Here is a 57671-nt window from a genome sequence, read left to right as displayed (position 1 = left end):
CGTCGAGCACCTCGACCGCCTCCGGGCCGCCCAGCTGCTTGGCCGCGGCCGCCGGCTCGATCTCCACGTCCTGCACGAACAGGAACCGCAGCAGGTCGACGGCCTCCGACAGCACGATCATCCGCTCCTGCGCCATCGGTGCGATCGCCTCGAGGACCCGCTGCTGCTCCGGCGTCGGCGGCTCGGCGACCAGCCCGGCGGCGGCCAGGTAGGGGGTCACCCGCTCGGTGAACTGCTCGACCGGCAGGGCGCGCAGGTGGGTGGCGTTGATCGCCTCGGCCTTCTTCAGGTCGAAGCGGGCCGGGTTGGCGCTCACCCGGGTGACGTCGAAGGCCTCGACCAGCTCGGCGGTGGAGAAGACGTCGCGGTCCTCGGCGATCGACCAGCCCAGCAGCGACAGGTAGTTCACCAGCCCCTCGGGCAGGAAACCCCGCTCGCGGTAGACGTCGAGGTTGGACGTGGGGTCCCGCTTGGACAGCTTTTTGGTCCCCTCGCCGGTCACGAGGGGCAGGTGGCCGAACCGCGGGGTCCCGGCGGCGACGCCGATGTCGGTGAGCGCCGCGTACAGCGCCAGCTGGCGGGGGGTGGAGGGCAGCAGGTCCTCTCCGCGCAGCACGTCGGTGATGCCCATGAGGGCGTCGTCCACCGGGTTGACGAACGGGTAGAGCGGGACGCCGGTGCCGCGGACCAGCACGAAGTCCGGCACCGCGCCCGCGGCGAAGCGCACCTCGCCGCGCACCAGGTCGGTCCAGGTCAGGTCCTCGTCGGGCATCCGCAGCCGCAGCACCGGCTGGCGGCCCTCGTCGCGGAAGGCCGCCTTCTGCGCGTCGGTGAGGAAGCGGTCGTGGTTGTCGTAGCCGAGCTTGGGGTCCTGGCCTGCGGCCCGCCGCCGGGCGTCGACCTCCTCGTTGGTCGAGAACGACTCGTAGGCGTGGCCGGCGGCCAGCAGCTTCCCGGCCACCTCGCGGTAGACGTCGTGCCGTTCGGACTGCCGGTAGGGCCCGTGCGGACCGCCGACCTCCGGGCCCTCGTCCCAGTCCAGGCCGAGCCAGCGCAGGCTGTCCAGCAGGTGGCGGTAGGACTCCTCGGAGTCGCGGGAGGCGTCGGTGTCCTCGATGCGGAAGACGAACGTGCCGCCGGAGTGCCGGGCGTGCGCCCAGTTGAACAGCGCCGTCCGGATGAGCCCGACGTGCACCAGGCCGGTCGGTGACGGGCAGAACCGGGTGCGCACGGTCGCGGGCGCACTCATCTGGCGCCTCCGGCGGTGGAGGTCGCGTCGGCGCCGGTGACGCTGTTGGTCAGCGTGCCCAGCCCCTCGATCGTGCACTCCACCCGCTGGCCGGGCCGGATCGGCCCGACGCCGGCGGGGGTGCCGGTGAGGACCACGTCGCCGGGGAGCAACGTCATCACCTGCGAGATGTGCGAGATCAGGGTGGGGACGTCGAACAGCAGCTGGCTGGTGCGACCGGACTGGCGCAGCTCGCCGTCCACCGTGCAGGTGATCGCCAGGTCCGCGGGGTCCTTGCCGAGGCCCGCGAGGTCGGTCTCGATCCAGGGGCCGATAGGGCAGAAGGAGTCGAAGCCCTTGGCGCGGGTCCACTGCCCGTCGCCGCGCTGCATGTCCCGCTCGGTGACGTCGTTGCCGATCGTGTAGCCGAAGACGCTGGAGAGCGCCTGCTCCGGGCTCACGTGCCGCGCGCCGCGTGCGCCGATGACCACGCCCAGCTCCGCCTCGTGGTGCACGTTGGTGCTGCCGGGCGGGATGCGGATGGCGTCGCCGGGCCCGATGACCGAGGTCGAGGGCTTGAGGAAGATCAACGGCTGCGCCGGGGCGTCACCGGTCTTCATCTCCGCGATGTGGTCGGCGTAGTTCTTGCCGACGCACACGACCTTGCTCGGCAGGATCGGCGAGAGCAGCCGGACGTCGGCCTGCGCGTACCGCTGGCCGGTGAAGGAGATGGTGCCGAAGGGGTGTCCCTCGATCTGGGCGACCTGGCCGTCGCCGTCGAGGACACCGAAGGACATGCCAGAGGGCGAGGCGAAGCGGACGATGCGCACGGGTCGAGGCTACTGACCCCGCTCCCGGCCGCGCCCGCGCCGGTCGGGCCCTACGGTCGGGGCATGGCGTGCCGGCTCAGCGAGATCGTCATCGACTGCCGCGACCCGGAGGCGCTGGCCGCGTGGTGGGCGGAGGTCCTCGGCTACCAGGTGCTCGACCGCGACGAGGGAGCGGTCGAGATCGGCCCGGCCGACGGCTTCGGCGGGCCGGCGCCGACGCTGGTGTTCGGGCCGGTCGGCGAGCTGTCACCGGCCGCGCCGCGGCTGCACGTCGACGTGAACCCGACCGACCGCGACCAGGACGCCGAACTGCAGCGGCTGCTCGCGCTGGGCGCCACCCCGGCCGACGTCGGCCAGACCGGGGACGAGAAGTGGCACGTGCTCGCCGACCCGGAGGGCAACCCGTTCTGCCTGCTGCGCCGCCGGCTCGACCCGCTCTGACCCCCCACCACCCGAGGAGACCCGGTGATCCTGATCGTCGTGAAGTTCCCCGTCCGCCCCGAGCGCGCCGACGAGTGGACGACCCTGGCCGGCGAGTACGCCCGCGCGGTGCAGGCGGAGGAGGGCAACCTCTTCTTCGAGTGGTCGCGGAGCCTCGACGAACCCGACACCTTCGTGTGCGTCGAGGGCTTCCGGGACGCCGACGCCGGCGCGTCGCACGTCGGCACCGACGCCTTCAGGGGGTTCGTCGACCGGGCCCCCGACCTCGTCGCGGCGCAGCCCCAGATCATCTACGTGGACGCGCCGGACGTCAGCGGCTGGGGCCCGATGGGCGAGATCCAGCCGCGCTGACGCCCCACCCGCCGGGGACGGCACCCGGCCGCGGTGTCGGCCGGTGGGCCGACGACGTCATCCTCAGCGCGCGCGGTGCCGGACGGCGTAGGTGAGCGCGTCGACGAGGGCGTGCCAGGAGGCCTCGACGATGTTGACGTGCACGCCGACGGTGGTCCACTCCCCCACCCCGTCCGTGGTGTCGATGAGCACCCGGGTGGTGGCGCTGGTGCCCGACGACCACCCGAGGATGCGCACCTTGTAGTCGGCCAGCGAGACGTCGGCCAGCTGCGGGTACCGGCTCACCAGCGCCTGCCGCAGGGCGTTGTCCAGGGCGTTGACCGGGCCGTTGCCCTCGGCGGTGCTGATGACCCGCTCGCCGTCCACGTGCACCTTGACGGTCGCCTCGCTGACCACGACGCCGTTGCCCCAGTGCTCGACGGAGGTCTTGTAGCTCTCCAGCTCGAACAGCGCCGGAGGCGCGTCGGGCAGCTGGGCGCGCAGCAGCAGCTCGAAGGAGGCGTCGGCCGCCTCGAAGGACCAGCCGTCGGCCTCGAGCACCTTGACCTGGTCGACCACGCGGCCGATGACGTCGGCGTGCCCGTCGAGGTCGACGCCGAGCTCACGGCCCTTGAGCTCGACCGACGCACGCCCGGCCATCTCGGTGACCAGGATGCGCATGTCGTTGCCCACGACCGCCGGCTCGAGGTGGTTGTAGAGCTCGGGGCGGACCTTGATGGCGCTGGCGTGCAGGCCGGCCTTGTGCGCGAACGCCGAGGCGCCGACGTAGGGCTGGTGGTCGTCGGGGGCGATGTTGGCCAGCTCCGCGATCGCGTGGCTGACCCGCTGCAGCTCGGGCAGGCACTCGGCGGGGACGACCGGCAGGCCCATCTTGGTCACCAGGTTGGCGATCAGCGCGAAGGTGTCGGCGTTGCCGGCCCGCTCGCCGTAGCCGTTCGCCGTCCCCTGCACGTGGGTGACACCGGCCTCGACCGCGGCCAGGCTGTTGGCGACGGCGCAGCCGGTGTCGTCCTGGCAGTGGATGCCCAGCCGGCCCGACACCCGGGCGCGGACGTCGGCGACGACCCGGCCCACGCCCATCGGCAGCATCCCGCCGTTGGTGTCGCACAGGACGCCGACCTCGGCGCCGGCCGCGAAGGCGGCCTCGAGGACCTGGACGCCGTAGTCGGGGTCGGCGGCGTACCCGTCGAAGAAGTGCTCGCAGTCGACGAACACCCGCCGGCCGTGCCCGACGAGGAACTCGACGGTGTCGCGCACCATCGCGAGGTTCTCCTCCAGCGTGGTGCGCAGCGCCTCGCGCACGTGCCGGACGTCGGACTTGGCCACCAGGCAGACGACCGGCGTCTGGGCGTCCAGCAGCGCCCGCACCTGGGCGTCGTCCGCGACCCGGACGCCGGCCTTGCGGGTGGCACCGAAGGCCACCAGCTGCGCGTGGCGGAGCTTGAGCTCGGTGCGGGCGCGGGCGAAGAACTCGGTGTCCTTGGGCATCGCCCCGGGCCAGCCGCCCTCGATGTACCCCACGCCGATCTGGTCGAGCAGCCGGGCGACCGCGAGCTTGTCGGCGACCGAGTAGCTGACGCCCTCGCGCTGTGCGCCGTCGCGCAGGGTGGTGTCGAAGACGTGGAAGTCGGTGCTGGTCGGAGTTGACACGGTGTCTCCCGGGAGAGGGCAACTGCCCCGAACACGACAAAGACCCCCCGGGAACGGGAGGTCTGCGCGCAGTCGGGGAGGGACTGCGCGCTAGGCGATGACGATCAGGTCGGTGGGGTGCATCACCTCCAGTAGACCACGCGCCCCGCCGTACCCCCGAACCGGCGGCCTCTCTGCAGGGTCCCGCCGCGGCCCCGTCCCGGGCACCGCCCTGAGCTCGCGAAGGGTGGGGAGGACGGGGCCCTTCCTCGGTGGGGGCCGTGGAGGGACCCCGTCCTCCTCACGCCTCGCTCGCTCGGCGCGGTCCTGGGATCGGGGCCGTTCAGCCGCTGGCGAGCGCCGCGAGGCGGTCGCCGACCTCCGTGGTGCGCACGGTCGCCTGCGGTTCCCGCGTCGACAGGTCGAACGCGACGGCGGCGTTGACCTTCTTGGCCTGGTCGGTGCGTCCCAGGTGCTCGAGCAGCAGGCCGACCGACAGCACCGTGGCGGTGGGGTCGGCCGTCCCCTGGCCGGCGATGTCGGGGGCCGAACCGTGCACCGGCTCGAACATGCTCGGGTTGGTGCCCGAGACGTCCAGGTTGCCACTCGCCGCCAGCCCGATGCCCCCGGTGACCGCCGCGGCGACGTCGGTGACGATGTCGCCGAACAGGTTGTCGGTGACGATGACGTCGTAGCGGCCGGGGTCGGTGATGAAGAACATCGCCGCGGCGTCCACGTGCTGGTAGGCCACGGTGACCTCGGGGAACTCCGACGCGACCTCCTCGACGGTGCGTGACCAGAGCGACCCGGCGTGCGTGAGCACGTTGGTCTTGTGGATCAGGGTCAGGTGCCGGCGCGGGCGGGTCAGTGCCCGCTCGAAGGCGTACCGGACGACCCGCTCGACACCGAACGCGGTGTTGAGGCTGACCTCGGTCGCGACCTCGTGCGGGGTGTCCTTGCGGAGCACGCCGCCGTTGCCGACGTAGGGCCCCTCGGTGCCCTCGCGCACGCAGAGCATGTCGATCGGACCGGGGTCGGCGAGCGGGCTGCGCACACCGTCGAAGAGCCGGGCCGGGCGCAGGTTCACGTGGTGGTCCAGCTCGAACCGCAGGCGCAGCAGGAGGCCCCGCTCGAGGATGCCCGGCGGGACGCTCGGGTCGCCGATGGCACCGAGCAGGATGGCGTCGTGCTGGCGCAGCTCGTCGAGCACGGTGTCGGGCAGCAGTTCGCCGGTGCGCTGCCACCGCAGGGCGCCCAGGTCGTACGGGGTGGTCTCCACGTCGGGAGCCACCTCACGGAGGACCTTGAGGCCCTCGGCCACGACCTCGGGACCGATGCCGTCTCCAGCGATCACTGCCAGTCTCATGGGTCTCCTACCCTGGGTCAGCGCGGGTCGAGGTCGGCGGAGCGGGCCCAGCGGGCCCCGATCCGGCCGGCGATGTCGGCGAGCAGCTCCGACGGCACGGGGCTGTCCACCATGACCGCCATCAGCGCCTCGCCGCCGCGGTTGGTGCGGCTGACCTGGGCGCCGGCGATGTTGATCGAGGCAGCTCCCAGGGCCTCGCCCACCGTCCCGACGATGCCCGGCCGGTCGGCGTAGACGAAGAACAGCAGGTAGCCGGCGAGGTCCAGGTCCATGTCGAAGCCGTTGACCTCGACCAGCTTGGGCACCTGGTTCTTGCCGAACAGGGTGCCCGAGACGGTCACCTCCGTCCCGTCGGCCATCACCCCCCGCACCGCGATCAGGTTCCGGTAGTCGGGGCTCTCGACGTCGTTGGACATCGCGACGTCCAGGCCGCGCTGCTCGGCGAACAGCGGCGCGTTGACGTAGGTCACCGGCTCCTCGACGACGTCGGTGAACACGCCCTTGAGGACGGCGAGCTGCAGGACCGAGACGTCGAACTCGGCGATCTTGCCGCGGGCCTCGACGGTCACCGACTGGGCCAGCCCGCCGGCGACGGCGGTGAACACCTGGCCGAGCCGCTCGGCCAGGGGCAGGCCGGGCCGCACGTCCTCGGCGACGACCCCACCGGCCTGCACGTTGACCGCGTCGGGCACGAACTCGCCCTGCAGCGCGAGCCGCACCGAGTGCGCGACCGCCGTGCCGGCCTTGTCCTGCGCCTCGGTGGTGGAGGCGCCCAGGTGCGGGGTGACGACCGTGTTGGGCAGGCCGAACAGCGGGCTGTCGGTGGTGGGCTCCTTGGCGTAGACGTCCAGCCCCGCGGCCCCCACCTGTCCGGACTGGAGGGCGTCGGCCAGCGCCGCCTCGTCGACCAGCCCGCCCCGCGCCGCGTTGACGATGATCACGCCGCGCTTGGTGGTGGCGAGCTCGGCGGCGCCGATCAGCCCGAGGGTCTCGGGGGTCTTCGGCAGGTGGATGGTGATGAAGTCCGACTCGCGGAGCAGCTCCTCCAGCGACACCATCCGCACGCCCAGCTGGGCGGCACGACCGGGCTGGATGTAGGGGTCGTAGGCGATGAGGGTGACGCCGAAGGCCGCGAGGCGCTGCGCCACCAGGACACCGATGCGCCCCAGCCCGACGACGCCCACGGTCTTGTCGGTGACCTCGACGCCCATGAACTTCGACCGCTTCCACGCGCCCTCGCGCAGCGACGCGTCGGCGGCGGGGATCTGGCGGGCCGCGGCCAGCAGCAGCGCGACCGCGTGCTCGGCGGCGCTGACGATGTTGGACGTCGGCGCGTTGACGACCATGACCCCGCGCTCGGTGGCGGCGGGGACGTCCACGTTGTCCAGGCCGATGCCGGCGCGGGCGACCACCTTGAGGTTCGGGGCGGCGGCGAGGGCCTCGGCGTCCATCTGGGTGGCACTGCGGATCATGATCGCCGCCGCGTCGGCCAGCGCCGGCAGCAGCGCGGCCCGATCGGCTCCGTCCACGTGCCGGATCTCGACCTCGGTCCCGAGCACCTCCAGGACGCTCGGGGCGAGCTGTTCGGCGATCAGGACGACGGGTGCGGTCGTGGTCACGGGTGTACAGCCTAGGGACGGGGCACCGGCGCCCCCCGCCCAGCCCCCGCGGGCACGACCCGTGACGGTACGAGCGCGAGCCGACACCCCCCGCCGATGGGGTGGGTGTGCTTGCCCGTGTCTGCCGCGGCGGACATCCTGGCCGCGCAGAGTCGGCGAGAGCCGGCGCCGACGGAGGAGATCATGAGCACCCACGACGACGAGCACGGGTCCAGCGCCGGCTCGCAGTACGGACAGCCCCAGCAGCAGTACGGCCAACCCGCACAGCAGTACGGGCAGCAGTACGGGCAGCAACCCGGCGAGGCCCAGCCCTACGGTCAGCAGCCGGGCTACCCGCAGCAGTACGGCCAGGGGCAGCCCTACGGCCAGCAGGCGGGCTACCCGCAGCAGTACGGCCAGCAGCCCGACTACGGCCAGTACGGCCAGTACGGCCAGTCGGCGGTGCCGGCCAAGCCCGGCGGGGTCATCACCGCGGCGGTGCTCGGCTTCGTCTTCGGCGCGATCGGCGTCATCATCAGCCTGTTCACGATCGTCGCCGGCGCGGCGGTCGGAGGCAGCTCCTCGGGCTTCGACGACATCCCGGGCCTCGAGGGTGTCACGGGGGCCGTCGGAGGGGTGCTGCTCGTCTTCGGCCTCCTGGCCCTGGTCTGGACGGTCGTGATGATCTGGGGCTCCGTGTGGGCGCTGACCGGCCGCAGCCGCGTGCTGCTGCTCGTCGGGGGCTCCATCTCGGTGGCCTTCACGGCTCTCATGTTCTTCGGCAGCCTCGCCGACGCCGACACCAACGGTGCCGGCGGCGTCCTCACCGGCCTGCTGTTCTTCCTGGCCGCGCTGGCGATCGTCATCCTGCTGTCACTGAAGCCCGCGGCGGCCTTCTTCGCCGCCCACCGGGCCCGCCGCGGCCGCTGAGCACCGGGCTCCAGGGGGTGCTCGGACACCCCCTGGAGCCGTTCCGGCTCCCACACCCCGCCGCCGTCCGCCACCCGGGCGGCGATCGCGACCAGGAGGACGTTGTCGCATGTCGAGTCCCGGCGGTCCCGACCCCCACACCGCGCAGGGGGGTGCACCGGAGGACCGGCCGGACTGGGGCGCGCCCCCGCCGCCCGCGGAGGGGTACGCACCCGCTCCGGCCTGGTCCGGCCCAGCCGCCGGCGCCGCAGGTCCGGCCGGGCCGCGCCCGCCGCAGGTGCTCATGGCGGCGGTCTTCGGCTTCGTCGTCGCGTTCTTCGCGCTGATCGGGGCCCTGGGCCTCTTCGCGCTGTCGACGATCTCCGCACAGTTCGCCCTCTTCGGGATCGTGTACCTGGCGATCGCGGTGACCGACATCTGGGGCGGGGTGCAGGCCCTCACGGGCAGGAGCAGCACCGTCCTGAAGATCGGTGGGGCGGCCACCGCCGGCCTGGTGGCCCTCGGGCTGCTCGTGTCGCTCACCCAGGGCCAGTTCAACGGCTGGTCGCTCGTCCTCATCGCCGTCGGGGTCGGGATCGTCGTGCTGCTGTCGCAGCCGGCCTCCCGGCAGTGGTTCGCCGCCCGCGGCACCCGCTGATCCCCCGCACGACCGAGGGCCCCCGCTGCCGGCCGGCAGTGGGGGCCCTCGTCGCTCCCGGGGTCCCGGCCTAGCTGCGGGCGGCGGTGCCGGTGTAGTCGTCGGACGCCGACACCCAGCTCATGAGGCCGCGCAGCTTGCGGCCGGTCTCCTCGATCGGGTGCGCCTCGGCGGCGGCCCGCTTGGCCTTGAAGTCCGGCGCACCGGCGTCCTGGTCGGCGATGAACGCCGCGGCCCAGGAGCCGTCCTTGATGGCGGCCAGGACCTCGCCCATCGACTCCTTGACGCGCGCGTCGATCACCTTGGGGCCGGAGGTGTAGTCGCCGTACTCGGCGGTGTCGGACACCGACCAGCGCTGCTTGGCGATGCCGCCCTCGTACATGAGGTCGACGATCAGCTTGAGCTCGTGCAGGCACTCGAAGTAGGCGACCTCGGGCTGGTAGCCGGCCTCCGTCAGCGTCTCGAACCCGGCGGTGATCAGCGCGCTGGCGCCACCGCAGAGCACGGCCTGCTCACCGAAGAGGTCGGTCTCGGTCTCCTCGGCGAAGGTCGTCTTGATGACGCCGGCGCGGCTGCCACCGATGGCCTTGGCGTAGGAGAGCGCGAGCGCCTGGGCCTGGCCGGTCGCGTCCTGCTCGACGGCGATCAGGCAGGGCACGCCCTTGCCGTTCTCGAACTCGCGGCGCACGAGGTGGCCGGGGCCCTTCGGCGCGACCATGGCGACGTCCACACCGGACGGCGGCTTGATGTAGCCGAACCGGATGTTGAAGCCGTGGCCGAAGAACAGCGCGTCGCCGTCCTGGAGGTTCGGCTCGACCGACTCGGTGTACAGGTGCCGCTGCACGTGGTCGGGCGCCAGGATCATGATCAGGTCGGCCTCGGCGGCCGCCTCGGCAGGGGTGACCACGCGCAGGCCCTCGGCCTCGGCCTTGGGGCGGCTCTTGCTGCCCTCGGGCAGGCCGACCCGGACGTCGACGCCCGAGTCGCGCAGGGACAGGGCGTGGGCGTGACCCTGGCTGCCGTAGCCCAGGACGGCGACGGTGCGCCCCTGGATGATCGACAGGTCGGCGTCGTCGTCGTAGAAGATCTCGGCGGCCATGCGGTGGTTGTTCCTCTCGGTTGTGCGACGGATGGCTCCCTGCAGGGCCCGCCGCGAGCAGTGGGGGCAGGGTCCTCGTTCAGGCGGAGCGCTCGACCGGGCGCAACGTACCGGCGCCGGACATGGCGCGCGGACCCCGGCCCAGGGCGACGGTCCCCGACTGCGCCATCTCCTTGATCCCCAGGGGGGCGAGGACGGCGAGCAGGGCCTGGAGCTTGTCCGGGGTCCCGGTGGCCTCCAGGGTCACCGTGTCGGTGTTGACGTCGACGACGTGCGCGCGGAACAGCTCGGCGGTCTGCAGCACCTGGGTGCGGTCGGCCATGGGGGCCCGGACCTTGACCAGCAGCAGTTCCCGCTGGACGGCGGCGCCGCCGTCCAGCTCGACGATCTTGATGATCTCGATCAGCTTGTTCAGCTGCTTGGTGATCTGCTCGAGCGGCTGGCTCTCCGCGTCGACGACGATCGTCATGCGGGACAGGTCCGGGTTCTCGGTCGGCCCGACCGCGAGGGACTCGATGTTGAAGCCCCGCCGGCTGAACAGCGCCGAGACGCGGGCCAGCACACCGGACTTGTTCTCGACCAGCACCGAGAGCGTGTGGCGTGTCATGCCAGAGTTCCTTTCACCTGCGAGCGGATGTCGGTCGGCCCCGTCCAGAGGCTCGCCCCGAGCGTGCGAGGGGGACGGGGTCCTCCCGCTAGACCTGTCCCTCTCCGAAGACCGGGCGGACGTCGCGCGCGGCCATGATGTCGTCGTTGCTCGAACCTGCGGCGACCATGGGCCAGACCTGGGCGTCGGAGCCGACGACGAAGTCGATGACCACCGGGACGTCGTTGATCGACATGGCCTTCTCGATCACCGCGTCGACGTCGTCCCTGCTCTCGCACCGCAGGCCGACGCAGCCCAGCGCCTCGGCCAGCGCCACGAAGTCGGGGATGCGCACCGGCTTGGGCGTGCCGTCGGCGTTCTGGGCGTGCAGCTTCGTGTTCGAGTAGCGGCCTTCGTAGAAGAGGGTCTGCCACTGCCGGACCATGCCGAGGTTGCCGTTGTTGATGACGGCGACCTTGATCGGGATGCCCTCGATGGCGCAGGTGGCCAGCTCCTGGTTGGTCATCTGGAAGCAGCCGTCACCGTCGATGGCCCACACGGTCGTGTCGGGGCGGCCGTACTTGGCGCCCATCGCCGCGGGGACGGCGTAGCCCATGGTGCCCAGGCCGCCGCTGTTGAGCCAGGTGCCGGGCTTCTCGTACTTGACGAACTGCGCGGCCCACATCTGGTGCTGACCGACGCCCGCGGCGTAGACGGCATCGGGTCCGGCGATGGCGCCCAGGCGCTCGATGACGTACTGCGGCGACAGCGAGCCGTCCTCGGGCCAGTCGTAGCCCAGCGGGTAGGTCTGCCGCCACTCGTCCAGCTGCGCCCACCAGGCGGCGAGGTCCGGCGTCCGGCCCGCCTCGTGCTCGGCCCGCAGCGCCGCGACCAGCTCGACGATGGTCTCCCGGGCGTCGCCGACGATCGGCACGTCGGCCTTGCGGTTCTTGCCGATCTCCGCGGGGTCGATGTCGGCGTGCACCACCTGCGCGTCGGGGGCGAACGAGGACAGCTGGCCGGTCACCCGGTCGTCGAAGCGGGCACCGAGGGCCACGATGACGTCGGACTTCTGCAGCGCGGTGACCGCGGCGACCGTCCCGTGCATTCCGGGCATGCCCAGGTGCTGCGGGCTGCTGTCGGGGAAGGCGCCCCGGGCCATGAGGGTGGTGACCACCGGTGCGCCGGTGAGCTCGGCCAGCTCGGCCAGCTCCTCGGTCGCCCCCGCCTTGAGCACGCCGCCGCCCACGTAGAGGACGGGCCGCCTGGCCCGGGCGATGAGCGCCGCCGCCTCGCGGACCTGCTTGCCGTGCGGGCGGGTGGTCGGCTTGTAGCCGGGCAGGTCCAGCCGCGGCGGCCAGGAGAAGTCGGTGGTCGCCTGCAGGACGTCCTTGGGGATGTCGACCAGCACCGGACCGGGCCGGCCGGTGGACGCGAGGTGGAAGGCCTCGGCGATCCGCTGCGGGATCTCCGCCGCGTCGGTCACCAGGAAGTTGTGCTTGGTGATCGGCATCGTGATGCCGCGGATGTCGGCCTCCTGGAAGGCGTCGGTCCCGATCGAGGCGCTGGGCACCTGGCCGGTGATCGCGACGACGGGGACCGAGTCCATGTGCGCGTCGGCGAGCGGGGTGACGAGGTTGGTCGCACCCGGACCGGAGGTGGCCATGCAGACGCCGACCCGGCCGGTGGCCTGCGCGTACCCCGTGGCCGCGTGGCCGGCGCCCTGCTCGTGCCGGACCAGCACGTGCCGGACCCGCGAGTCGAAGAGCGGGTCGTAGGCGGGCAGGATCGCCCCACCCGGGATGCCGAAGACGACGTCGACGCCGACCGCCTCGAGCGACCGGACCAGGCTCTGCGCGCCGGTGATGCCGCTGACCGGCTCGTGGGCCGCGGCGGCGAGCGAGCGGTCCACGGTCTCGACGCCCGTCAGTGCGGCGGCGGCCTCTCGGGTGGCGGACTCGCCGGGGGTGGGGCTGTTCATGTCGGCGCTCTCCTGGCAGTGCCCCGGTCGGGGGGCGTCGGTTCGGGGGTGGTGCGGTGTGCGGCGGGTGCCTGCCGGCTGGGATGGGCGCCCGGCCGCACGGAGGCGCGCGGGGCCCGCAAACGAAAAACCCCTCGTGCCGCAGGCACAGAGGGGTGAGCGCGTCGGTCGGGAGACCGACGCGCTAGGCGACTACGAGGAGCAGGCAGGCCGGGCGCACCCGCCCACTGTGCGCCTCCCCGAGGGTCGTCGTCAACCACGCCGTCCCACTGTGTGGACGGCAGGGAGGTCAGACGTGGGACGGCACGGCGTGGTCGAGCACCGCCGGGTCGAAGCCGGCGAGCACACCGGGCAGCTGCGCGGCGGGCACCGGCGCCCCCAGCAGGAACCCCTGCAGGTAGCGGCAGCCCACCTCACGCAGCGCCGCCAGCTGGCCCGCGGTCTCGACCCCCTCGGCGACGACGTCCATGCCGAGGACGGGCCCGAGCTCGACCACGCTGCGCACCAGCGCCGCGCTCCGCGGGTCGTCCTGGATGTGGGCGACGAACGCCCGGTCCATCTTGAGCACGTCGACCGGGAGGCGGGCCAGCCGCGCCAAGGTGGAGTGCCCCTTGCCGAAGTCGTCGAGGGAGATGACGCAGCCCATCCCCCGCAGGGCGCGCAGGTCGTCCTCCACGTGGTCGTCGGTGCCCATGAGCACCGACTCGGTCAGCTCGACCATCAGCCGGCGGGGCGGCACGCCGGAGTCGGCGAGTGCCGCGGCGACGTCGGGGACCAGGCACCCGGCCTGCAGGTGGCGGATCGAGACGTTGACACCCAGCTGCAGGTCGTGGCCGTCCGCGAGCAGGGGTGCCAGCGCCGTGGTCGCCGTCCGGAGCACCCATCGCTGCAGGGGGACGATGAGGCCGTCGTCCTCGGCCAGGGCGACGAACTCGTCCGGCGGGACGGCGCCGAGCTCCGGGTGCTCCCACCGCACCAGGGCCTCCAGGCCGAGGACCCGCCGGTCGGCCACGCCGACGACCGGCTGGTAGACGAGGGTGAGCGCGCCGTCGGCGATCGCGGAGGGCAGGTCGCGGGCCAGGCGGGCGCGGCGGTCGACGAGCCGGTCGAGGGCCGCGCCGGAGGACCGGACGCAGTTCTTGCCGGCGGCCTTGGCCGCCCGCAGCGCGACGTCCGCGCGGCGCACCGCGTCGGCGGGGTCGTCGCCGGCCCGGAGTTCGGCGACGCCCACGCTTCCGGAGACGGCGAAGACCGGGCCGCTGCCGGGGCTCCCGTCGGCCGCGGTGGGGCGGTGCTCGCGGTCGAGCAGGGACACCAGGCGCTCGGCGAGGGCCGTGGCCTCGTCCCGGCCGGACCGTACGAGGACGGCGAACTCGTCGCCGCCGAGGCGGGCCACGACGTCCTCCTCCCGGGCGGCGCCGCGCAGCCGGTCGGCGACCTCGCACAGCAACCGGTCACCGGCGTCGTGCCCGGCCACGTCGTTGACCGCCTTGAACCCGTCGAGGTCGACCACCAGGACGCACCCGGGCTCGGCGCCCGCCGGCTCGGCGAGGGCGGCCATGAAGCGTGCCCGGTTGGGCAGACCGGTGAGGAAGTCGGTGTAGGCCAGCCGCTCGAGCCGCCGGTGGGTGCTGCTGCGGTCGCTGACGTCCCGGAGGTGCAGGACCAGTCCCTCGTCCTCGCCGCCGGTGCGGGCGGCGCCCGACACCTCGACGTCCCGCCAGTCCCCGTCGCGACTGCCCAGCCGCAGGGTCACGGGCAGCTCGGCGGGCTGCTCCCCGCCGCGGACGGCGGCGGCCACGGCGACGAGGACGTCACGGTCGGCGGCGTGCACGAGGGCGACCAGCGCACGGCCGGTGAGGTCGCGCGGGTGCCAGCCGAGTTGGTCGTGCACGGGCCCGGAGGTCCAGGCGACGCGACCGGCCCCGTCGAGGAGGACGGTGACCGCCTCGCCGCTGTGCAGCAGGGCGCGCAGCCAGCCCTCGGTGCGCCGGACCCGGCGGGTCAGCTGCTCTCCGTCCACGGCCCACAGGAGGCAGCGCACGAAGGTCAGCAGCATCAGCACGGTGATCCCCGCGCCCTCGACGGGCGAGACGGGACGGCCGACGGCCACCCCCACGGCGAGGAACAGGGCGACGCCGAAGGCCGCGCACATGCTGAACACGACACCCGGCAGCGGCAGCACGGCCGACGGCTGGGTGTCCTCGCCGACCCGGTCGGGGTCGGCCTCGGCCGCCCGCACACCGGCAGCGAGCATCGCGATCCAGGCCAGGCCGGTGACGACGTCGAAGGCGGTGCTCCGCAGGGTGACCGCGAGGGCGCCGCTGACCACCACGACGGCGAGGGCCACGAACGACGTCAGCAGCCAGGCGGCCGCGCCGCGCCGGGCGTCGGCCGCCGCGGCGACGGTGACCAGCCCGACCCCGCACAGCAGTGCGCCCACCGCCGGGTAGCCCACCGAGACGAGGGCGTCGACGACACCTCCGGAGCGGGCGGCGGCGTCGGCGAGGAGGGCCTCGCCCAGCAGGCCGACGGCCACGAGCACGATCCCGCCGTCCAGCAACGCCCGGGAGCCGATGGGGCGGCGGCCGGTTCCCGGCAGCAGCCGGGCGCAGGCGATCAGGGCGACGGGCACCGCCGCCACCAGCGGCACGTCCTGCCAGCCGGCCTCACTGGTGTTGACCCCGGCGCCGGCCAGCGCGCTGGCCCCCTGGCCGAGCCCGAGCAGCACGGCGGCGAGCGCGAACGCCCGCCACGGGCCCGCCGACCGGGCGGGCAGCCGGGCTGCCCGGCGGGCCACGACGAACGCGGTGACCCACGAGCCGACGGCCAGCAGGGCCGGTCCGAGGCGCGGGGCGGCATCCGGTGCCGTCGCCACGGTCAGGGCCAGCACCGCGGCGAGCGACGCCAGGAAGGCCATCGTGGCCGCGGTGCCGCGGCCACGACGACCGGACCCGTCGGAGCTGCGCCGCCCGCTCGGTCCGCCGGTCATCAGCGCGTGCCAACGAGTCCCGGCCACAACAGGCCGGCGCCGTCGGAGAGCAGGTCGGTGAGCTGGTCGTGGCGCAGCGGCCGGGCCAGCAGGAAGCCCTGGGCGAACCCGCAGCCCACGGCGCGCACGGCACCCAGTTGGGCCGGGGTCTCGACGCCCTCCGCGACGACGTCGAGGCCCAGCGCCTGCCCGATGGCGACCACGGACTCGCAGAGCGCCCGGCTCTTGGGGTCCCGGTCGATCCGGGAGACGAACGAGCGGTCCAGCTTGAGGACGTCGATGGGCAGCCGGGTGAGGTGCGCCAGCGACGAGTGGCCGGTGCCGAAGTCGTCCAGGGCCACGTGCACGCCCATCAGCCGCAGCGCCTCGATGTCGACGACCACGTGCTCGCCGTCGGCCAGCACGGTCGCCTCGGTGATCTCGAGGACCAGCCGCTCCGGCGACAACCCGGTGCTGCTGAGCACCGCGGCGACGTCACCGACCAGCGTCCGCGCGGCGACGTGCGACGCGGAGATGTTGACCCCCAACCGCAGCGGGGCGCCGGCGGAGGGCAGGGCGACCGCGACGGTCGCCGCCTCCTCCAGGGCCCACCGCTGCAGCTCGCCGATGACCCCCGCGCGCTCGGCGATCGGCACGAACTCCGCCGGGGGCACGTCCCCGAGCTCCGGGTGCCGCCAGCGCAGCAGCGCCTCGACACCGGTGACCCGCTGCTCGCCCAGTGACACCACCGGCTGGAACAGCACCGACAACTCGCCGCGCTGCCACGCACCAGGCAGGTCGTCGCGCAGCCGGGCCCGCCGGGAGGCGGCGTTGCCCAGGGCCGGCCGGTAGCGCAGCGCACTGCCGGGGCCGGAGGCCGCGGCAGCGCGGACGGCGAGCTCGGCGCGGCCGAGGAGCTCGCCGACGTCCTGGCCGGCACTCAGCTCGACGACGCCGACGCTGGCGCTGAGGTCGAACAGGCCGCCGGGTGTGTCCAGCGGCTGCTCGAGGATCGACAGGCAGCGGTCGGCGAGCTGGTCGACCATGCGCGCGGCACCCTCGACCAGGACGGCGAACGCGCCGCCGCCGACCCGGGCCACGAGCTCGGGCCCACGGACGGTGGCCCGCAGCCGCCGGCCGACCTCGACCAGCACGGAGCTGACCACGTCGCGGCCGGCGTGCTCACGCACCTCGTCCAGGCCGTGCAGTTCGATGAGCAGCAGGGTGCGGCACGTCGTCCCGGGGACGGCGGCCGTGACCAGGGCGTCCTCGAGGGTCCGGACGCAGCCGGCCCGGTTGGGCAGGCCGGTCAGCGGGTCGGTGAACGCCACCTGTTCGAGCGCCTGCTCGCGGCCCACCCGCTCGGTGGTGTCGCGGCAGTGCAGGACGACCCCGCCCACGTCGGCGTCCCGGCGCAGGTCGGAGACGCTGGCCTCCAGGTGCCGCCAGGTGCCGTCCGCGTGCCGCATGCGGAGGAGGAGCAGGCCGTCCGCCGGCCCGGTGCCGTCGGCCTGCAGCGCGCGGGCCACGGGCACGGCGTCGTCGGGGTGCACCAGCTCGAGCAGGAGGGAGCCGGTGACGGCCCGGCCGGGGTCGCCGAGGACGCCGGCCACGGCGGGCGAGGCCCACGAGACCCGCAGGTCGTCGTCGAGGATGAGCACCGCGTCGCAGCTGGCCGCCACCAGGGAGCGGAAGTAGGCCTCGCTGCGCTGCAGCCGGGCGCCCATGCTCTGCTCCTCGCGGGCGGTCACCCAGCGGTGCACGGCCGCGAGGACGGCGCACAGCAGGACGCCGGTGATGACCACGGGGTTGCTCCGGGCGCTGAGCAGCGCGGCGAGCGCCCCGCCGAGCACGGCGACGACCATCGCCACGTGCGGGAGCACCTGGCCGAGCTGGGTCGACCGCCCGCTGCGGGGTCGCTCGTGGGCGCCGTCCGAGGCCCGGGGACCGGAGTCGGTGAGGGCGGCCGCGGCGAGCATCGCCAGGCCGCCGGTGACGAGGAACCGGCCGAGGTCGCTGAGCGCCACCGCACCGGAGAGCACGGCGGAGGTGCCCAGCGCACGGCCGGCCGTGGTCAGCGCCGTGCCGGCGAGCAGCACCAGCGCCATGGTCTGCCGGTGGCTCTCGATGACGCCGAGCAGCAGCAGGGCCACGGTCATCGTGGCGGAGGTGATCACCACGGCGGCACCGAGCACCAGGGCCTCGGCGGGCCGCAGGTCCAGCCAGCTGCGGTCCGGGCCGAGCACGAGCAGTTGGACGACGAGCAGGCAGGCGGTCCCGAAGAGGGCGACCTCGACGCCGGACCGGGCACCCCGGCGCAGCCGGTCCCGGTCGACGAGGGTCAGGATCCCGAGGACGACGAACAGGTAGCCGGGCACGGTGGGCAGCCAGCGCACCAGCGCCTGCTGCATGGGGTCGACAGGGGCCAGCACCACGACGGCGACGAAGCCGGCGACCGGCATCAGGGGGGCGATGGCGATCAGCCGCCACCCGCGCGCGCCCGGCTGACGCGACCGGCCGGCGCACCAGATGACCACGGCAGCGGCCACGCCCATCGCGGCCAGGGCGACGTCCCCGGCAGAGCCGGGCCCGGCCGTGCCGGCGGTCGCCGCGCAGACGACCCCCACCGACACGGCGCTCGCCAGGAGCACCCACCTCAGCCTGTCCACACCTGCCCTGTCGGCAGACCCGCCGGGGCGGAACAGCCGGAAGGGCGCGTCGCTCACCCGTAGGGGGTGGGCTCCCGGGCGGGGGTGACCACCGGCCCGGCCGCCGGATGGTCCTCCTTCAGCCGCAGATGGCGCCCTGCGAGGCCGAGCCGACGAGCTTCGCGTACTTCCCGAGCACGCCGGTGGTGTAGCGCGGGGGCAGCGGGGCCCAGTCCTGCCGGCGGCGGCCCAGCTCGTCGTCGTCCACCAGCAGGTCGAGGGTGCGGGCGCCGAGGTCCAGCCGGATGCGGTCGCCGTCTCGGACCAGTGCGATCGGCCCGCCGTCGGCCGCCTCCGGGGCCACGTGGCCGACGCACAGGCCCGTCGTCCCGCCGGAGAACCGGCCGTCGGTGAGGAGCAGCACGTCCTTGCCCAGCCCGGCGCCCTTGATCGCTCCCGTGACGGCGAGCATCTCGCGCATCCCGGGCCCGCCCTTGGGCCCCTCGTAGCGGATGACGACGACGTCGCCGGCCTGCAGGGTCCCCTCCGTGACGGCGTCCATCGCGCCCTGCTCACCGTCGAAGACGCGGGCGGTGCCCTCGAAGACGTCGGCGTCGAAGCCCGCGGACTTGACGACCGCGCCCTCCGGCGACAGCGAGCCGCGCAGGATGGTCAGCCCACCGGTCCGGTGGATCGGGTCGTCCATGGCGTGGACGATCGTGCCGTCGAGGTCCGGCGGGGCGATCTCGGCCAGGTTCTCGGCCATCGTCTTCCCGGTCACGGTCAGCACGTCACCGTGCAGCAGCCCGGCGTCGAGCAGGGCACGGAGCACGACCGGGACGCCGCCGACGCGGTCGATGTCGGTCATGACGAAGCGGCCGAAGGGCTTGACGTCGGCCAGGTGCGGTGTGCGGTCGCCGATCCGGTTGAAGTCGTCGAGGGTCAGGTCGACCTGCGCCTCGTGGGCGATGGCCAGCAGGTGCAGGACGGCGTTGGTCGAGCCGCCGAGGGCCATGACGACGGTGATGGCGTTCTCGAACGCCTTCTTGGTCATGATCTGACGCGCGGTGATGCCGTGGCGGAGCAGGTTGACCACGGCCTCGCCGGAGGCGACCGCGAAGGCGTCGCGGCGACTGTCGGGGGCGGGCGGGGCGGCGCTGCCGGGGAGCGCCATCCCCAGCGCCTCGGCGACGCTGGCCATGGTGTTGGCCGTGTACATGCCGCCACAGGAGCCCATGCCCGGGCAGGCCGCCTTCTCGATGGCGTCGAGGTCCTCGCGGCTGATCAGCCCGCGGGAACAGGCACCGACGCCCTCGAAGACGTCGATGATCGTGAGGTCGTCGCGGTCGCCGAGCGTGCCGGGCAGCGTGGAGCCCGAGTAGAGGAAGACGCTGGCGAGGTCGAGCCGCGCGGCGGCCATGAGCATTCCGGGCAGGGACTTGTCGCAGCCGGCGAGCAGCACCGAGCCGTCGAGCCGCTCGGCGAACATGACGGTCTCGACCGAGTCGGCGATGACCTCGCGGGAGACCAGCGAGGCGCGCATGCCCTCGTGGCCCATGGAGATGCCGTCGGAGACCGAGATCGTGCCGAACTCCAGCGGGTAGCCGCCGGCGGCGTGCACGCCCTCCTTGGCCCGCTTGGCCAGCCGGTCCAGCGACAGGTTGCAGGGGGTGATCTCGTTCCAGGACGACGCGACGCCGATCTGCGGCTTCTCCCAGTCGTCGTCGCCCATGCCGACCGCGCGGAGCATCGCGCGGGCCGGGGCCCGGGTGATCCCGTCGGTCACCTCGCGGCTGCGGGGCTTGACGTCTGCGGTGGCGGTACGGGGGTCCTCGACGGTCGTCACGAGAGGGAAGGGTAGGCCGCCCGCCGACCGGCGGGAGGACAGCGCTGATACTGGTACCGACACCACCACCGGCCGGCCAGGAGGACCGATGACCGCATCCGCCCGCCGCGAGCTGGCCGAGTTCCTGCGCTCCCGTCGCCGCCAGGTCGACCCCCGGGCGGTCGGGCTGCCCTCCGGCGGATCCCGCCGCACCCCCGGACTGCGCCGCGAGGAGGTCGCGATGCTCTCGGGGGTGGGTCACACCTGGTACACGTGGCTGGAGCAGGCCCGCGACATCCGCCCGTCCCGGCAGGTGGTCGACGCCCTGGCCCGCACTCTGCGGATGTCGCCGGCCGAGCACGAGTACGTCCTCCGGCTGGCCGGGCACGGGAGCGCGGTGCCGGCGACGGCGGCCGACGCCATGCCTGCCCACGTGCAGCGCCTGGTGGACGCCCTCGGGCCCTCCCCTGCCTACGTGATCACCTCGAGCTGGGCGATCGTGGGCTGGAACCGGGCCTACGAGCGGCTCTACCCCGGGGTCGCCCGGGTGCCGCCGAGCGGCCGCAACCTGCTGGAGCTCGTCTTCACCGACCCGGCCGTGCGCGACCTGCTCGGCGACTGGACCACCGACAGCCGCCGGTTCCTCACCCAGTTCCGCGCCGAGGTGGGCCCGCGCCTCGCCGACCCGGAGGTGGTGGACCTGGTGGCCCGGCTGGAGGCGGCCAGCCCGGACTTCGCCTCCGGCTGGGCCAGCCACGACGTCGACCGCTTCAGCTCCGGGGAGCGGCGCTTCGAGCACCCGCGGGTCGGGACGCTGCTGCTCGAACACCACCAGCTGACCCCCGCCGACGCCCCGGGACTCCAACTGGTCGTCTACACCGCCGCCGAGGGCAGTGACGCCGCCGGGAAGCTGGCCCGGCTCGGCGGCTGAGAGCGAGCCCCCTCGCCCCCGCCGGCGTCTGGGATCATCGACAGGCGTGGCCCCTGCCCGGATGCGGATGAGCCGGACGGCGCTGCTGCCGGTCGTCTTCCTGCTCGTGTGCGCGATCCCGCTCGCCTTCGCCGCGACCTGGACGCTGGTGTTCCTGCTGCTGCCGCTGCTCGTCGCCGCCTGGGTGCTGCGGGTGGGCGTGGACGTCGACGACGACGGGATCACCGCCCGGTCGCTCGCCGGTCACCGGACCGTCGGCTGGACCGAGCTGGCCGGCATCCGGGTCAGCGAGCGCCGGGAGTTGTGGCTGGTCACGACCGGCGGCACCGAGGTCCGGCTGCCGGTGCTGCGGGCCCGCGACCTGCCCCGGCTGGCCGCCCTCTCCGGCGGTCGCATCCCCCAGACGCAGTAGCGGCCACGGGCCCGCGCCGCGCGGGGCCCTCAGGCCGCGCGGGCCCCTCAGCAGGCGTCGACCACGTTCGGCAGCGGCCGGCCGGCCAGCACGCGGGCACGGCTCCCGACCCCAGGAGGACGCCGTCCTCCCCACCCGTCGCCGGCTCGGGGCGGGACGGGCCGGGACCGAGGTCGGCGCGCGAGCGGGCCGGGGCCGAGGTCGGCGCACCCGGGACGGGGCCGGTCGGCGCACGTACTGTTCTCGGGGTGAGGCGGCGCGCGGAGCGGGTGGGCGGGATGGCCGCCGCCGCGGTGCTGACCGCCGTCCTGGCCGGGTGCGGCAACGACGGCTACGAGCCGGTGGGCCCCTTCCGGCCGCTCCCGGAGGACCCTCCGCCGCAGGTGGGCCCGCCGACGGAGTCCCCGCAGGTGCCCGCGCCGGGGGATCCCGCGGACCCGAACGCCGGCGAGCAGGCCGGCGACCCGAACGTGGTGGCCTCCGGCCTGACCGTGCCGACCGGACTGGTCGTGCTGCCCGACGGCAGCGCGGTCGTGGGCGAGCGGGACAGCGGGCGGCTGCTGCAGGTCTTCCCCGACCGCTCCCCCGCCCGCGAGCTGATGACCGTGCCGGGCGTGGACCCGGCCGGCGACGGTGGCCTGCTGGGCCTCGCCCTCTCCCCCACCTTCGCCGAGGACGGCCTGCTCTACGCCTACCTGTCGACCGCGACCGACAACCGGGTGGTGCGCTTCCCGCTGGGTGGTACGCCGAACCCGGTGCTGACCGGCATCCCGCGCGGTGAGACCCACAACGGCGGGGGCCTGCTGTTCGGACTCGACGGCACGCTGTACGTCGGCACCGGGGACACCGGTAACCCGGCCCTGGCCCAGGACGGGGCCTCGCTGGCGGGCAAGGTGCTGCACGTCGACGTCTTCGGCCAGCCGGTCGGCGGGGATCGGGTGCACAGCCGCGGCCACCGTGACGTGACCGCGCTCTGCATGGGCGGCGACGAGCAGATGTACGCCACCGACGACTCCGCCGGGGACCCCGACGAGCTCGACGCGGTGGTGCCCGGCGGGGACCACGGCTGGCCCGACGCCGGGCCGGACAGCGTCGACCCCGTCGTGGAGTTCCCGGGGGCCGAGGGCGGCCTGGGTGGCTGCGCGGTGGCCGGCCGCACCGTCTTCCTCGGCGCCCTCGACGGCCAGCGCGTGCACGTCGTCGAACTGGACGGCAGCGGCGCCGCCGTCGAGGAGCCGACCGACTTCCTCGCCGAGCGCTACGGCCGGCTGCGCACCGTCGTCCTCGACGCCGAGGGCGCGCTGTGGATCACCACGTCCAACCGTGACGGCATCGGCGTCCCGGTCGAGGAGGACGACCGGGTGCTGCGCGTGCCGCCGCCCGGCGGGACGACCGACTCCCCGCTCTGACGTGTCGCGTCCGAGCGGGCCCCGGAGGGGTCCGCGATGGGCGCGACGGTGGGGCTCAGCGCACCGGAGGGACGGCCCCTGGCCGCGGTGCGGTCCGGTGGGACCGCGGTGTCACAGCACGCGCTCCTCGAGCATCCGCCGCACCGTCGCCGCGTCGGCCTTGCCGCGGGTGGTCTTCATGACCGCCCCGACGAGTGCGCCCAGCGCCTGCACCTTGCCGCCCTGCACCTTGGCGACGACGTCCGGCGCCCCGGCGATGGCCGCCTCGACCGCGGAGACCAGCTCGTCGGACTCCCCCAGGACCGCCAGGCCGCGGGACTCGACGACCTGCGCCGGGTCGCCCTCGCCGGCCAGCACCCCGTCGAGTGCCTGCCGGGCCAGCTGGTCGTTGACCGTTCCGGCCGACACGAGCGCGGTCAGCTCGGCGACCTGCCGCGGTGTGATGGCCAGCTCGGCGAGCTCCACCCCTGCGTCGTTGGCCCGGCGGGCCAGCTCACCGAGCCACCACTTGCGGGCGTCGCCCGGCGTGGCACCCGCGGCGACGGTGGCGTCGACCAGGCCCAGTGCACCGGCGCCGGTCAGCCAGGACATCTCGGTCGCCGACAGACCCCACTCCTCCTGGAGGCGGGTGCGGCGGGCGCCCGGCAGCTCCGGCAGCTCGGCGGTCAGCTTCTCGACCCACTCGGCGTCGGGGGCGACCGGCACGAGGTCGGGCTCGGGGAAGTACCGGTAGTCGGTGGCCTCCTCCTTGCTCCGCCCCGGCGAGGTGGACCCGGAGTCCTCGTGGAAGTGCCGGGTCTCCTGCAGGACCCGCTGGCCGGCGTCGAGGACGGCGGCCTGGCGGCGCATCTCGTGGCGGACCGAGCGCTCCACCGAGCGCAGCGAGTTGACGTTCTTGGTCTCGGTGCGGGTGCCCCACTCCAGGCTGCCGACCGGCGCCAGGGAGGTGTTCACGTCGCAGCGCAGGTTGCCCTGCTCCATGCGCACCTCGGAGACGCCGAGGGCGAGCAGGATCTCGCGCAGCTCGGTTACGTAGGCCTTGGCCACCTCGGGGGCCTGGGCGCCGGTGCCCGGGATGGGACGGGTGACGATCTCGACCAGCGGGATCCCCGCCCGGTTGAAGTCGACCAGCGAGTGGGACGCCCCGTGGATGCGCCCGGTCGCTCCCCCGACGTGCAGGTTCTTGCCGGTGTCCTCCTCGAGGTGCACCCGCTCGATCTCCACCCGGTGGGTCTCCCCGTCGACCTCGACGTCGAGGTGGCCGGCGATGCACAGCGGCTCGTCGTACTGGCTGGTCTGGAAGCCCTTGGGGATGTCCGGGTAGAAGTAGTTCTTCCGGGCGAACCGGCTCCAGGTGGCGATCCGGCAGCCCAGCGCCAGGCCGATGCGGATCGTGGCCTCGATGGCCGCGGCGTTGACCACCGGCAGGGAGCCGGGCAGGCCGAGGCAGACCGGGCAGGTCTGGGTGTTCGGCTCGGCGCCGAAGGTGGTCGAGCAGCCGCAGAACATCTTCGACGCGGTGCCCAGCTCGACGTGGGTCTCGAGGCCGATGACCGGCTCGTAGCGGGTGAGGACCTCGTCGAAGTCCACGAGGGTGTCGCTCATGAGGGGTTCTCCTTCGTGTCGGTGCGGCCGGTGGGCGTCGACCGCCCGCTCAGCCACGCACCGACGGCGGTCACCAGGCCGAGGACGATGAAGACGGCGAAGAACGCCTCGCCGGTCGCGATCCAGCCGACGAGGCCCACCAGGACGACGAACACGGTCAGCGCCCAGGCCGCCTTGAGGGCGCCGTTCACGCGGCGGCCGTCCGGGTCGGGAGCTCGTCGAGCAGCCGGTGCCCGCGGGTGGTGTCCAGGGCCGCCTCGACCGCGGCGGCGACCCGGTAGCAGCGGTCGTCGGCCAGGGCGGGCGCCATCACCTGGAAGCCGACCGGCAGTCCGTCGGAGAGTCCGCAGGGCACCGAGATCGCCGGCAGGCCGGCCAGGCTCGCCGGCAGGGTGCACAGGTCGGCGGCGTACATGGCCAGCGGGTCGTCGACGCGGGCGCCGATCGGCCAGGCGACCGTCGGGCTGGTCGGGCTGACCAGCACGTCGACGCCGTCGAAGGCCGCGGTGAAGTCGCGGGTGATCAGCGTGCGGACCTTCTGCGCCTGCCCGTAGTAGGCCTCGTAGTAGCCGGCCGACAGCGCGTAGGTGCCCAGGATGATGCGGCGCTTCACCTCCGGGCCGAAGCCCTGCTCGCGGGTGAGCGACATGACCTCGTCGAGGTCGTGGCTGCCGTCGTCGCCGGCCCGCAGGCCGAAGCGCATGCCGTCGAACCGGGCCAGGTTGGACGACGCCTCGCTGGGCGCGATGAGGTAGTAGGCCGGCAGCGCCAGGTCGAACGAGGGGCAGGAGACCTCGCGGACCTCGGCCCCCATGCCCTCGAGCAGCTCCACCGTCTCCCGGACGCGGGCCAGGACGCCGGCGTCGTAGCCGTCGCTGTGCCCGTCGCCGCCCAGCTCGCGGACGACGCCGACCCGCAGGCCGGCGAGGTCACCGTGCGCGCCCTCGCGGGCGGCCTTGGCCACGACCGGCACCGGGGCGTCGATGCTCGTGGAGTCGCGCGGGTCGTGCCCGCCGATCGCCTCGTGCAGGACCGCGGCGTCCAGCACGGTGCGCGCCATCGGTCCGGCCTGGTCGAGGCTGGAGGAGAACGCGATCAGGCCGTACCGGGAGACGGCGCCGTACGTGGGCTTGTGCCCGACCAGGCCGGTGACCGCGGCCGGCTGCCGGATCGATCCGCCGGTGTCGGTGCCCAGCGCCCAGGGCGCCAGCCCGCCGGCGACCGCGGCGGACGAGCCCCCCGACGAGCCGCCGGGGATGCGGTCGGGGTCCCACGGGTTGCGGGTCGGCCGGTACGCGGAGTTCTCCGTGGACGAGCCCATCGCGAACTCGTCCATGTTGGTCTTGCCGAGCAGCACCGTGCCGGCGTCCTTGAGGCGGGCCGCGACGGTGGCGTCGTAGGGCGGCCGCCAGCCCTCGAGGATCTTCGAGCCGCTGGTGGTGGGCACGCCCTCCGTGACGAACACGTCCTTGAGGGCGACCGGCAGGCCGGCCAGCGGGCCCAGCTCGTCCCCGGCGCTGCGGGCGGCGTCTATCTCCCCGGCGCGGGCGAGGGCGGCCTCGGCGTCCACGTGCAGGTAGGCACCCAGCACCTCGTCGGCCGCGGTGATGCGGTCGAGGTAGGCGCGGGTCAGCTCCACCGAGGACAGCTCGCCGGCGGTCAGGCGCCGGCCGAGCTCGGCGGCGTCGAGCGTGGTGAGGTCGCTCACTGCTCCTCCCCCAGGATCTGCGGCACGCGGAAGCGGTCGTCCTCCGCGGCCGGGGCGCCGGCCAGGACGACGTCCCGGAGCAGGCTCGGGGTGACGACGTCGGGACGGGTCACGTTGGTCAGCGGAACCGCGTGCGTCATCGGGGGGACGTCGCCGACGTCGGCCTTCCCGACCTGCGCCACGGCGTCGAGCACCGCCGACAGCTGGCCGGCGAAGTGGTCGAGCTCCTCGTCGGTGAGGGCCAGCCGGGCGAGCCGGGCCAGCTGCGCGACGTCCTGCCGCCCGAGTCCTGCGGTGTCTCCGGGGCCGGGTCGTTCCTGCGGGGAGGGGCTGCTCACGGCGCTGCGAACTCCACTTCGGCGGCCCCCTCGGGGGCCGCTGGGGACCAGGGACCAACCCCGCCACTGTACGTGGGGCCGCTGCTGCTCCGATCGGCGGCAGAGGGGGCGCCTGCCCCGACCGGGGCTCCGCGCGGGGCCCCTCGACCCCCGCCGGGTCGATGGGGGAAGCTGACGGCACCCGCGATCGACGGAGATCGGCCCGCACCTCGAGGACGTCCCCGGAGGGAACCGTGTCCTATCTCCTGCGGCTGGTCGTGCCCGACCGCCCCGGCATCCTCGGCGCCGTGGCCACCGCGCTCGGGTCGGCCGGCATCGACATCGTGTCCGTGGACGTGCTGGAACGCGGCGGCGGGGTCGCCGTCGACGACGTCGTGGTGGAGCTGCCCGCCGACCGGGTGCCCGACAGCCTGATCACCGCGGCACAGGCGGTCCCGGGCGTGCAGGTGGAGTCGCTGCGCCCGTTCGCGGGGCCACTGGACACCCACCGTGAGCTCGACCTGCTCGACGCGCTGGCCCACGCGGCCGAGGGCACCTCGGCCAAGCTGCTGGCCGCCGAGCTGCCGCGCGTCTTCCACAGTGGCTGGGCCGTCGTCCTCTCTGCGGTCGAGGACTCGTCCGACGGCGCGCCGTGGGAGGTGGCGGCCTCGTCCGAGGCGGCACCCACGTTCGAGGGGATGACCCTGCCGTGGATGCCGCTCGGTGGACCACGGCTGCTGCCGAGCGAGGACGACTGGCTGCCCGAGCGCTGGCAGGAGATGGCCATCGAGATGATGGCCGCCCCCTACGGCGGTCCCGGGTGCGCCGTCGTCCTGGGCCGGTCGGGAGGCCCGCCGTTCCGGCGCTCGGAACTGCTCCGACTGGCCCACCTGACCGGCATCGCCACCACCGTCGCGCACCTGCCCCCACTCTGATCTGTTGCATCTCCGACCTGGGCCGCTCTGGCGGGCCCGCGCCCGACGGCACCCTCACCGTCACGACGCCCACCGGCCTCACCGCGGTCATCACACCCCCGCCGTACTGAGCCGCGGGAACACGAGTCCCCGCGGCGACCGCCCCGGCGCGTCCCGCACGCGTCCGCGAGTGGACGCGCCGCCGGTGGACCCGCTCACTCCTCCGGGGCCTCGCTGCCGTCACCGACGGTGGCGACGGCGCGCGCCGCCTCGGGCCCCTCCTCGAGCAGCACCCGGAAGCCGTCGTCATCGAGGACCGGCGCCTTCACCTGCACCGCCTTGTCGTACTTGCTGCCGGGGTCGGCGCCCACGACGACGAAACCGGTCTTCTTCGACACCGAGCCGGTCACCTTGCCGCCACGCTCCTGGATCGCCGCGATCGCCTGGTCCCGGCTGTGGTCACGCAGCGATCCGGTGACGACGACGGTGACGCCGGTGAGCGGGCCGGGACCGGCGTCGCTGCCCTCGTCGACCATGCGGACCCCGGCCTGGCGCCACTTCTCGACCACGTCGCGGTGCCAGTCGACCTCGAACCAGTCGCGCACCGACTTCGCGATCGTGGGCCCGACGCCGTCGGCCGCGGCGAGCTCCTCCTCGGACGCCGCCATGATCCGGTCGAGCGAGCGGAAGTCGCGGGCCAGCGCCTGGGCGGCGGTGGGCCCGACGTGCCGGATGGAGAGCGCCACCAGCACCCGCCACAGCGGGACGTCCTTGCGGCTCTGCAGGTTGGTCAGCAGCTTCGCGCCGTTGGCGCTCAGGGTGCCGTCCTTCTTCGTGAAGAACCCCGACCGCTGCAACTGCTCGGCGTCCAGGAAGAAGACGTCCCCCTCGTCCTGCAGCAGGTGGCTCTGCAGCAGCGCGATCGCGGCCTCGTAGCCGAGGTTCTCGATGTCGAACGCGCCGCGACCGGCGACGTGGAACACCCGCTCCCGCAGCTGCGCGGGGCAGGACCGGGCGTTGGGACAGCGGATGTCGGCGTCGCCCTCCTTCTCCGGCCGCAGCTCGGTGCCGCACTCCGGGCAGTGCGAGGGCATGACGAACGCGCGCTCGTCGCCGGTGCGCGCGGCGACGACCGGGCCGAGCACCTCGGGGATGACGTCGCCGGCCTTGCGGATGACGACGGTGTCGCCGATCAGCACGCCCTTGCGGACCACCTCGGAGGCGTTGTGCAGGGTGGCGAGCTGCACCGTGGACCCGGCGACCTTGACCGGCTCCATGTACGCGAACGGCGTCACCCGGCCGGTGCGGCCGACGTTGACCTTGATGTCGAGGAGCTTCGTCGTCGCCTCCTCCGGCGGGTACTTGAAGGCGATCGCCCAGCGCGGGGCCCGCGAGGTCGAGCCGAGCCGGCGCTGCAGGGCGTACTGGTCGACCTTCACGACGACGCCGTCGATCTCGTGCTCGACCGAGTGCCGCTGCTCCCGGGTCTGCTCGATGAAGGCCCAGACCGCCTCGAGGTCGTCGACCACCCGGAACCGGTCGCTCACCGGCAGGCCGAGGTCCCGCAGCCGGTCGTAGGCGGCCGACTGCCGGTCGACGTCGAAGCCGCGGTGCGCCCCGACGCCGTGCACGACCAGGCGCAGCGGCCGGGACGCGGTGATCTTCGGGTCCTTCTGCCGGAGGGAGCCGGCGGCGGCGTTGCGCGGGTTCGCGAAGGGGGCCTTGCCCTGCTCGACCAGGCCGGCGTTGACGTCGGCGAAGCCGGCCACCGGGAAGTAGATCTCGCCACGCACCTCGAGCAGCTCCGGGAGGTCGTCCCCGGTCAGCTGCTGCGGGACGTTTCCCATCGTGCGGACGTTGGCGGTCACGTCCTCCCCCGTCGTCCCGTCGCCCCGCGTGGCGGCCCGGACCATGCGGCCGTTCTCGTAGACGATCGCGACGGCGACACCGTCGACCTTGAGCTCGCAGAGGTAGCTCGCCGCGGCCGCGCCGTCGCGCTCCACCCGGGCCGCCCAGGCCGACAGCTCGTCGCTGGAGAAGGCGTTGTCCAGGCTCTGCATGCGCTCGAGGTGCTGCACGGGCGCGAAGGTCGCGGTGAAACCGCCGTTGACCTTCTGGCTCGGCGAGTCGGGGGTGACCAGCGCCGGGTGTCCGGCCTCGATCGCCTTGAGCTCGCCCATCAGCTCGTCGTACTGACCGTCGCTGACCAGCGGCTCGTCGCGCACGTAGTAGGCGAAGGCGTAGCGGTCCAGTTCCTCCGACAGGTCCCGGTGCCGGGTGCGGGCGTCGTCGGGCACCTCGGTGAGGTCCTCCCGATCCGCCGCCGCGGCGACCTGGGGTCCGTCGAGTTCCGCCTCGGTGGTCACGCCGGAACGGTATCCGCCGGGTACGACGACCGGCCTGCGGTTCCCCCGGTCGGGCGGCTCAGTCGGGCTGCAGGTACCGGGCCGCCTCACGGACGTGGGTCATCGCCGCCCGCGCGTAGGCGGGGGTCGCCCCGGCCAGCCCGCACGCCGGGGTCAGGGTGACCGCCGCGGGCAGCTGCTCGGCCGGGAAGCCCAGTTCCCGCCACCACGCGCGCAACCGGGAGGCGGTCGCCTTGGGGGCCGGCAGCGGCGCGTCGGTGCCCGGCACGGCGCCGACCAGCAGGTGCGTACCCGCCTCCACGGCGGTCCCGATGGCATCGAGGTCCTGCACCAGCCCGAGGTCGAAGGAGACCCCGTCGGCGCCGGCCGACCGGAACAGCTCGAGGGGGGCGCGGTCCGCGCAGCAGTGCACGAGCACCGGCACCGGCAGCCCGGCGACGACCGCGGCCAGCTCCTGCTCCACCACCGATGCCTCGACCGCGGCCAGCTTGCCGAACCCGCTCACGGTGGGCAGGCCGCCGAGGAGGACGGCCGGCACGGACGGCTCGTCGAGCTGCACGACGATCCGGGCGCCCGGCACCCGCGCGGAGACGGCGGCGACGTGCTGCGCGAGCCCCTCGGTCAGGGACTGGGCGAGGTCACGGCGGGCTCCGGCGTCGACCACCGCACGGTCGCCGCGGGTCCGCTCGAGGCCGGCTGCCAGCGTCCACGGGCCGGTGGCCTGCACCTTGAGGGGGCCCTCGTAGGCCGCGGCGACGTCGTGGACCGCGTCGAGGTCCCGGGCGAGGAACTCCCGTGCCCGGCGCTGGTCGAGGCCCGACCGAGGGACCAGCCGCCAGCCGGCCGGGGTCAGGTCGACGGCGAGGTCGACCAGCAGCGCGGCGCTGCGCCCCACGAGGTCTGCGCCGGCGCCGCGGCCCGGCAACTCCGGCAGGTGCGCGAAGTCGGGCAGCTCGCCGACGACCAGGCGCACGGACTCCGCGGCGTCGGTCCCGGGCAGCGAGCCGACGCCGGTGGCGGGGCCCCAGGCGACCGGCCGCCCGACGCGGTCGTCGTCGGACGGGTCGATCGGCTGGGCAGGGTCGATCGGCGGGGCCACGACGGCGACGGTAGTCGGCCCCGTGCAGGGTCCCGCCGCCAGCTCGCGAGTGGCGGGGGGCAGGGGGCCGCTCCCTCACGCGGTGCCGAGCACCGTGCCCTGACCGAGCACCAGGTCGCCGCGTTCGGCGTCGGGTGCGTAGAGGACCGCCGACTGCCCGGGGGCGACCCCCCGCTGCTCGGTCCCCAGCACCAGGCGGAGGCCACCGCCGTCCCCTGCGGTCACCTCGCACGGCACCGCCGTGCCGTGGGCCCGCAGCTGCACCCGCGCCGTGAGGGGCAGCTCCGGCACCGGCCCGGTCCAGGTCGGCGGCGCGGTGCGGACCTCGCCGACGCCGGCCAGCTCGGCCGGACCGATGGTGACCGTGCGGCTCACCGGCTCGATCCCCAGGACGTAGCGGGGGCGCGAGTCCCCGACGGCCACGCCCAGGCCGCGGCGCTGCCCGACCGTGAAGCCGTACGCCCCGGAGTGCTCCCCGACGGTCGCGCCGGTCGCGGCGTCGACGACCGGCCCCGGCTGCGCCCCGAGCCGGCGGGCCAGGAAGCCGCGGGTGTCGCCGTCGGGGATGAAGCAGATGTCGTGGGAGTCGGCCTTGGTGGCGACGGCGAGACCGCGCTCGGCGGCGAGGGCCCGCACGGTCTCCTTGGTCATGGACCCCAGGGGGAACACCGCGCCGGCCAGCTGGTCGGCGGTGAGGACGGCGAGCACGTACGACTGGTCCTTGGCGGCGTCCACCGACCGGCGCAGCGCCCCGTCGGCCAGCCGGGCGTGGTGGCCGGTGACGACGGCGTCGAAGCCCAGTGCCAGCGCGCGGTCCAGGACGGCGGCGAACTTGATCTTCTCGTTGCAGCGCAGGCACGGGTTGGGGGTGCGACCGGCGGCGTACTCGGCCACGAAGTCGTCGACGACGTCCTCGGTGAAACGCTCGGCGAGGTCCCAGACGTAGAACGGGATGCCCAGCTCGTCGGCGACCCGGCGGGCGTCGTGGGCGTCCTCGACGCTGCAGCAGCCGCGCGCCCCGCTGCGGAGCACCTGCCGATCCGGGGACAGCGCCAGGTGGACGCCGGTGACGTCGTGGCCGGCTTCCACCGCGAGCGCGGCGGCGACCGCCGAGTCCACTCCCCCGCTCATCGCGGCGAGCAGCCTCATCGCGCGGACCTCATCGCCGGCCGAGGCCCGCCCGGCGGGCCCGCTCGACGACGGGCGCGATCACGTCCAGCACCGCGTCGACGTCGGCGTCGGTGGACGGGGAGCCGAGCGTGAAGCGCAGCGAGCTGCGCGCCCGATCGGTGTCGGCACCGACGGCGAGCAGCACGTGGCTGGGCCGGGCCACGCCGGCGCTGCACGCCGAGCCGGTGGAGCACTCGACTCCCCGGGCGTCCAGCAGCATGAGCAGCGCGTCGCCCTCGGCACCGGCGAAGGACAGGTGCGCGTTGCCCGGCAGGCGACCGGGCCCGCCCGCGACGACGTCGTCCAGGGGTGGGCCGTTCAGCTGGACGTCGGGCACCTGCGCCATCACGCCGGCGACCAGCCGGTCGCGCAGCGCGGCGAGGCGCGCCGCGCGCGGCACCCGGGTCCGGACGGCGGTGGTGGCCGCCACCTGGAGCCCGACGATGGCGGCGACGTCGAGGGTGCCCGAGCGCACGTCGCGCTCCTGGCCGCCCCCGTGCAGCAACGGCACGCACTCGGCGTCGCGGCGCAGCAGCAGGACGCCGGCGCCCATCGGCCCGCCGAGCTTGTGGCCGGTCATGGTGAGCGCGTCGACGCCGCTGGCGCCGAAGTCGACCGGCACCTGGCCCACGGCCTGCACCGCGTCCGTGTGCAGCGGCACGCCGACCTCGTGCGCGACCGCGGCCAGCGCGGGCAGGTCGCTGACCGTGCCGATCTCGTTGTTCGCCCACATGACGCTGACCAGCGCGACGTCCGAGCCGTCGCCGAGGGCGGCCCGGAGCGCGTCGGGGGTGATCCGGCCGGTGGGCTCCACCGGCAGCCAGGTGATGTCGGCCCCGTCGTGCTTGGCCAGCCACTCGACGCTGTCGATGACCGCATGGTGCTCGGCGGGGCTGACCACGATCCGCCGGCGCCGGGAGTCGGCGTCCCGCCGGGCCCAGAACAGGCCCTTGACGGCGAGGTTGTCGCTCTCCGTGCCCCCGCCGGTGAACAGGACCTCCGAGGGGCGCGCGCCCAGCGCCTCGGCCAGCCGCTCGCGCGACTGCTCGGCGACGCGGCGGGCGGCACGGCCGCTGGCGTGCAGCGAGGAGGGGTTGCCCACGCGGCCCAGCTGCTCGGTCATCGCAGCCAGCACCTCGGGGAGCACCGGCGTCGTCGCCGCGTGGTCCAGGTACGTCATGACGCAGCCAATGTAGTCGTGTGCGGCGCGGCCCCCGGCGCGACGGCGGGGGCGGCGGCACGGGGGGCCACGAGGGCACCGACGACCGCGATGACGGTGAACGCCGCGATCGCTCCGACCACCGCACCCGGCAGGGACAGCAGACCCGCGGTCGCCGCCGCGACGAGCACGCCGGCCAGCCCGACGCACAGCGCCGAGGCGGTCACGTCGGAGATCTGCAGGGCGGCGGAGTCCGCGCCCCGCCGGTGCTCGGGCGACTGGTCGAGGAGCAGGACGCCCACGCTCGGCATGCCCAGCCCCATGCCCAGACCCGCCACGGCCCAGGAGACGTAGGCGGGCCAGCCGTCCAGCGCCGGCACCGCCGCCAGCGCCGTCCCGGCCAGACCGACCGCCAGCAGCGCGAAGCCGACGCGCAGCAACCGCTCCCGGCGCAGGTCCGGACGGCGTCCCTGCAGGTTGGAGGCGGCGGCCCAGCCGAGTGCCCCCGCGGTGAGCGGGATGCCGGCCGCCGTCGCGCTGTAGCCGTGCACGGAGGTCAGGGTCAGCGGCAGGAGGGCGTCCATGCCGAAGAAGGCGCCGGCGAGCAGGCCACGGCTGGCGACCACGGCGGGCAGACCGCGGCGGGCCCACGCCGTCCCGGCCGGGAGCAGCGGGCGCAGGCCGGCGACCAGGGCGACCAGACCGACCGCCGCGACGCCGACCGCGACGGCGTCCAGCCGCTGACCGGCGTACTGCAGCGCGGCGATGCCGAGCCCGGCCAGCACGGCCCACCAGCGGCGCCCCGGCGGCGACGGGGCCGGGTCCTCCGGTGCGGCCAGCTGCCGGCCGGCCGACAGGACGAGCAGCAGCCCGACGGCGATCAGCGGCACCAGGCCCAGGAACACCAGCCGCCAGGTGGCGTGCGTCGTCACCAGCCCGGACACCACCGGGCCGATCAGGGCGGGCAGCACCCACGCCGTCGAGATCGCCCCGAACAGGCGCGGCCGCAGCGCGGGCGGGTAGGCCTGGCCGGCGATGACGTAGATGAGGACGACCATCACCCCGGCGCCGAGGCCCTGCACCGCCCGGCCGGCCACGAACACCGCCATCGAGCCGGCCAGCCCCGCCGTCACCAGGCCGGCGGCGAAGACGCCCACCCCCCAGGGCAGCGCGACCCGCGGACCCCGCCGGTCCCCCACGTCGCCCCCGGTGACCATCCCGACCACCGAGGCCACGAGGAACGCGCTGAACGGCCAGCCGTACCAGGCCATCCCGTCCAGCTCGGCCACCGCGGTCGGCATCGCGGTACCGACGGCCATGGCCTCGAAGGCGATGAAGGTGACCAGCATCAGCAGCCCGGCGGTCGTCCTCCGGTGGGCGCGGTCGAAGACTCCTCCGGCGGCGGTGGTGGTCACCCTTGCGCCAACCCGCGAACCTCGCGACGGCTTCCCGGCGACGCGGCGAGCGCCGGTCCCCGGACGGGACCGGCGCTCGACGGGTGGCTCCGCTGCAGGGGCCGGTTACCGCCGCGCGGTGATCTGCTCGGTGGCCTGGGGGACGACGGTGTTCAGGTCGCCCACCACCCCGAAGTCGGCGAGCTCGAAGATCGGCGCCTCGGGGTCCTTGTTGATCGCGACGATCGTCTTCGAGGTCTGCATGCCGGCCCGGTGCTGGATGGCGCCGGAGATGCCGACGGCGATGTAGAGCTGCGGGGAGACGGTCTTGCCGGTCTGTCCCACCTGGAAGGTGTGCGGGTAGTAGCCGGAGTCGACCGCCGCCCGGGAGGCGCCGACCGCGGCCCCGAGGGAGTCGGCGAGGGCCTCGATGATGGCGAAGTTCTCCGCCGACGCGACCCCGCGGCCACCGGAGACCACGATCGAGGCCTCGGTCAGCTCCGGCCGGGAGGACTTCTGCTCCACGACGCGGTCGACCACCCGGGTCAGCTTCGCGGCGTCGGACAGCGTGACGGCCACCGGCTCCTCGGCCGCGGCGGCCGGGGCCGGCTCGGGGGTGACCGAGTTGCCGCGGACGGTGTAGATCGGCGTGCCGACGGTGACCTTGGAGTGCACGATCGTCGCCCCGGCGAAGGCCACCTGGGTGGCGGTGCCGTCGGGGGCGATCTCGGTGACGTCGGTGAGGAAACCGCTGCCGGTCTTGACGGCCAGCCGGCCGGCGACCTCCTTGCCCTCCGCCGACGACGGGATGACCACCGCGGCCGGGGACACCGAGGCCACCAGCTGCGCGAGCACCTCGGCCTTGGGGGCGACGAGGTAGGAGTCGATCTCCTCGGACTCGGCGACGTAGACCTTCGCCGCGCCGTACTCGGCCAGCGCGTCGTGCGCGGCGGCGGCGGACCCGGGGGCGCCGACGACGACCGCCGAGGGCTCACCGAGCGCGCGGGCGGCGGTCAGCGCCTCGAGCGTGGTCTTGCGGACGCCGCTGCCGGTGGGGTCGAGCTCGACCAGGACCAGGACCTCTGCCATGACTGCTCCGTCTCCTCTTCGCTTCGACCCGGTCAGACGATCTTCTGGCTGGCGAGGTAGTCGACCAGCTTGGCCGCGCCGTCGCCCTCGTCGGGGACCTTGACGCCCTCGCCCTTGGGCGGGCGGCCGGCGAAGTCGAGCACCTGGCTGGTGGCCGTCGCCAGCCCGACCGTCGCCGGGTCGATGCCCAGGTCGGCCAGCGTCAGCTTGGTGACCGGCTTCTTCTTCGCGGCCATGATCCCCTTGAAGGAGGGGTACCGCGGCTCGTTGATGGTGTCCCAGGTCGAGACGATCGCCGGCAGCGGCGCCTCCAGCGCCCAGTAGCCGCCGTCGGTCTGCCGCTCCACCCGCGCCACGCCGCCCTCGACGGTGAGCTTGCGGGCACCGGAGAGCTGCGGGATGCCCAGCCGCTCGGCCAGCAGCGCCGGCATGACCGACAGCTGGCCGTCGGTGGACTCCGCGCCGGAGATCACGATGTCGTACTCAAGCTGGCCCAGCGCCGCGGCCAGGATCGCCGACGTCTGCGGCGCGCAGGCGCCGTGGATCGCGTCGTCCACCACGTGCACGGCCTTGTCCGCACCCATGGACAGCGCCTTGCGGATCGCGTCGGCCGCCGAGTCCGGGCCCACCGTCAGCACGGTGACCTCGCCGCCGTGCGCCTCCTTGAGGGTCAGCGCCTCCTCGATGGCGTACTCGTCGATCTCGTTGACGACGTTGTCCGCACTCCCCCGGGCGACGGTGTTGTCCGCCGGGTCCAGGCTGCGCTCGCTCCCGGAGTCGGGGACCTGCTTGACCAGAACGACGATGTTCATCGTCAGACCTACCTCCGCGCTGGGGTGTCAGGTTGCGGGCAGCCGCCTGCCTGCTCCGATAGTGGAGGTTACCGCCGGGTAACGGGGCCGCCCCCCGGAGGCCCGGTGACCCCGGTCACCACCGTCGGACGGCGTCCGGGCCGCTACTGCGCCGGTCCGGCCGGGGCCACCAGCACCGGTCGATCGGCGGGCACCACGGTGACCGCCGTCCCGGGGACCAGGTCGGCGCTCTCCGCGCTCCCGACGTCGACCGCGACCTCCACGCCGTCGGGCAGGGCGACCGCCAGCCGGGTCGAGGCACCGGAGAACGTGCGGGTCACCACCCGTCCGGCGCCGGCGGGGTCGGCGACGACGGTGAGCGACTCCGGCCGGACCAGGGCCACGACGGGACCGGCGCCGGGGACCGGTCCGGCCACCGGCCGGCGGACGCCGAGCAGCTCGACCCCCCCGTCGGCCGGCACCGCCGGCACCCGGTTCATCGTGCCGACGAACTCGGCGACGAACGCCGTCGCCGGCCGCTGGTACAGCTCGTCGGGCGAGGCCACCTGCTCGAGCCGGCCCTCGCGCAGCACCCCCACCCGGTCGGCCACCGACAGCGCCTCGGCCTGGTCGTGGGTGACGAACACCGTGGTGATGCCGAGCTCGAGCTGGATGCGGCGGATCTCCTCCCGGAGCTGCACCCGCACCTGGGCGTCCAGCGCCGACAGCGGCTCGTCGAGCAGGAGCACCTGCGGCGCGACGGCCAGCGCCCGGGCCAGCGCGACCCGCTGCTGCTGGCCGCCCGAGAGCTGGTGGGGGTAGCGGCCGCCCCGGTCGGCGAGGCCGACGAGCTCCAGCAGCTCGGCGGCCCGCCGGGTCTGCTCGCCCTTGCCGCGCCGCCGGACCCGCAGGCCGAAGGCGACGTTCTCGGCGACGGTCAGGTTGGGGAACAGGCTGTAGGCCTGGAACACCATGCCCATGTCCCGCTTGCTGGCCGGGACGCCGGTGATGTCCCGGCCGTCGAGCAGCACCCGGCCGGCATCGGGCTGCTCGAAGCCGGCGATCGCGCGCAGCGCGGTCGTCTTGCCGCAGCCCGAGGGCCCGAGGAGGGCGAGGAACTCGCCACCGGCCACCTCGAGGTCCAGCCCGTCGAGGGCCAGGACCGACCCGTAGCGGCGGGTGAGTCCCTCGAGCCGGACGCCGACGCCGGGGCGCTCGCGCAGGTCGGCCGGCGCGGCCGCGACCCGGGCCGTCCCCGGAGGGGCCGTGGTCATGCGGACTCCTTCCCCGCACGCCGGCGGTCGAGCGCGGAGATCAGCAGCAGCAGGACCCAGGTCATCCCGAGGGAGAGCACCGAGACCGCCACCGACAGCTGGGGCTGGGACCCGGAGATCTCCAGGATCCAGGTGGGGAACGTCCGGAAGCCCAGGATCTGGGCGATGGTGAACTCCCCGAGGACGAGGGCGAGGGTCAGGAACGCGGCGTTGAGCACCGACGTGCGGAGCACCGGCAGCACGACCGAGACGAGGACCCGCGGCCAGGAGGCGCCGAGGTTGCGGGCGGCCTCGGTGAGCGTCCGCAGGTCGGTGCCGCGCAGGCCGGCGTCCAGGGCGCGGTAGACGAACGGCAGCGCGAGGACGACGTAGACGAAGACCAGGATCCAGGGCAGCGACGGCCGCTGGAGCGCGAAGAACACCTCGGCCAGCGGGGTGCCGAAGAAGTAGTCCGGCGCCCAGGCCAGCACGCTGCGGACGCCGACCACGAGGGCGATCGGCGGCAGCACCAGCGGCAGGAGGGTGAGCAGCTCCACCGTCGTCCGCAGGCGCGGAAGGCGCAGCTCCACCAGGACGACGGTCGGCACCATCAGGACCAGCGAGATCAGCACGGTCAGCGCCGCGAGCGTCAGCGACCGGCCGAAGGTCTCGGCGAAGCCCTCGGCACCCGGGATGCCGGTGTAGTGCTCGGCGGTCAGCCCGCCCGCGCCGCGGTCCCGGACGGTGAACCACACCGAGGCGGCGATGGGCACCAGGAAGTACAGCCCGAACAGCGCCAGGACCACCCAGCGCCAGGCGCCGCCGCCCCGCCGGCCGGCGCGGACCGGCGCCTCCGGGGCGACACTCCCGGCACCCGCGACACCCCCCGTGGCCAGCGCCGTCACGACAGCCACCGCTGCGTGCGCCGCTGCACCCAGGCGTAGAAGACCATGACCAGGCCGATGAGCACGACCATGCCCAGGGCGAGCGCCTTGCCCAGGTTCTCCGCGCCGACGACGACGTTGCTCGACAGCGCGTCGGCGATCTGCAGGGTCACCAGCGGGATGCTGCTGCCCACCAGCGCCCGGGCGGTGGCGTAGGCCGCGAACGCCGACGCGAACAGCAGCATGGTGGCGCCGATGACCGGCGGGGCCAGCACCGGCCCGCCCACGTACCGCCAGTACTGCCAGCCGGTGGCGCCGAGGTTGTCCGCGGCCTCCCGCCACTGCGGCCGCAGCGCCTCGAGCGCCGGGGTGATCGTGAGCACCATCAGGGGCACGAGGAAGTACAGGTAGACCAGCGCCAGGCCGGTCATCGAGTACAGCGAGAAGCCGGCCAGCCCGAGGGTGTCGGTGAGCAGCGCGGTCACCACGCCGGCGTTGCCGATCGTGGCGATGAAGGCGAAGGCCAGGGGGACGCCGCCGAAGTTGGCGAGCACACCCGAGGCGGTCAGCACCAGCCGGCGCAGCAGCCGGCCCCGGCGTGACCGCAGGACGGCCACCGCCAGCGTCAGCCCGAGGGCGGCGCCGAGCACCGCGGTGAGCGCGGAGAGCTGCAGGCTGCCCACGTAGGCGCGCCGGTAGGCACCCTCGGTGATGGTGGTGATGCTGTCGGTCGACCAGCTCTCCTCGAAGGTGACCGGGTCGGTGGCGCGGAAGGCCTCCACCGCGACCACCGCGATGGGCAGCAGCAGGAACACCGCGACGTAGAGCAGGAACGGCAGCGCGCCCAGGGCGACGAGCAGCCCGGCCCGTCCCCGGCGGCGCCGCGACGACCGCCCCGGGCCGGCGACCGCTGGGTCGCCGGCCCGGGGCGGGGCCGTCTGGGTCGTGGACGTGCTCAGCCCGAGATCTCCGCGTTCCAGCGCTCGGCCACCACCTGCTGCGCGGCGGTCTCCTGCTCCTGGGACGGGAAGTCGGCGGTGCCCTCCACCGGGGGCAGGGCGCTGAGCAGCTCGGCGTCCGCCGTCCCGGCCTGCTCCATCGCCGGCAGCCGCACCGGCCGGGCGCCGCCGCCGAGCCAGATGTTCTGGCCCTCGTCGCTGTAGAGGAACTCCTGCCACAGGCGGGCCGCGGCGGGGTGCGGGGCGAACTTGCTGATCGCCTGGCTGTAGTAGCCGCCGAAGAGCCCGTCGGTCGGGACGGCGACCTGCCACTCCACGCCCTGGTCGGCGAGGGTGTCGGTGAGGCCGGCGTTGAGGTAGTCCCAGTCGAGGGCCAGCGGGGTCTCCCCGCTCTGGATGGTCGCCGGGGTGATCTCGACCGGGTTGAAGTTGCCGACGTCCTTGACCTGCTTGAAGAAGTCGATGCCCGGGCCGATGTCGTCCAGGCTGCCGCCGTTGGCCAGGGACGCCGCCCACACCCCGGAGAAGGCCGCCGCGGCCTGGGTCGGGTTGCCGTTGAGCGCGACCTGTCCGGCGTACTGCGGGTCGAGCAGGTCGGCGAAGGTCGTGGGGCACTCGGCGATGACCGTGGCGTTGCAGCCGATGGAGATGTAGCCGCCGTAGTCGTTGTACCAGTGGCCCTCCGGGTCCTTCTGGCCCTCGGGGATCTCGTCCCAGGTCTGCACCTGGTAGGGCGCGAGCAGGTCCTGGGCCTGGGCCTGCCGGGCGAAGGCGGTGCCGAGGTCGAGCACGTCGGGGGCGCGGTCCTGGCCGCGCTGGCTGGTCACCGCGTTCAGCTCGTCCTGGCTGGAGCCGTCGGGCAGGGCGCTCTCGACCTGGATGTCGTACTTCTCCTCGAAGGTGGAGATCATCTCGCCGTAGTTGGCCCAGTCCGGCGGCAGGGCGATGACGTTCAGCGTGCCCTCGGCCTCCGCCGCCGCGACCAGCGCGTCGAGGTCACCGAAGTCGGACAGCGAGGTCGCGCTCGCCGCGTCGCTGTCGGAGCCGCCGCCCCCGGAGCCGCCGTCGTCCCCGCCCCCGCAGGCGGCGAGGGTCAGGGTCGCGGTGGCCAGCACCGCCGCCGTCCGCAGGGTGGGGCGTCTGCCCAGGGTGGTGCGCTGCACGGTTCTCCTCCAGTGGTGTCCGCGTCGCCCGTCCGAGTGGGCGCGGCGGGGGCTGCCGGGATGGTGACAGACGGTGGGGTCTCGCGCCGGGTCCCCGGTCCCGCCGCCGGGTGTCGATCCGGTGAACAGCGCCCGCCGGTGGGTCAGCGACCGGTGAAGGTCGCCTTGCCCGGGCCGCTCTCGAGGAAGGAGCGCATGCCGGCCTTCTGGTCCTCGGTGTCGAACAGCTCCGCGAACAGCCGGCTCTCCAGCGCCAGCCCCTCGTGCAGCGGCACGTCCAGGCCCTCGTCGACGGCCCGCTTGGCGGCAGCCAGCGCGAGCGGCGGGCCGGCCGCGAACTTGCGGGCCATGGCCACCGCCGTCGGGTACACCTCGTCGTCCGGGACGACGGCGTCGGCCAGCCCGAGCTCCAGCGCCTCCTCGGCGCCGACGTGCCGGCCGGTGAACACGAGGTCCTTGGCCTTGGCCGGGCCGACCAGGCGGGCCAGCCGCTGGGTGCCCCCTGCGCCGGGGATGACACCCAGCAGGATCTCGGGCTGGCCGATCTTCGCGCCGGCCCCCATGACGCGGAAGTCGGCGCACAGGGCCAGCTCGTACCCGCCGCCGAGCGCGTAGCCGGTGATGGCGGCGATCACCGGCTTGGGCACCCGCTGGACCGCGGTGAACGAGTCGGTGAGCTCCCGCCCCCAGGCGACCATGCTCGAGCCGTCCAGCTGCGACATGGCCTTGATGTCGGCGCCGGCGGCGAACACCCGCTCCCCGCCGTAGAGCACCACCGCGCGGACGTCGGAGCGCTCGCCGGCCTCCAGCGCCGCGGCGCGGACCTCCCGGTGCAGCTGCTCGTCGATCGCGTTCATCTTGGGCCGGTCCAGACGGATGGTCCCCACGCCGTCGGCCACCTGCAGGGTCACGAACTCCGGCGCTGCCATGGGGGCCTCCTGCGGGTGGACGACGTCGTCGCGGGCACCCTAACGGCCCACCTCCCGGGCCCCGCCCCGAGCCCGTGGAGGGCGGACCGGCTACCGGCGGGCCGTCCAGCGGCCGTCGGCCCGCTCCACCTGCAGTGCCAGCCCGAACGTCTCCGACAGCGTCTCGGCGGTCAGCACCTGCTCCATCGGCCCGGCGGCCACCACCTCGCCGCCGCGCAGCAGCAGTGCGTGGCCGTAGCCGGGCGGGATCTCCTCCACGTGGTGGGTGACCAGCACCTGGGCCGGCGCGTAGCGGTGGTGCGCCAGGTCGGCCAGCCGGCTGACCAGGTCCTCCCGGCCACCCAGGTCCAGGCCCGCGCCCGGCTCGTCGAGCAGCAGCAGCTCGGGGTCGGGCATGAGCGCCCGGGCGATCTGCACCCGCTTGCGCTCACCCTCGCTGAGCGTGCCGAAGGAGCGGTGCGCCATCGGTGCCACACCCCACTGCTTCATGAGCGTGGCCGCACGGGTGAGGTCGTGGACGTCGTAGCGCTCCCGCCCGCGGCCGACGACCGCGTACCCCGCGGAGAGGACGACGTCCCCGGTGCGCTCGGCGGGCTGGATGCGCTGGGCGAGAGCGGCGCTGGTGAGCCCGATCCGCGGGCGCAGCTCGAAGACGTCGACGGCGCCGAGGGTCTCCCCCAGCAGCCGCACGGTGCCCCGCGTCGGGTGCAGGTGCGCCGCCGCCAGTTGCAGCAACGTCGTCTTCCCCGCTCCGTTGGGTCCGAGGACCACCCAGCGCTGCTCGGGCGCGACGGTCCAGTCGACGCCGCGCAGCAGGTGGGTGTCCCCGCGGACGACGTCCACGCCGCGCATCTCGACGACCGGCTCGTTCGGCACGTGCCCATCCAACCAACCCGCCCGGCGGCACCACCCTGCCGCCCCGACCGGCCGGGTGTTGGCAGGATCACCCTCGTGCCCAGCAGCCCGGACGACATCGAGGTCTGGCCCGGCTCCCCCGCGCCCCTGGGCGCGGCGTGGGACGGCAACAGCACGAACTTCGCCCTCTGGTCGGCCGGCGCGCAGGCGGTCGACCTGTGCCTGTTCGACCGGGACGGCACCGAGCACCGCCACCGGCTGCAGGAGACCACCCACCAGGTGTGGCACGGGCGGCTGCCGGGGATCGGCCCCGGCCAGCGCTACGGCTACCGGGTGCACGGCGGCTACGACCCCGCCTCGGGCCTCCGGTACAACCCGGCCAAGCTGTTGCTGGACCCCTACGCCCGGGCCGTCGACGGCGAGCTGACCCTCGGGCCGGCGTTGTTCGGCTATGCCGGCTCGGCCGTGGACGCCCCGGTGCCCGACGGCCGGGACTCGGCACCCTTCGTCCCCCGCGCAGTGGTCGTCCGCGACTCCTTCCCGTGGGACGGCGACCGGCGCCCGGGCACCGCCTGGTCGGACACGGTCATCTACGAGGTGCACGCCAAGGGCGCCACGATGGGCCACCCCGACGTCCCGCCGGCGCTGCGCGGCACCTACGCCGGCCTGGCGCACCCGGCGTTCGTCGCGCACCTGCAGGCGCTCGGGGTGACCGCGGTGGAGCTGCTGCCGGTGCACCACTTCGTCAGCGAACCGCACCTGCTGCGCCGCGGGCTGACCAACTACTGGGGCTACAACACCCTCGGCTACTTCGCGCCGCACGCCGCCTACAGCTCCGCGGGGTCCGGTGGCCAGCAGGTCACCGAGTTCAAGGCGATGGTCAAGGCGCTGCACGCGGCGGGCATCGAGGTCATCCTCGACGTGGTCTACAACCACACCGCCGAGGGCGACCACACCGGCCCGACGCTGTCGTTCAAGGGCATCGACAACGGCGGCTACTACCGGCTCGACGGGGCGGACCCCTCCCGCTACACCGACTACACCGGCTGCGGGAACACCCTCGACGTCCGCCGTCCCCCGGTGCTGGCGCTGCTCATGGACTCACTGCGCTACTGGGTCACCGAGATGCACGTCGACGGCTTCCGGTTCGACCTGGCCGCCGCCCTGGCCCGCTCGATGCACGACGTGGACCGGCTGTCGGCCTTCTTCGACGTCGTGCACCAGGACCCGGTGGTCAGCCAGGTGAAGCTGATCGCCGAGCCCTGGGACGTCGGCGAGGGCGGCTACCAGGTGGGCAACTTCCCGCCGCTGTGGACGGAGTGGAACGGCAAGTACCGCGACACCGTCCGCGACGTCTGGTCCGGTGCGCACGTCGGCGTCCGGGACCTGGCCTACCGGCTGACCGGGTCGTCGGACCTGTACCGCTCCGACGGCCGGCGTCCGTTCGCCAGCATCAACTTCATCACGGCCCACGACGGGTTCACCCTCGCCGACCTGGTCACCTACGAGCGCAAGCGCAACGAGGCCAACGGCGAGGACAACCGGGACGGCGAGAGCCACAACCGGAACTGGAACTGCGGCGTCGAGGGGCCCACCGACGACCCGGCGGTGCGGGAGCTCCGGGCCCGGCAGGTCCGCAACCACCTCGCCACCCTGCTGCTGTCCACCGGCGTGCCGATGCTCACCGCCGGTGACGAGCTGGGCCGCACCCAGGGCGGCAACAACAACGCCTACTGCCAGGACAACGAGATCTCCTGGGTGGACTGGGGCGCCGTCGACGCCGAGCTGCTGGCCTTCGTCGCCCGCGTGCTCGGGCTGCGCCGGGCCTCGCCGGTGCTGCGCCAGGAGGCCTTCTTCGAGGGCCACGAGATCCCCGGCACCGGCGGCACCCGGGACCTCGCCTGGTTCCACCCCGCCGGCCACCAGCTCGGCACCACGGACTGGTTCGACACGGGGCTGCAGACGATCGGCATGTACCTCGACGGGCGCGGCATCCGGCACCGCGACGAGCGCGGACGGCCGGTGCAGGACGACTCCTACCTGGTGCAGTTCCACGCGGGCCCGGCACCGGTCACCGTGCACCTGCCCGGCCCGCCGTGGGCGGACGGCTACGAGTTCGTCGTCTCCACCGAGTACCCGACCGGTGCGCCGCCGCGGCCGGCGGTCGTCGCGCCCGGCCCGTTGGAGATGCCGCCCCGCTGCGTCTGGCTGCTCCGCGTGCTCCGGCGTCCCTGAGGCCCCGTCCCGGGTCCCGCCCCGAGCGTGCGGAGGGTGGGAGGACGGGGTCCGCTCCTAGTCGGTCGTCTGCTCGAAGGTGATGACGGTCCAGCCGAGCAGCAGCCGGTCGCCGTCGGAGAGCGGGTGCGCCACGCCGGGCTCGAGCTGGGTCCACTCGGTGGCCTCGGGACCGGCGACGTGGGTGCCGTTGAGCGAGCCGAGGTCGATCAGCGACACCTCCCGGCCGCTGCGCTGGATCGCGGCGTGCGCGGAGGAGAGCACGTTCTGGGTGTCGGCGATCGGGACCGGCCGGGCGGTGCCGTTGCTGACCATCTCGTGGTTGTCGGGACGCCGGCCGAGCACCAGGTCCTCGTCCACGGTCACGACCAGGCCGTCGTCGAAGCGCAGGATCGGAGCGGCCGGCGGCTCGGGCTTCCAGAAGGCGGTCGACTCCCCCTCGTCGGGGTCCTGGGCCGCCGGGGCAGCGGTGGCCCCGTAGCCGGAGGACCCGGCGGAGCCGAAGCCCGCGTCGGACCCCGCGGTGAACGACGAGGGTGCGGGACCGGCCTGCGGGGCGGCCGCCGAGGAGACGTGCGCCACGGCCGCGAGCTGCAGCATCGCCCCGGACCCGGGCACGGTGCCCTCGACGAGGTCGTAGGCCACCCCCGGGGGCATGGAGGGCACCGGCTGACCCGGGCCCACGTAGAGGGTCTGGCCGAGCTGGAAGCCGCTGGCCAGCGTGCAGTGGTCGAAGGACGAGCCCGAGACGGGGACGCCGTCGACGGCGGGCTGGCCCTTGCCCGACCACAGCGCCGTGCCGGTGCCGGTGCCGCCGGCGCTGTCGACGAGCACCAGGGCGAAGGACGCGGAACCACCGCCGAGCGCGGCGACCTGACCGGCGACCGCACCGAGGACCCGCTCGGCGCCGGGGCCGGAGACCCCGAGGCAGGCGTGGAGTGCGGCCACCAGGGCCGGCGATCCCGGGGCGTCCACCCACAGGAGACCGCCTCCCCGTCGAGCGACGACGGAGTCTCCTGGCAGTACTTCACAGCGGTCGGGCATGTGTCCAGCCTAATGACGTCAAGCGGGTGTGGGTGGACCGGCAACACCGCCACGCCGATCGGCAGCCCCGCCGCCGGGACGGCTGCGACCCGCGTGACAGATGAGCCTCGGGGTCTCGGGCTGCGCTGGAACGGCCACCCTCCAGGGGCCCGGGGAAGGGTTCCTCAGTCAGGCCGTGGCGACCACGCCGAGCTCGGCCGGGTCGGCCAGGTGTGCGGAGTTCGGGAGGACCCGCACCGTGTAGCCGAACGCGCCGGTGCGCTCCAGCGGCACCGTTGCGCTGAACCAGTGCCGGGAGCCGTCGGTGTGCTCGTGCGCCATGGGCAGCGTGGTCACCTCGTGCAGCCCGTCGGCGTCGTCGACGCGGCCGTAGGCGGCCTGGACCTGGACGTCGGACGGCGCGAGGCCGGGCAGTTCGACCTCGGCGCGCAGCGCCAGGGTGGACCCGATCTCCGGGGTGTCGCCGGCCCCGGTGGCCTCGACGTGGGCGACCCGGACGGCGTTCCAGTGGTCGAGCAGGTGCGACCGCCAGCCGGCCTCCTGGCGCGCCGGGCCGTAGCCGCCCTCGGCCATCGACCGCGCGGAGCCGGCCGCCGGCACGTACAGCTGCTGCACGTAGTCCCGGACCATGCGGGTGGCCAGCACCTTCGGCCCGGTCTCGCGCAGGGTGTGCCGCACCATCTCCACCCAGCGCGTGGGGATGCCGTCGCGGTCGGTCTCGTAGAAGCGCGGCAGCACCTGGTTGCCCAGGAGCTCGTAGATGGCCCGGGCCTCGATCTCGTCCCGGCGGTCGTGGTCGGTCACCCCGTCGGCGGTGGGGATGGCCCAGCCGTTCTGGCCGTCGAACCACTCGTCCCACCAGCCGTCGCGGATGGAGAGGTTCAGCCCGCCGTTGAGCGCCGCCTTCATGCCCGACGTGCCACAGGCCTCCAGCGGCCGCAGCGGGTTGTTGAGCCAGACGTCGCAGCCCCAGTACAGGTAGCGGGCCATCCCGATGTCGTAGCCGGGCAGGAACGCGATCCGGTGCCGCACCTCGGGGTCGTCGGCGAACTTCACCATCTGCTGGATCAGCTGCTTGCCGCCGTCGTCGGCCGGGTGGCTCTTGCCCGCGATGATCAGCTGGATCGGCCGCTGCGGGTCCAGCAGCAGCGCCTTGAGCCGCTCCGGGTCGCGCAGCATGAGGGTCAGCCGCTTGTAGGAGGGCACCCGGCGGGCGAAGCCGATCGTGAGGACGTCGGGGTCGAAGGCGCCGTCGGTCCAGCCCACCTCCGACTCGGCCGCGCCCCGCGACAGCGCGGTCTCCCGCAGCCGGCGGCGCACCTCGTCGACCAGCCGGCCGCGCAACAGCCGCCGCGTGCTCCACAGGTCCGAGGCGGGGATCCGGTCCACGCCGTCGAAGTGCACGTCGCCCTCGACCTCGACGGGGTCGCCCTGGCTGCTGGCCTGGGTGCCGAGCTCGACGAGTTCCCGCGCGGTCCAGGTCGGGGCGTGCACGCCGTTGGTGATCGACCCGATGGGCACGTCACCCTCGTCGAAGCCGGGCCACAGGTAGTTGAACATGTGCCGGCTGACGTGGCCGTGCAGCTGGCTGACCCCGTTGGCCCGCTGCCCCAGCCGCAGCCCCATGTGGGCCATGTTGAACTTCGCCGGGTCCTCCTCGGCGCCCAGCGGGATGAGCTGGTCCATCGGGACGCCGAAACCGGCGAAGTACCGCTCGATGAGGGCGCGGGGGAAGCGGTCGATCCCCGCCGGGACGGGCGTGTGGGTCGTGAACACCGTGCCGGCGCGGACCGCCTGCAGCGCCTCGGCGAAGGACAGCCCGTGGGACTCGGTGAGCTCGCGGATCCGCTCCACGCCCTGGAAGCCCGCGTGGCCCTCGTTGGCGTGGAAGACCTCCGGCTGCGGGGTGCCGGTCAGCCCGCAGTAGGCGCGCAGGGCCCGGACACCGCCGATGCCCAGCAGCATCTCCTGGCGCAACCGGTGGTCCTCGTCGCCGCCGTACAGGCGGTCGGTGACCAGCCGCTCGGCCGGGGCGTTCTCCTCGATGTCGCTGTCGAGCAGCAGCAGGGAGACCCGGCCCACCTGCACCCGCCACACGTGGGCGTGCAGCGTGCGCCCCTCCGGCAGCGGCACGGTGATCACGACGGCCGAACCGTCGGACTGGCGCAGCAGCTTGACCGGGAGGCCGTGCGGGTCCAGGGACGGGTAGTGCTCCAGCTGCCAGCCGTCGGCCGACAGCCCCTGCTCGAAGTAGCCGGCCCGGTACAGCAGGCCGACCCCGATCAGGGGGACGCCGAGGTCGGAGGCGGCCTTGAGGTGGTCACCGGCCAGGATGCCCAGGCCACCGGAGTACTGCGGCAGCACCTCGGTGATGCCGAACTCGGCGGAGAAGTACGCGATGGTCTGGGGCGCGTCGGACCCCAGCGACTGGTACCAGTGCGGCGCGGACAGGTAGTCCTCGAGGTCGTCGACGACGTCGGTGAGCCGGCGCAGGAAGCGGCGGTCCCTGGCGAGGGTCGCCAGCCGCTCGGCCGACACCTCACCGAGCACCTTCACCGGGTCCCCGTTGCAGGTCTGCCACAGCTGCGGGTCGAGGGCCTCGAAGAGGTCGCGGGTCTCGGGGTGCCATGACCAGCGCAGGTTCGTCACCAGCTGGGACAGCGGCATCAGCTCCTCGGGGAGCGATGCCCGGACGGTGAACCTGCGGAGAGCGCGCACCGCCAGAGACTAACGAGGTCTCCGACCGCCGCCAGGGCGGCGCCGGGCGAGGCGCGGCAGGATGCCTCATGGCCTCCAGGCGCCCCAGCCACCCGCCCGTCCCGCCGGTCGGCCCTCTCGCGGGGGCCCGCCGCGAACCTGCGAGTGGCGGGGGGCGAGGGGGTCCTCTTAGCGTGGTCGGGATGACTGCCCGCGCTGACCTCCGTCTCGGCATCACCGATGTCGCCCCCGTCGTCTCCTGCGGGTCCTTCTCCGCCCGCGCCGTGGTCGGTGAGCACCTGCCGGTCACCGCGACCGTCTTCCGCGAGGGCCACGACGCCGTCGCGGCCGACGTCGTCTGGACCGCACCCGACGGCACCCGGGCGCCGCTGAACCGCATGGCCCGGTTCGGCCAGGAGCCCGACCGCTGGCTGACCACCGTGGTGCCCGACCGCGAGGGGCGCTGGACCTTCCGGGTCGAGGCGTGGAGCGACCCGTTGGCCACCTGGCACCACGCGGTGGAGGTGAAGATCGCGGCCGGCCAGGGCCCCGAGGACCTCGCCAACGACCTGGAGGAGGGGGCCCGGCTGCTCGACCGGGTGGCCGCCGAGGCCGACGGTGAGCCGCGCAGCCGGCTGACCGACGCCGCGGCCGCGCTCCGCGACACCTCCCTCGAGCTGACCGCCCGGGTCGCCCCCGCGCTGGCGCCGGCGCTGCAGGAGTACCTGCACGAGCACCCCGTCCGCGAACTGGTCACCCAGGGCCCGGAGTACGAGGTGTGGGTCGACCGCACGGAGGCCCTGTTCGGCTCCTGGTACGAGTTCTTCCCGCGCTCGGAGGCCCCGGTCGTCGACGGCACCCCCACCCACGGCACGTTCGCCACCGCCGCCGAGCGGCTGCCGGGCGTGGCGGAGATGGGGTTCGACGTCGTGTACCTCCCGCCGATCCACCCGATCGGCACGGTCAACCGCAAGGGCCCGAACACCGCGCAGTTCCCCGGCGGCAACCCGTACGACATCGGTCCGGACGACGTCGGCTCGCCCTGGGCCATCGGCAGCGCGGAGGGCGGCCACGACGCCGTCCACCCGGCGCTGGGCACGATGGAGGACTTCCGGGCCTTCGTCGCCCGCACGCGGGAGCTCGGCATGGAGGTGGCCCTGGACTTCGCGCTCCAGGCCGCGCCGGACCACCCGTGGGTCGAGGCCCACCCGGAGTGGTTCACCACCAAGCCCGACGGCACGATCGCCTACGCGGAGAACCCGCCGAAGAAGTACCAGGACATCTACCCGATCAACTTCGACAACGACCCCGAGGGCATCTACGCCGAGTGCCTGCGGGTGATCCGGGTCTGGATGGACGCCGGGGTGCGGATCTTCCGCGTCGACAACCCGCACACCAAGCCGCTGAACTTCTGGCACTGGCTGATCTGGGAGGTCAAGAAGACCGATCCCGACGTGCTCTTCCTGGCCGAGGCGTTCACGCGGCCCGCGATGATGCACCAGCTCGCCCGGATCGGGTTCACGCAGTCCTACACGTACTTCACCTGGCGGACCGAGCGCGGCGAGCTCGAGGACTACGGCCGCGAGCTCGCGTCCAACGCGCACTACATGCGGCCCAACTTCTTCGTGAACACCCCGGACATCCTGCACGAGTCGCTGCAGTTCGGTGGCCCGCCGATGTTCAAGATCCGCGCCGTCCTGGCGGCCATGATGAGCCCGACCTGGGGTGTCTACGCCGGCTTCGAGCTCTTCGAGCACGTCGCGGTCCGGCCGGGCAGCGAGGAGTACCACGAGAGCGAGAAGTACTCGCTGCGGCCGCGGGACTGGGCCGGAGCGGAGGCCGCCGGGCGCAGCCTCGCGCCCTACCTGCGCCGGCTCAACGAGATCCGGCGGGCCCACCCGGCCCTGCAGCAGCTGCGCACGCTGCGGTTCCACGCGGTGGACAACCCCCACCTGATCTGCTTCTCCAAGACCGACCCCGCGTCGCAGGACGCCGTGCTCGTCGTGGTGAACCTCTCCAGCCACAACACCCAGATCGGGACGACGGCGCTGGACCTCGCCGCCCTGGGCCTGGACTGGTACGAGCGCTTCACCGTGACCGACGAGCTCAGCGGCGCCAGCTACGACTGGGGCCAGTACAACTACGTCGAGCTCGACCCCTACCGGGAACCGGCCCACGTCTTCTCCATCACCCACCCCCGGCCGGTGCAGGTCCCCCCCGCACTGTCTTGAGAACCTGTCCCCGGCCCCGTCCCGGGTCCCGCCCTGAGCCTGCGACGGGTGGGGAAGACGGGGTCCTTCAACCGATAGAGGTCCTTCCCCCCCGATGACCGTTCCCGTTCCTGGCCTCCCCACCGGCCGATCCGAGTCGTCCCCCGCGTCCGCCCTGCCACCGCCGGGCACCGACCCGGAGTGGTACAAGCGCGCCGTCTTCTACGAGGTGCTCGTCCGCGGCTTCGCCGACAGCAACGCCGACGGCGTGGGCGACCTCCGCGGCATGATCGACAAGCTGGACTACCTGCAGTGGTTGGGCGTCGACTGCCTCTGGCTGCCGCCGTTCTTCGCCTCACCGCTGCGCGACGGCGGCTACGACGTGGCCGACTACACCGCCGTCCTGCCCGAGTTCGGTGACATCGAGGACTTCCGCGAGTTCCTGAACGCGGCCCACTCGCGCGGGATGCGCGTGATCATCGACTTCGTCATGAACCACACCTCGGACCAGCACCCCTGGTTCCAGGCCAGCCGGAACGACCCCGACGGGCCCTACGGCGACTTCTACGTGTGGAGCGACGACAACACCCGTTACGCGGACGCGCGGATCATCTTCGTCGACACGGAGAGCTCCAACTGGACGTTCGACCCGGTGCGCAAGCAGTACTTCTGGCACCGCTTCTTCTCCCACCAGCCCGACCTCAACTTCGAGAACGTCCGGGTGCAGGAGGCGATCATCGACGCCCTCCGCTTCTGGCTGGACCTCGGCGTGGACGGCTTCCGGCTCGACGCCGTCCCCTACCTGTTCGAGGAGGAGGGGACCAACGGCGAGAACCTCCCGCGGACCCACGAGTTCCTCAAGCACGTCCGCAAGGTGGTCGACGCCGACTACCCGGACAAGGTGCTGCTCTGCGAGGCCAACCAGTGGCCGGCCGACGTCGTCGAGTACTTCGGCGAGAACGGCGACGAGTGCCAGATGGCCTTCCACTTCCCGGTCATGCCGCGCCTGTTCATGGCGGTCCGCCGGGAGCAGCGGTTCCCGATCTCGGAGATCATGGCCCAGACGCCGGCCATCCCCGACAACTGCCAGTGGGGCATCTTCCTGCGCAACCACGACGAGCTGACCCTCGAGATGGTCACCGACGAGGAGCGCGACTACATGTGGGGGGAGTACGCCAAGGACCCCCGCATGAAGGCCAACATCGGCATCCGCCGCCGGCTGGCCCCCCTGCTGGACAACGACACGAACACCCTCGAGCTGTTCAACGCGCTGCTGCTGTCGCTGCCCGGCTCGCCGGTCCTCTACTACGGCGACGAGATCGCCATGGGCGACAACATCTGGCTCGGTGACCGGGACGGCGTCCGGACGCCCATGCAGTGGACGCCGGACCGCAACGGCGGCTTCTCCACCGCCGACCCGCAGCGGATGTACCTGCCGCTGAACGCGGACCCGGTCTACGGCTACCAGGTGACCAACGTCGAGTCGCAGCTGCGCAACACCACCTCGATGCTGCACTGGATCCGGCGGATGATCCTGGTCCGCAAGGAGCACCCGACGTTCGGCCTCGGCGGCTTCGAGGAGGTCGGCTCGCGCAACCCGACGGTGCTCTCCTTCGTCCGCGAGTTCGGCGACGACGTGGTGCTGTGCGTGAACAACCTGTCCCGGTTCCCGCAGCCGGTCGAGCTGGACCTGCGCCGGTTCGAGGGCTACACGCCGGTCGAGCTCACCGGCCGGGTGGAGTTCCCGCAGATCGGCGTCCTGCCCTACATGCTCACCCTCGCCGGCCACGGCTTCTACTGGTTCGAGCTGGCCAAGCGCACCGAGCCGACGACGGAGAACGAGGACTGGGAGAGCACGGCCGCGAGCAGCGTCGCGGAGTCCCTGCTCGCCGCCGGTGTCGTCAGTGCCGCCGAGGAGATCCCCGGTGGCAGCGACACCCGGACCGGCGACGACGTCCCGCAGAGCACCGGAGGACCCCGATGAGCGTGCTGACCGACCTGCTCCGCGAGTGGATGCCGCACCAGCGGTGGTTCGGGAGCAAGGGCCGCGAGTGGGCCGACGTGACCGAGGAGGGCTTCCTCCTCGACCAGTCCGACCCGGTGCTCTCGGTGCACCGGGTGCGGATCGACTACACCGACGGGCACCGCGAGACCTACCTGGTGCCGCTGTCCTGGCGCGACCACCCGATCGACGAGCTGAGCTCCGCGTTCATCGGCGCGGTGCCCTCCTCGGGCCGGGAGACATACGCCTACGACGCCCTGCGCGACAGGGAGGCCACGACGCCGTGGCTGGTGCACCTGGTCAACGCCTCGACCGTGGGACCGATGCACTTCCACCCGGCCGGGGTGGCCTACATCCCCGAGGGCGTGCCCGGCGACATCGTCTCCACCGAGCAGAGCAACACCTCCCTGGTCTACGGGCAGGAGGCGATCCTCAAGCTGTTCCGCCGGCTGGAGCCCGGCCTCAACCCCGACGTCGAGGTGCACGACGCGCTGCGCAAGACGCAGAACCCGCACATCGCGCCGCTGCTGGGGCACATCGAGATCAACGACCCCGACCCGTCGCTGGAGCCGGCGACGGTGGCCATGCTGCAGACGTTCGTGCCCAACGCCAGCGACGGGTGGCGGCTGGCCACCGCCAGCGTCCGCGACCTCTACGCCGAGGGCGACCTGCACGCCGACGAGGTGGGTGGGGACTTCGCCGCCGACAGCGAGCGGCTGGGCGCCGCGACCGCCTCGGTGCACGCCGACATGGCGCAGGTGCTGCCCACCGAGCCCGCCGATGCGGAGTGGTTCGCCACGCTCGCCGAGCAGATGACCGCCCGGCTGGAGTCCGCGATCGCGGTCGTCCCGCAGCTGGCCGAGCACGCGGACGGGCTGCGTGCCGTGTACGCCGCCGTCGCGGGCAGCACCGAGTCCGTCGTCCGCCAGCGGGTGCACGGCGACCTGCACCTGGGGCAGGTGCTCCGCACGGCGACCGGGTGGATCGTGCTCGACTTCGAGGGTGAGCCCGCCCGCCCGCTGGCCGCCCGCCGCGAGCTCGACAGCCCCATGCGCGACGTCGCCGGGATGCTGCGCAGTTTCGACTACGCGGCGCGGCACATGCTCGTCGAGCAGCCCGACGACCCCCAGCGCGCATACCGCGCCCAGGAGTGGGCAGTGCGCAACCGCAACGCGTTCTGCGCGGGGTACTCCGCAGCCGGCGGGCTGGACCCGTGCGGGGACTCCCCCCTCCTGCGGGCCTTCGAGGCGGACAAGGCCGTCTACGAGTGCGTCTACGAAGCGCGCAACCGCCCGCACTGGCTGATGATCCCGCTGCACTCGCTGTCCCGGCTCACCGCCGCCGACTGAGGCGCGGGCTCGACCCCACCTGACCCCACCGCACGATGAGGACGGCGACGCGATGACATCCCCGACCGGGACCGACGGTCCCCGACCCACCACCGACTCCTCCTCGAGCCGCGGGCGTGCCCCGGCGACCAAGGAGGAGCTGCAGGCCGCCGTCGAGGAGAAGACCGCGCAGGCCGAGGCCGCCGAGACCGAGCCGATCGTCAACGCCGCCCCCGCCCGCAAGCGGGCGGCCGCCAAGAAGGCTCCGGCGGCCGAGAAGGCTCCGGCGGCCGAGAAGGCCCCGGCGGCGAAGAAGACGGCCGCGAAGAAGACGGCCGGGAAGTCCGCCGCGGCTCCCGCCGAGGGGGCGCCGGCGAAGAAGACGGCGCGCAAGGCCGCGGCCACGGGGGCCGCCGCCAAGAGCGCCCAGGGTGCGGCCGTGGCCGCGCAGGGCGGCACGGCGGCACCGGTGGTGGCGCCGGCGCCGATCGCCGAGCCGGGCAGCCCGAGCGGGGCGCCGGCCGGGCAGCCCGAGCGACCGGATCCCGATCCGTCCACGCCCAGCACGCCGCAGGCCCCGGACGACCACGACACCCGGATCCCGCACGGCACGGGGGCGGCCGGCAGCGTCGTCGCCGGCCTCGTGGCCGACGGCGCCACCGCGGGCGGGGACGGCTCGGGCGGGGACGGCGCGACCGCGGACGGCGCGCAGGCGGCCACCGACGACCCCGCGATGGCCGGCGCCCTGGCCGCCGGCGGGTCGGTCGGCGTCGGGCGGCACGGGTCGGTGCACGAGGTCACCGGTGACGAGCTGCGGGCCGTCGTCGAGGGCTGGTCCTACGCGCCGCACAGCATCCTGGGCGCGCACCGGGCCGACGCCGGCTGGGTGGTGCGCTGCCTGCGGCCGGAGGCGGTGTCGGTCACCGTCGTCGACGAGGACGGCTCCCGCTACGAAGCCCGGCAGCTGCACGGCGGCGGGGTCTACGAGGCGGAGCTCCCCCGGCAACCCGGTGACTACCGGATCGACGTCACCTACCGCGACGGCGACGGCGGGACGACCACCTTCACCATCGACGACCCCTACCGCTGGCTGCCCACCGTCGGCGAGGTCGACCAGCACCTGATCCGCGAGGGCCGGCACGAACGGCTGTGGGAGGTCCTCGGGGCCCACGTGCGCCGCTACGACACCCCCCGCGGCACCGTCGAGGGCGTCTCCTTCGCCGTGTGGGCCCCCAACGCCCGCGGCGTGAAGGTCACCGGCGACTTCGACTACTGGGAGGCCCGCCTCCACCCGATGCGCTCGCTGGGCTCCTCGGGCGTGTGGGAGATCTTCATCCCCGGCGTCCCGGCCGGTGTCCGGTACCGCTACCACGTGCTCGGTGCCGACGGGCAGTGGCGGGAGAAGTCCGACCCGATGGCCTTCGCCACCGAGGTCCCCCCGCTGAACGCGTCCATCGTCACCGAGTCGGCCTACGAGTGGGGTGACGACGCCTGGCTGGCCGAGCGCGCCACGGCCGGGTGGCACGAACGGCCGATGAGCGTCTACGAGGTGCACGTCGGCTCCTGGCGGCAGGGACTCTCCTACCGCGAGCTGGCCGACGAGCTGATCGACTACGTGCTGGCCGCCGGGTTCACCCACATCGAGTTCATGCCGGTCGCGGAGCACCCGTTCGGTGGGTCGTGGGGCTACCAGGTCACCTCGTACTACGCGCCCACCTCCCGCTACGGCAGCCCCGACGACCTCCGCTACCTGATCGACCGCGCCCACCAGGCCGGCATCGGCGTCATCGTCGACTGGGTCCCGGCGCACTTCCCCAAGGACGACTGGGCGCTGGCCCGCTTCGACGGCACGCCGCTCTACGAGCACGGCGACCCCCGCCGGGGCGAGCAGCTGGACTGGGGCACCTACGTCTTCGACTTCGGCCGCTCGGAGGTGCGCAACTTCCTCGTCGCCAACGCCCTGTACTGGTGCAAGGAGTTCCACGTCGACGGCGTCCGCGTCGACGCCGTGGCCTCGATGCTGTACCTGGACTACTCCCGGGACGAGTGGGTGCCCAACCAGTACGGGGGCCGGGAGAACCTCGAGGCGGTGGCGTTCCTGCAGGAGATGAACGCGACCGTGTACCGCGAGGTCCCCGGCGTGGTCACGATCGCCGAGGAGTCCACCGCCTGGCCCGGCGTCACCCGGCCGACCCACCTCGGCGGCCTGGGCTTCGGCTTCAAGTGGAACATGGGCTGGATGCACGACTCGCTGACCTACATCTCCAAGGAGCCGGTGCACCGCAGCTACCACCACGGTCAGCTGACGTTCTCGATGATGTACGCCTACTCCGAGAACTACGTGCTGCCGATCAGCCACGACGAGGTCGTCTACGGCAAGGGCTCCCTGCTGCGGAAGATGCCCGGCGACCGCTGGCAGCAGCTGGCCAACCTGCGCTCCTACCTGGCCTACATGTGGGCCCACCCCGGCAAGCAGCTGCTGTTCATGGGCTCGGAGTTCGGCCAGGACGCGGAGTGGGCCGAGAGCCGGTCCCTCGACTGGTGGCACCTCGACGACCCGGCCCACCGGGGGGTGCTCTCGCTGGTCACCGACCTGAACTCCCGGTACAAGGAGGCCCCGGCGCTCTGGTCGCAGGACGTCGACCCGGCCGGTTTCCAGTGGATCGACGCCAACGACGCCTCCGGCAACGTGCTGTCCTTCCTCCGGTTCGGTGCGGCGACGGCCGGCGACGAGGCCCGTGACACCGGGCAGGTGCTCGCCTGCGTGTCCAACTTCGCGGGCCAGCCGCACCACGGGTACCGGATCGGGCTCCCCCGTCCAGGGTTCTGGCGCGAGGTGCTCAACTCCGACGCCGAGGGCTACGGGGGCTCGGGCGTGGGCAACATGGGCGGCATCGAGGCCGTCGAGGAGCCGTGGCACGGGCAGCCCTGGTCCGCCACGCTGTCGGCTCCCCCGCTGGGCACCGTCTGGTTCGTGCACGAGGGCTGAGCCCCGAGACGTCGAGGAGCCGGCACGAGCAGGGACGTGCCGGCTCCTCGACGCGTCCGCCCACGGGGCGCGGGACCCCCGCCGGTCGAGGTCCCTTCGCGGGCGCGGCGGGGCGGTGGCACGATCGCAGGACATGCCTGCCGTCCCGTCCCGTCGCGCCGCCGTCGCCCTGCTGGCCACGCTGGTGACGATCGTGCTGTCCGGGTGCACGGTGGTGGTCGCGGGCCGGCCGATCTCCCTGCAGCCGCCGACGGGGGACGTCGACGCGGGCGAGGTCGTGGTCGAGGGCGCCACCGACGACGAGATCGACGTCCTCGCCCGGAACGCGCTCGCCGACCTCGAGACCTTCTGGACCGACCAGATGCCCGACGTCTTCGGGCAGCCCTTCGAGCCGCTGGAGGGCGGCTACTTCAGCGTGGACCCCGGCGACCCCGGCGCCTTCCCCGACGGCATCGGCTGCGGCACGGACGTGGCCGAGGTGGAGGGCAACGCGTTCTACTGCTCCGCGCCGGACGCGCCGAACTCCGACTCCATCAGCTACGACCGCACCTTCCTCACCGAGCTCGCCGAGGGGTACGGCCGGTTCATCCCCGCGCTCGTGATGGCCCACGAGTTCGGGCACGCCGTCCAGGCCCGGGT

43 protein-coding genes and 1 pseudogene (2 of these 44 cut by a window edge) are annotated in these 57671 nt (G+C 73.9%); 14 read left to right on the top strand and 30 right to left on the bottom strand.

Annotated elements, in window-relative coordinates; all coding sequences use genetic code 11:
• A protein-coding gene (gene gltX / locus GCU56_RS06255) for a glutamate--tRNA ligase (protein ID WP_163480638.1) crosses the window boundary here: on the bottom strand, positions 1 to 1249 show its 5' portion. The gene continues 236 nt to the left of window position 1, outside the view; only the first 1249 of its 1485 coding nucleotides appear in the window; its start codon is at positions 1247 to 1249; the stop codon falls past the left edge of the window.
• On the bottom strand, positions 1246 to 2058 hold the full coding sequence (locus GCU56_RS06250; protein WP_163480637.1) for a fumarylacetoacetate hydrolase family protein: 813 nt from the start codon (positions 2056 to 2058) through the stop codon (positions 1246 to 1248). The genes gltX and GCU56_RS06250 overlap by 4 nt, the downstream gene beginning before the upstream one ends.
• Positions 2059 to 2121: 63 nt before the next feature.
• On the opposite strand from GCU56_RS06250, the gene GCU56_RS06245 reads away from it, so the two are divergent.
• On the top strand, positions 2122 to 2499 hold the full coding sequence (locus GCU56_RS06245) for a VOC family protein (RefSeq protein WP_163480636.1): 378 nt from the start codon (positions 2122 to 2124) through the stop codon (positions 2497 to 2499).
• Between the two features lie 24 nt (positions 2500 to 2523).
• Complete coding sequence (locus tag GCU56_RS06240; protein ID WP_163480635.1) at positions 2524 to 2850, top strand: antibiotic biosynthesis monooxygenase; 327 nt, start codon at positions 2524 to 2526, stop codon at positions 2848 to 2850.
• 63 nt (positions 2851 to 2913) lie between these two features.
• Here the strand turns inward: GCU56_RS06240 and cimA are convergent, their stop codons facing one another.
• The 3 genes from cimA to serA form a co-directional block, all read right to left on the bottom strand.
• On the bottom strand, positions 2914 to 4500 hold the full coding sequence (gene cimA / locus GCU56_RS06235; protein WP_163480634.1) for a citramalate synthase: 1587 nt from the start codon (positions 4498 to 4500) through the stop codon (positions 2914 to 2916).
• 322 nt (positions 4501 to 4822) lie between these two features.
• Positions 4823 to 5845 (bottom strand): 3-isopropylmalate dehydrogenase, encoded by a 1023-nt coding sequence (locus tag GCU56_RS06230; protein ID WP_163480633.1) that lies wholly within the window; start codon positions 5843 to 5845, stop codon positions 4823 to 4825.
• 17 nt (positions 5846 to 5862) lie between these two features.
• Entirely contained in the window at positions 5863 to 7464 is a 1602-nt protein-coding gene (gene serA / locus GCU56_RS06225) for a phosphoglycerate dehydrogenase (RefSeq protein WP_163480632.1), read from the bottom strand.
• 183 nt (positions 7465 to 7647) lie between these two features.
• On the opposite strand from serA, the gene GCU56_RS23365 reads away from it, so the two are divergent.
• The gene (locus GCU56_RS23365) at positions 7648 to 8373 is read left to right on the top strand and encodes a hypothetical protein (RefSeq protein ID WP_204331496.1); all 726 of its coding nucleotides are present in this window, start codon (positions 7648 to 7650) and stop codon (positions 8371 to 8373) included.
• 109 nt (positions 8374 to 8482) lie between these two features.
• Positions 8483 to 9010 (top strand): hypothetical protein, encoded by a 528-nt coding sequence (locus tag GCU56_RS06215; protein WP_163480631.1) that lies wholly within the window; start codon positions 8483 to 8485, stop codon positions 9008 to 9010.
• A 70-nt stretch (positions 9011 to 9080) separates the two neighbouring features.
• Here the strand turns inward: GCU56_RS06215 and ilvC are convergent, their stop codons facing one another.
• The 6 genes from ilvC to ilvD all read right to left on the bottom strand — a co-directional run bounded on the left by ilvC (position 9081) and on the right by ilvD (position 20141).
• Positions 9081 to 10142, bottom strand: coding sequence for a ketol-acid reductoisomerase (gene ilvC, locus GCU56_RS06210; protein ID WP_345771690.1), 1062 nt, complete (start codon positions 10140 to 10142; stop codon positions 9081 to 9083).
• A 46-nt stretch (positions 10143 to 10188) separates the two neighbouring features.
• The gene (gene ilvN, locus GCU56_RS06205; protein ID WP_163480629.1) at positions 10189 to 10716 is read right to left on the bottom strand and encodes an acetolactate synthase small subunit; all 528 of its coding nucleotides are present in this window, start codon (positions 10714 to 10716) and stop codon (positions 10189 to 10191) included.
• Positions 10717 to 10804: 88 nt separating this feature from the next.
• On the bottom strand, positions 10805 to 12676 hold the full coding sequence (locus GCU56_RS06200; protein WP_163480628.1) for an acetolactate synthase large subunit: 1872 nt from the start codon (positions 12674 to 12676) through the stop codon (positions 10805 to 10807).
• Between the two features lie 289 nt (positions 12677 to 12965).
• Positions 12966 to 15596, bottom strand: coding sequence for a putative bifunctional diguanylate cyclase/phosphodiesterase (locus tag GCU56_RS24465; protein ID WP_163480627.1), 2631 nt, complete (start codon positions 15594 to 15596; stop codon positions 12966 to 12968).
• A 71-nt stretch (positions 15597 to 15667) separates the two neighbouring features.
• Entirely contained in the window at positions 15668 to 18298 is a 2631-nt protein-coding gene (locus GCU56_RS06190; protein ID WP_163480626.1) for an EAL domain-containing protein, read from the bottom strand.
• 136 nt (positions 18299 to 18434) lie between these two features.
• Positions 18435 to 20141: a dihydroxy-acid dehydratase gene (gene ilvD, locus GCU56_RS06185; protein ID WP_163480625.1), complete on the bottom strand. Its 1707-nt coding sequence runs from the start codon at positions 20139 to 20141 to the stop codon at positions 18435 to 18437.
• Between the two features lie 88 nt (positions 20142 to 20229).
• On the opposite strand from ilvD, the gene GCU56_RS06180 reads away from it, so the two are divergent.
• The 3 genes from GCU56_RS06180 (at position 20230) to GCU56_RS06170 (ending at position 22872) form a co-directional block, all read left to right on the top strand.
• A complete protein-coding gene (locus GCU56_RS06180; RefSeq protein WP_163480624.1) occupies positions 20230 to 21051 on the top strand; it encodes a helix-turn-helix transcriptional regulator in 822 nt (273 codons plus the stop codon).
• A 46-nt stretch (positions 21052 to 21097) separates the two neighbouring features.
• The gene (locus GCU56_RS06175; protein ID WP_345771676.1) at positions 21098 to 21463 is read left to right on the top strand and encodes a PH domain-containing protein; all 366 of its coding nucleotides are present in this window, start codon (positions 21098 to 21100) and stop codon (positions 21461 to 21463) included.
• Between the two features lie 248 nt (positions 21464 to 21711).
• The gene (locus tag GCU56_RS06170) at positions 21712 to 22872 is read left to right on the top strand and encodes a PQQ-dependent sugar dehydrogenase (RefSeq protein WP_345771675.1); all 1161 of its coding nucleotides are present in this window, start codon (positions 21712 to 21714) and stop codon (positions 22870 to 22872) included.
• Positions 22873 to 22983: 111 nt separating this feature from the next.
• Here the strand turns inward: GCU56_RS06170 and gatB are convergent, their stop codons facing one another.
• From gatB to gatC, 4 genes are read right to left on the bottom strand one after another with little or no spacing between them, the layout of a single operon-like run.
• The gene (gene gatB / locus GCU56_RS06165; RefSeq protein ID WP_163480623.1) at positions 22984 to 24477 is read right to left on the bottom strand and encodes an Asp-tRNA(Asn)/Glu-tRNA(Gln) amidotransferase subunit GatB; all 1494 of its coding nucleotides are present in this window, start codon (positions 24475 to 24477) and stop codon (positions 22984 to 22986) included.
• On the bottom strand, positions 24474 to 24668 hold the full coding sequence (locus GCU56_RS06160; protein WP_163480622.1) for a hypothetical protein: 195 nt from the start codon (positions 24666 to 24668) through the stop codon (positions 24474 to 24476). Before GCU56_RS06160 ends, gatB begins: the two co-directional genes overlap by 4 nt.
• A complete protein-coding gene (gatA, locus tag GCU56_RS06155; protein ID WP_163480621.1) occupies positions 24665 to 26185 on the bottom strand; it encodes an Asp-tRNA(Asn)/Glu-tRNA(Gln) amidotransferase subunit GatA in 1521 nt (506 codons plus the stop codon). The genes GCU56_RS06160 and gatA overlap by 4 nt, the downstream gene beginning before the upstream one ends.
• Positions 26182 to 26523, bottom strand: coding sequence for an Asp-tRNA(Asn)/Glu-tRNA(Gln) amidotransferase subunit GatC (gene gatC / locus GCU56_RS06150; RefSeq protein ID WP_163480620.1), 342 nt, complete (start codon positions 26521 to 26523; stop codon positions 26182 to 26184). The genes gatA and gatC overlap by 4 nt, the downstream gene beginning before the upstream one ends.
• A 233-nt stretch (positions 26524 to 26756) precedes the next feature.
• On the opposite strand from gatC, the gene GCU56_RS06145 reads away from it, so the two are divergent.
• Positions 26757 to 27437, top strand: coding sequence for an ACT domain-containing protein (locus GCU56_RS06145; RefSeq protein WP_345771674.1), 681 nt, complete (start codon positions 26757 to 26759; stop codon positions 27435 to 27437).
• 194 nt (positions 27438 to 27631) lie between these two features.
• Here GCU56_RS06145 and ligA read toward each other — a convergent pair whose 3' ends face one another.
• The 13 genes from ligA to GCU56_RS24460 form a co-directional block, all read right to left on the bottom strand.
• Complete coding sequence (gene ligA / locus GCU56_RS06140) at positions 27632 to 29782, bottom strand: NAD-dependent DNA ligase LigA (protein WP_163480618.1); 2151 nt, start codon at positions 29780 to 29782, stop codon at positions 27632 to 27634.
• Between the two features lie 58 nt (positions 29783 to 29840).
• Positions 29841 to 30881 (bottom strand): methionine synthase, encoded by a 1041-nt coding sequence (locus GCU56_RS06135; RefSeq protein ID WP_163480617.1) that lies wholly within the window; start codon positions 30879 to 30881, stop codon positions 29841 to 29843.
• Positions 30882 to 30956: 75 nt separating this feature from the next.
• Positions 30957 to 32030 (bottom strand): tRNA 2-thiouridine(34) synthase MnmA, encoded by a 1074-nt coding sequence (gene mnmA, locus GCU56_RS06130; protein WP_163480616.1) that lies wholly within the window; start codon positions 32028 to 32030, stop codon positions 30957 to 30959.
• Between the two features lie 10 nt (positions 32031 to 32040).
• A complete protein-coding gene (locus GCU56_RS06125; protein ID WP_163480615.1) occupies positions 32041 to 33231 on the bottom strand; it encodes a cysteine desulfurase family protein in 1191 nt (396 codons plus the stop codon).
• Positions 33228 to 34625 (bottom strand): MFS transporter, encoded by a 1398-nt coding sequence (locus GCU56_RS06120; protein WP_345771673.1) that lies wholly within the window; start codon positions 34623 to 34625, stop codon positions 33228 to 33230. Before GCU56_RS06120 ends, GCU56_RS06125 begins: the two co-directional genes overlap by 4 nt.
• Positions 34626 to 34730: 105 nt before the next feature.
• Positions 34731 to 35693 carry an electron transfer flavoprotein subunit alpha/FixB family protein gene (locus tag GCU56_RS06115; RefSeq protein WP_163480614.1) on the bottom strand — a complete coding sequence of 321 codons (963 nt, stop codon included), beginning with the start codon at positions 35691 to 35693 and terminating at the stop codon, positions 34731 to 34733.
• A 32-nt stretch (positions 35694 to 35725) separates the two neighbouring features.
• Complete coding sequence (locus tag GCU56_RS06110; RefSeq protein WP_163480613.1) at positions 35726 to 36505, bottom strand: electron transfer flavoprotein subunit beta/FixA family protein; 780 nt, start codon at positions 36503 to 36505, stop codon at positions 35726 to 35728.
• Between the two features lie 143 nt (positions 36506 to 36648).
• A complete protein-coding gene (locus GCU56_RS06105) occupies positions 36649 to 37758 on the bottom strand; it encodes an ABC transporter ATP-binding protein (RefSeq protein WP_163480612.1) in 1110 nt (369 codons plus the stop codon).
• Entirely contained in the window at positions 37755 to 38642 is an 888-nt protein-coding gene (locus GCU56_RS06100) for an ABC transporter permease (protein ID WP_345771672.1), read from the bottom strand. The genes GCU56_RS06105 and GCU56_RS06100 overlap by 4 nt, the downstream gene beginning before the upstream one ends.
• Positions 38639 to 39436: an ABC transporter permease gene (locus GCU56_RS06095; RefSeq protein ID WP_345771671.1), complete on the bottom strand. Its 798-nt coding sequence runs from the start codon at positions 39434 to 39436 to the stop codon at positions 38639 to 38641. The genes GCU56_RS06100 and GCU56_RS06095 overlap by 4 nt, the downstream gene beginning before the upstream one ends.
• 140 nt (positions 39437 to 39576) lie before the next feature.
• Positions 39577 to 40743, bottom strand: coding sequence for an ABC transporter substrate-binding protein (locus GCU56_RS06090; protein ID WP_345771670.1), 1167 nt, complete (start codon positions 40741 to 40743; stop codon positions 39577 to 39579).
• Between the two features lie 143 nt (positions 40744 to 40886).
• Positions 40887 to 41672 (bottom strand): enoyl-CoA hydratase/isomerase family protein, encoded by a 786-nt coding sequence (locus tag GCU56_RS06085; RefSeq protein ID WP_163480611.1) that lies wholly within the window; start codon positions 41670 to 41672, stop codon positions 40887 to 40889.
• Positions 41673 to 41762: 90 nt separating this feature from the next.
• Complete coding sequence (locus GCU56_RS24460) at positions 41763 to 42548, bottom strand: ABC transporter ATP-binding protein (protein WP_345771669.1); 786 nt, start codon at positions 42546 to 42548, stop codon at positions 41763 to 41765.
• Between the two features lie 75 nt (positions 42549 to 42623).
• Here GCU56_RS24460 and glgX point away from each other — a divergent pair, with 75 nt between their 5' ends.
• Positions 42624 to 44762: a glycogen debranching protein GlgX gene (gene glgX / locus GCU56_RS06075; protein WP_163480610.1), complete on the top strand. Its 2139-nt coding sequence runs from the start codon at positions 42624 to 42626 to the stop codon at positions 44760 to 44762.
• 57 nt (positions 44763 to 44819) lie between these two features.
• Here glgX and GCU56_RS06070 read toward each other — a convergent pair whose 3' ends face one another.
• Together GCU56_RS06070 and glgP are read right to left on the bottom strand one after the other, a co-directional pair.
• On the bottom strand, positions 44820 to 45710 hold the full coding sequence (locus tag GCU56_RS06070) for an FHA domain-containing protein (RefSeq protein WP_345771668.1): 891 nt from the start codon (positions 45708 to 45710) through the stop codon (positions 44820 to 44822).
• Positions 45711 to 45974: 264 nt separating this feature from the next.
• Positions 45975 to 48524, bottom strand: coding sequence for an alpha-glucan family phosphorylase (glgP, locus tag GCU56_RS06065; RefSeq protein ID WP_163480608.1), 2550 nt, complete (start codon positions 48522 to 48524; stop codon positions 45975 to 45977).
• A 182-nt stretch (positions 48525 to 48706) separates the two neighbouring features.
• On the opposite strand from glgP, the gene GCU56_RS06060 reads away from it, so the two are divergent.
• From GCU56_RS06060 to GCU56_RS06040, 5 genes and pseudogenes are all read left to right on the top strand, one after another.
• Positions 48707 to 50734 carry an alpha-1,4-glucan--maltose-1-phosphate maltosyltransferase gene (locus GCU56_RS06060; protein WP_163480607.1) on the top strand — a complete coding sequence of 676 codons (2028 nt, stop codon included), beginning with the start codon at positions 48707 to 48709 and terminating at the stop codon, positions 50732 to 50734.
• A gap of 94 nt (positions 50735 to 50828) precedes the next feature.
• Complete coding sequence (gene treS / locus GCU56_RS06055) at positions 50829 to 52697, top strand: maltose alpha-D-glucosyltransferase (protein ID WP_163480606.1); 1869 nt, start codon at positions 50829 to 50831, stop codon at positions 52695 to 52697.
• Positions 52694 to 54064 carry a maltokinase N-terminal cap-like domain-containing protein gene (locus GCU56_RS06050; protein WP_163480605.1) on the top strand — a complete coding sequence of 457 codons (1371 nt, stop codon included), beginning with the start codon at positions 52694 to 52696 and terminating at the stop codon, positions 54062 to 54064. The genes treS and GCU56_RS06050 overlap by 4 nt, the downstream gene beginning before the upstream one ends.
• A gap of 52 nt (positions 54065 to 54116) precedes the next feature.
• Positions 54117 to 57032: a 1,4-alpha-glucan branching protein GlgB gene (gene glgB / locus GCU56_RS06045; RefSeq protein ID WP_204331495.1), complete on the top strand. Its 2916-nt coding sequence runs from the start codon at positions 54117 to 54119 to the stop codon at positions 57030 to 57032.
• An 85-nt stretch (positions 57033 to 57117) separates the two neighbouring features.
• Positions 57118 to 57671, top strand: a pseudogene (locus GCU56_RS06040) (neutral zinc metallopeptidase) (its annotated part continues 880 nt past the right edge of the window); the annotation flags it as partial.

It is taken from the genome of Geodermatophilus sabuli (genome assembly GCF_010686765.1).
GTDB lineage: Bacteria > Actinomycetota > Actinomycetes > Mycobacteriales > Geodermatophilaceae > Geodermatophilus > Geodermatophilus sabuli_A.
This window is presented reverse-complemented; position numbering and strand designations above follow the sequence as displayed.

What these genes read in the sequence shown, in the direction of transcription:
- GCU56_RS06060 (WP_163480607.1), top strand. Translation starts at nt 48,707, where the DNA reads ATGACTGCCCGCGCTGACCTCCGTCTCGGCATCACCGATGTCGCCCCC.
- GCU56_RS06180 (WP_163480624.1), top strand. Translation starts at nt 20,230, where the DNA reads ATGACCGCATCCGCCCGCCGCGAGCTGGCCGAGTTCCTGCGCTCCCGT.
- glgB (WP_204331495.1), top strand. Translation starts at nt 54,117, where the DNA reads ATGACATCCCCGACCGGGACCGACGGTCCCCGACCCACCACCGACTCC.
- GCU56_RS06115 (WP_163480614.1), bottom strand. Translation starts at nt 35,693, where the DNA reads ATGGCAGAGGTCCTGGTCCTGGTCGAGCTCGACCCCACCGGCAGCGGC.
- GCU56_RS24465 (WP_163480627.1), bottom strand. Translation starts at nt 15,596, where the DNA reads ATGGCCTTCCTGGCGTCGCTCGCCGCGGTGCTGGCCCTGACCGTGGCG.
- GCU56_RS23365 (WP_204331496.1), top strand. Translation starts at nt 7,648, where the DNA reads ATGAGCACCCACGACGACGAGCACGGGTCCAGCGCCGGCTCGCAGTAC.
- mnmA (WP_163480616.1), bottom strand. Translation starts at nt 32,030, where the DNA reads ATGAGGCTGCTCGCCGCGATGAGCGGGGGAGTGGACTCGGCGGTCGCC.
- GCU56_RS06200 (WP_163480628.1), bottom strand. Translation starts at nt 12,676, where the DNA reads ATGAACAGCCCCACCCCCGGCGAGTCCGCCACCCGAGAGGCCGCCGCC.
- GCU56_RS06230 (WP_163480633.1), bottom strand. Translation starts at nt 5,845, where the DNA reads ATGAGACTGGCAGTGATCGCTGGAGACGGCATCGGTCCCGAGGTCGTG.
- GCU56_RS06105 (WP_163480612.1), bottom strand. Translation starts at nt 37,758, where the DNA reads ATGACCACGGCCCCTCCGGGGACGGCCCGGGTCGCGGCCGCGCCGGCC.
- GCU56_RS06110 (WP_163480613.1), bottom strand. Translation starts at nt 36,505, where the DNA reads ATGAACATCGTCGTTCTGGTCAAGCAGGTCCCCGACTCCGGGAGCGAG.
- GCU56_RS06085 (WP_163480611.1), bottom strand. Translation starts at nt 41,672, where the DNA reads ATGGCAGCGCCGGAGTTCGTGACCCTGCAGGTGGCCGACGGCGTGGGG.
- gatB (WP_163480623.1), bottom strand. Translation starts at nt 24,477, where the DNA reads ATGAGCGACACCCTCGTGGACTTCGACGAGGTCCTCACCCGCTACGAG.
- GCU56_RS06125 (WP_163480615.1), bottom strand. Translation starts at nt 33,231, where the DNA reads ATGACGTACCTGGACCACGCGGCGACGACGCCGGTGCTCCCCGAGGTG.
- treS (WP_163480606.1), top strand. Translation starts at nt 50,829, where the DNA reads ATGACCGTTCCCGTTCCTGGCCTCCCCACCGGCCGATCCGAGTCGTCC.
- GCU56_RS06245 (WP_163480636.1), top strand. Translation starts at nt 2,122, where the DNA reads ATGGCGTGCCGGCTCAGCGAGATCGTCATCGACTGCCGCGACCCGGAG.
- GCU56_RS06215 (WP_163480631.1), top strand. Translation starts at nt 8,483, where the DNA reads ATGTCGAGTCCCGGCGGTCCCGACCCCCACACCGCGCAGGGGGGTGCA.
- ilvN (WP_163480629.1), bottom strand. Translation starts at nt 10,716, where the DNA reads ATGACACGCCACACGCTCTCGGTGCTGGTCGAGAACAAGTCCGGTGTG.
- GCU56_RS06050 (WP_163480605.1), top strand. Translation starts at nt 52,694, where the DNA reads ATGAGCGTGCTGACCGACCTGCTCCGCGAGTGGATGCCGCACCAGCGG.